Annotated in this window: 41 protein-coding genes, 1 tRNA gene and 1 pseudogene; 17 read left to right on the forward strand and 26 right to left on the reverse strand. The window is 45.8% G+C overall.

The window, feature by feature from the left end; all coding sequences use genetic code 11:
* Both B5F34_RS13875 and B5F34_RS13880 read right to left on the reverse strand, forming a co-directional pair.
* Positions 1–611: BT1926 family outer membrane beta-barrel protein (locus B5F34_RS13875; RefSeq protein WP_087340215.1), on the reverse strand; the 611-nt coding region annotated here is incomplete at its 3' end.
* A gap of 30 nt (positions 612–641) precedes the next feature.
* Entirely contained in the window at positions 642–2,609 is a 1,968-nt protein-coding gene (locus B5F34_RS13880) for a hypothetical protein (protein WP_087340218.1), read from the reverse strand.
* A gap of 676 nt (positions 2,610–3,285) precedes the next feature.
* On the opposite strand from B5F34_RS13880, the gene B5F34_RS13885 reads away from it, so the two are divergent.
* The 4 genes from B5F34_RS13885 to B5F34_RS13900 all read left to right on the forward strand — a co-directional run bounded on the left by B5F34_RS13885 (position 3,286) and on the right by B5F34_RS13900 (position 7,312).
* Positions 3,286–5,064: an aminopeptidase P family protein gene (locus tag B5F34_RS13885; RefSeq protein WP_087340220.1), complete on the forward strand. Its 1,779-nt coding sequence runs from the start codon at positions 3,286–3,288 to the stop codon at positions 5,062–5,064.
* Positions 5,065–5,115: 51 nt separating this feature from the next.
* Entirely contained in the window at positions 5,116–5,628 is a 513-nt protein-coding gene (locus tag B5F34_RS13890) for a gamma carbonic anhydrase family protein (RefSeq protein WP_087340222.1), read from the forward strand.
* 68 nt (positions 5,629–5,696) lie between these two features.
* Positions 5,697–6,500, forward strand: a complete 804-nt coding sequence (locus tag B5F34_RS13895; protein WP_087340224.1) for a glycosyltransferase — start codon at positions 5,697–5,699, stop codon at positions 6,498–6,500.
* A 14-nt stretch (positions 6,501–6,514) separates the two neighbouring features.
* Positions 6,515–7,312, forward strand: coding sequence for a glycosyltransferase (locus tag B5F34_RS13900; RefSeq protein ID WP_087340226.1), 798 nt, complete (start codon positions 6,515–6,517; stop codon positions 7,310–7,312).
* A gap of 2 nt (positions 7,313–7,314) precedes the next feature.
* On the opposite strand, the gene B5F34_RS13905 is transcribed toward B5F34_RS13900, so the two are convergent.
* The 6 genes from B5F34_RS13905 to gltX all read right to left on the reverse strand — a co-directional run bounded on the left by B5F34_RS13905 (position 7,315) and on the right by gltX (position 13,544).
* Positions 7,315–8,103, reverse strand: coding sequence for a DUF5672 family protein (locus tag B5F34_RS13905; protein ID WP_087340228.1), 789 nt, complete (start codon positions 8,101–8,103; stop codon positions 7,315–7,317).
* A gap of 7 nt (positions 8,104–8,110) precedes the next feature.
* On the reverse strand, positions 8,111–9,085 hold the full coding sequence (locus B5F34_RS13910; RefSeq protein ID WP_087340230.1) for a hypothetical protein: 975 nt from the start codon (positions 9,083–9,085) through the stop codon (positions 8,111–8,113).
* A 126-nt stretch (positions 9,086–9,211) separates the two neighbouring features.
* Positions 9,212–10,084: a glycosyltransferase family 92 protein gene (locus tag B5F34_RS13915; protein ID WP_087340231.1), complete on the reverse strand. Its 873-nt coding sequence runs from the start codon at positions 10,082–10,084 to the stop codon at positions 9,212–9,214.
* Between the two features lie 40 nt (positions 10,085–10,124).
* Positions 10,125–11,117 (reverse strand): Stealth CR1 domain-containing protein, encoded by a 993-nt coding sequence (locus B5F34_RS13920; RefSeq protein WP_087340233.1) that lies wholly within the window; start codon positions 11,115–11,117, stop codon positions 10,125–10,127.
* A gap of 28 nt (positions 11,118–11,145) precedes the next feature.
* Positions 11,146–12,024 carry a lysophospholipid acyltransferase family protein gene (locus B5F34_RS13925; RefSeq protein WP_087340236.1) on the reverse strand — a complete coding sequence of 293 codons (879 nt, stop codon included), beginning with the start codon at positions 12,022–12,024 and terminating at the stop codon, positions 11,146–11,148.
* Positions 12,021–13,544: a glutamate--tRNA ligase gene (gene gltX / locus B5F34_RS13930; RefSeq protein WP_087340238.1), complete on the reverse strand. Its 1,524-nt coding sequence runs from the start codon at positions 13,542–13,544 to the stop codon at positions 12,021–12,023. The genes B5F34_RS13925 and gltX overlap by 4 nt, the downstream gene beginning before the upstream one ends.
* Before the next feature lie 108 nt (positions 13,545–13,652).
* Between gltX and B5F34_RS13935 the strand changes: the two genes are divergently transcribed.
* Positions 13,653–15,713: an HDIG domain-containing metalloprotein gene (locus tag B5F34_RS13935; RefSeq protein WP_239448979.1), complete on the forward strand. Its 2,061-nt coding sequence runs from the start codon at positions 13,653–13,655 to the stop codon at positions 15,711–15,713.
* A gap of 31 nt (positions 15,714–15,744) precedes the next feature.
* Entirely contained in the window at positions 15,745–16,509 is a 765-nt protein-coding gene (locus B5F34_RS13940) for a hypothetical protein (protein WP_087340242.1), read from the forward strand.
* Positions 16,510–16,683: 174 nt separating this feature from the next.
* Here the strand turns inward: B5F34_RS13940 and B5F34_RS13945 are convergent, their stop codons facing one another.
* From B5F34_RS13945 to B5F34_RS13960, 3 genes are all read right to left on the reverse strand, one after another.
* Complete coding sequence (locus B5F34_RS13945; protein ID WP_087340244.1) at positions 16,684–17,193, reverse strand: low molecular weight protein-tyrosine-phosphatase; 510 nt, start codon at positions 17,191–17,193, stop codon at positions 16,684–16,686.
* Positions 17,194–17,385: 192 nt separating this feature from the next.
* The gene (locus tag B5F34_RS13950) at positions 17,386–19,053 is read right to left on the reverse strand and encodes a hypothetical protein (RefSeq protein WP_087340246.1); all 1,668 of its coding nucleotides are present in this window, start codon (positions 19,051–19,053) and stop codon (positions 17,386–17,388) included.
* 359 nt (positions 19,054–19,412) lie between these two features.
* Positions 19,413–19,676, reverse strand: coding sequence for a hypothetical protein (locus tag B5F34_RS13960; RefSeq protein ID WP_087340251.1), 264 nt, complete (start codon positions 19,674–19,676; stop codon positions 19,413–19,415).
* A 127-nt stretch (positions 19,677–19,803) separates the two neighbouring features.
* On the opposite strand from B5F34_RS13960, the gene B5F34_RS13965 reads away from it, so the two are divergent.
* The 7 genes from B5F34_RS13965 to B5F34_RS13995 all read left to right on the forward strand — a co-directional run bounded on the left by B5F34_RS13965 (position 19,804) and on the right by B5F34_RS13995 (position 26,398).
* Complete coding sequence (locus tag B5F34_RS13965) at positions 19,804–20,133, forward strand: SH3 beta-barrel fold-containing protein (protein WP_239448980.1); 330 nt, start codon at positions 19,804–19,806, stop codon at positions 20,131–20,133.
* Between the two features lie 172 nt (positions 20,134–20,305).
* A complete protein-coding gene (locus tag B5F34_RS13970) occupies positions 20,306–20,623 on the forward strand; it encodes a hypothetical protein (RefSeq protein WP_087340253.1) in 318 nt (105 codons plus the stop codon).
* Positions 20,624–20,733: 110 nt separating this feature from the next.
* Entirely contained in the window at positions 20,734–21,324 is a 591-nt protein-coding gene (locus B5F34_RS13975) for a tyrosine-type recombinase/integrase (protein ID WP_087340255.1), read from the forward strand.
* Between the two features lie 387 nt (positions 21,325–21,711).
* A complete protein-coding gene (locus B5F34_RS13980) occupies positions 21,712–22,932 on the forward strand; it encodes a hypothetical protein (RefSeq protein WP_140393013.1) in 1,221 nt (406 codons plus the stop codon).
* Between the two features lie 34 nt (positions 22,933–22,966).
* Complete coding sequence (locus tag B5F34_RS13985; protein WP_087340258.1) at positions 22,967–23,758, forward strand: zinc ribbon domain-containing protein; 792 nt, start codon at positions 22,967–22,969, stop codon at positions 23,756–23,758.
* A 12-nt stretch (positions 23,759–23,770) separates the two neighbouring features.
* Positions 23,771–25,741, forward strand: coding sequence for a WG repeat-containing protein (locus B5F34_RS13990; RefSeq protein ID WP_087340260.1), 1,971 nt, complete (start codon positions 23,771–23,773; stop codon positions 25,739–25,741).
* Positions 25,742–25,882: 141 nt separating this feature from the next.
* The gene (locus B5F34_RS13995; RefSeq protein WP_087340262.1) at positions 25,883–26,398 is read left to right on the forward strand and encodes a hypothetical protein; all 516 of its coding nucleotides are present in this window, start codon (positions 25,883–25,885) and stop codon (positions 26,396–26,398) included.
* A gap of 205 nt (positions 26,399–26,603) precedes the next feature.
* Here the strand turns inward: B5F34_RS13995 and B5F34_RS14000 are convergent, their stop codons facing one another.
* The 3 genes from B5F34_RS14000 to B5F34_RS14010 form a co-directional block, all read right to left on the reverse strand.
* On the reverse strand, positions 26,604–28,181 hold the full coding sequence (locus B5F34_RS14000) for a site-specific integrase (RefSeq protein WP_087340264.1): 1,578 nt from the start codon (positions 28,179–28,181) through the stop codon (positions 26,604–26,606).
* 281 nt (positions 28,182–28,462) lie between these two features.
* The gene (priA, locus tag B5F34_RS14005) at positions 28,463–30,928 is read right to left on the reverse strand and encodes a primosomal protein N' (RefSeq protein WP_087340266.1); all 2,466 of its coding nucleotides are present in this window, start codon (positions 30,926–30,928) and stop codon (positions 28,463–28,465) included.
* 145 nt (positions 30,929–31,073) lie between these two features.
* Positions 31,074–31,625 (reverse strand): porin family protein, encoded by a 552-nt coding sequence (locus tag B5F34_RS14010; RefSeq protein WP_087340296.1) that lies wholly within the window; start codon positions 31,623–31,625, stop codon positions 31,074–31,076.
* Positions 31,626–31,826: 201 nt separating this feature from the next.
* On the opposite strand from B5F34_RS14010, the gene B5F34_RS14015 reads away from it, so the two are divergent.
* A tRNA-Ser gene (locus B5F34_RS14015) sits at positions 31,827–31,913 on the forward strand.
* A 227-nt stretch (positions 31,914–32,140) separates the two neighbouring features.
* Here the strand turns inward: B5F34_RS14015 and B5F34_RS14020 are convergent.
* Positions 32,141–33,748 carry a DUF4595 domain-containing protein gene (locus tag B5F34_RS14020; protein ID WP_087340267.1) on the reverse strand — a complete coding sequence of 536 codons (1,608 nt, stop codon included), beginning with the start codon at positions 33,746–33,748 and terminating at the stop codon, positions 32,141–32,143.
* Between the two features lie 628 nt (positions 33,749–34,376).
* Between B5F34_RS14020 and B5F34_RS14025 the strand changes: the two genes are divergently transcribed.
* Positions 34,377–36,821, forward strand: coding sequence for a helicase-related protein (locus tag B5F34_RS14025; RefSeq protein WP_087340269.1), 2,445 nt, complete (start codon positions 34,377–34,379; stop codon positions 36,819–36,821).
* 50 nt (positions 36,822–36,871) lie between these two features.
* Here B5F34_RS14025 and B5F34_RS14030 read toward each other — a convergent pair whose 3' ends face one another.
* From B5F34_RS14030 to B5F34_RS14040, 3 genes are all read right to left on the reverse strand, one after another.
* Positions 36,872–37,366 (reverse strand): GNAT family N-acetyltransferase, encoded by a 495-nt coding sequence (locus B5F34_RS14030; protein ID WP_087340272.1) that lies wholly within the window; start codon positions 37,364–37,366, stop codon positions 36,872–36,874.
* A gap of 321 nt (positions 37,367–37,687) precedes the next feature.
* Positions 37,688–38,134, reverse strand: coding sequence for a hypothetical protein (locus B5F34_RS14035; RefSeq protein WP_087340274.1), 447 nt, complete (start codon positions 38,132–38,134; stop codon positions 37,688–37,690).
* The gene (locus tag B5F34_RS14040) at positions 38,131–38,781 is read right to left on the reverse strand and encodes a serine protease (protein WP_239448982.1); all 651 of its coding nucleotides are present in this window, start codon (positions 38,779–38,781) and stop codon (positions 38,131–38,133) included. The genes B5F34_RS14035 and B5F34_RS14040 overlap by 4 nt, the downstream gene beginning before the upstream one ends.
* A gap of 94 nt (positions 38,782–38,875) precedes the next feature.
* Between B5F34_RS14040 and B5F34_RS14045 the strand changes: the two genes are divergently transcribed.
* Positions 38,876–39,220, forward strand: a complete 345-nt coding sequence (locus B5F34_RS14045; protein WP_087340276.1) for a hypothetical protein — start codon at positions 38,876–38,878, stop codon at positions 39,218–39,220.
* Here B5F34_RS14045 and B5F34_RS14050 read toward each other — a convergent pair.
* From B5F34_RS14050 to B5F34_RS14080, 7 genes and pseudogenes are all read right to left on the reverse strand, one after another.
* Positions 39,217–40,098: a site-specific DNA-methyltransferase gene (locus B5F34_RS14050; protein WP_087340278.1), complete on the reverse strand. Its 882-nt coding sequence runs from the start codon at positions 40,096–40,098 to the stop codon at positions 39,217–39,219. The two genes, B5F34_RS14045 and B5F34_RS14050, sit on opposite strands and share 4 nt — an antisense overlap.
* Complete coding sequence (locus tag B5F34_RS14055; RefSeq protein WP_087340300.1) at positions 40,099–40,956, reverse strand: type II restriction endonuclease; 858 nt, start codon at positions 40,954–40,956, stop codon at positions 40,099–40,101.
* A 1-nt stretch (position 40,957) separates the two neighbouring features.
* The gene (locus B5F34_RS14060; protein ID WP_087340280.1) at positions 40,958–41,869 is read right to left on the reverse strand and encodes a DNA adenine methylase; all 912 of its coding nucleotides are present in this window, start codon (positions 41,867–41,869) and stop codon (positions 40,958–40,960) included.
* A 123-nt stretch (positions 41,870–41,992) separates the two neighbouring features.
* Positions 41,993–42,151, reverse strand: a pseudogene (locus B5F34_RS17970) (recombinase); the annotation flags it as partial.
* 408 nt (positions 42,152–42,559) lie between these two features.
* Positions 42,560–42,781 carry a DUF2795 domain-containing protein gene (locus tag B5F34_RS14070; RefSeq protein ID WP_022385660.1) on the reverse strand — a complete coding sequence of 74 codons (222 nt, stop codon included), beginning with the start codon at positions 42,779–42,781 and terminating at the stop codon, positions 42,560–42,562.
* Between the two features lie 78 nt (positions 42,782–42,859).
* Complete coding sequence (locus tag B5F34_RS14075; protein WP_087340284.1) at positions 42,860–43,426, reverse strand: cob(I)yrinic acid a,c-diamide adenosyltransferase; 567 nt, start codon at positions 43,424–43,426, stop codon at positions 42,860–42,862.
* A 12-nt stretch (positions 43,427–43,438) separates the two neighbouring features.
* Positions 43,439–44,071 carry a hypothetical protein gene (locus B5F34_RS14080; RefSeq protein WP_087340286.1) on the reverse strand — a complete coding sequence of 211 codons (633 nt, stop codon included), beginning with the start codon at positions 44,069–44,071 and terminating at the stop codon, positions 43,439–43,441.
* A 151-nt stretch (positions 44,072–44,222) separates the two neighbouring features.
* Between B5F34_RS14080 and B5F34_RS14085 the strand changes: the two genes are divergently transcribed.
* On the forward strand, positions 44,223–46,085 hold the full coding sequence (locus tag B5F34_RS14085) for an SLC13 family permease (RefSeq protein ID WP_087340289.1): 1,863 nt from the start codon (positions 44,223–44,225) through the stop codon (positions 46,083–46,085).
* Positions 46,086–47,268: 1,183 nt separating this feature from the next.
* Here the strand turns inward: B5F34_RS14085 and B5F34_RS14095 are convergent.
* The coding region (locus B5F34_RS14095) for a BT1926 family outer membrane beta-barrel protein (RefSeq protein ID WP_343224320.1) at positions 47,269–47,406 on the reverse strand (138 nt) is incomplete at its 5' end.

Genomic DNA, 47,406 nt, shown 5'->3' on the forward strand with positions numbered 1-47,406 from the left:
TCGGCACCGATGAAGAATGATTCGGTGAAGAAATAGTCCACACCGGCGGTGATGGCACCGCGGATGTTGAAGGCTTCGCCTACCGATTCGCCCATGTAGGTCTCGTCGTCCGTCATGCTCCGCTCACGACCGTAAGCGTAGCCAACGCGAAGCCCCACGTAAGGCAAAAGGCCGTCTACCTTTGTGCGGAAGTAGCGGTCCACACCGGTGTACACTTGGAACTGTATCACCGAGCGGTCCGATACCGCACCATAGTTGGGGATGGAACCGTCACCCGGCTCATACGTGTCGTCTATGGTTCCGGGAATGGGACCGTAGCCGGGAGCCTTGGTGATGTTCATGCCGCCTCCCAAATTCAGTTTCCACAAGTCGCGGAAGAACCAGCCACCTTCTATGCCGACGGTCAGTGCCTTGTCGTTCCAGTTGGTGGAGGCTGCCTGCAGGTTGTAATTCGTTTTATTACCTGCGGCCGCGTTCTGCATCACACTTGAATTGTAACCAAGCGTAAGCGCTACGGTGAAATCACCTTGCTGGGGATTCTTCTCCTGCGCGCTTACCGCCAGGCTCATCATGGGCATAACGGCATACAGTAAAAGTTTTCCTATTCTCATTTTACTTGATTTTTAGCCGTTAATGTAAAGTTATGCAGCGGGTTGATCTTCTGCGGGAGTGTCAGCGCTATCATCTTGAGCATTGATAGCAGCTTCCAAGTCTGCCTTGAAGAGTGCTACAATTTGCTCCTTATAAGAAATCTGCTCTTCCAAATATTCAACGTAATCTGTTTGCTGTTCAATCAGCTTTTCGCGGTTGGCTTTGCTATCTGTTACGACTCCATTACCATCCAAATCGAAGTTTTCATAAGCCAAGCGATCAAGCTGGAATTGCAGTTCGGCAATTTCTTTTTCAACTTTAGCGATTTCTTCTTCAGCATCATAAGCGCCATTAATCATGATTGAGAGTACCTGATATTCGGCATTAACTTCCCACCACGCATAATATGCTTCATTGTAAGCAACTTCGGCAGCTATATAAGCCGTAATAGCTGTATTACTCTTGACTGCCTCAACAGCTTTCGCATATTCTTCAGATTCAATAGCAGTCAAAGCCTCATTCCAAAGTTTAGCGTTAGTATCAAAGTTGATAATCTGCTCTTCCAGCTTTGCAATTTCATCCAAAAGAGTGGCGACACTAATGGCATCCTCTTCAGCAGTAGCTTGCAAAGTAGGCAATTCTTTTTCCAGTTCTTCGAAATCATCTATTGCTTGCTCATTATCGATTTTCAGTTTTTCCAAATCTTTCTGAGCTTTCTCTACATTAGCTTGTGCTAAATTTGCGTCAGCCTTTGCAACCTCCAGATTTAATTCTGCTTGTGCTATTTCTACGGGTGTAGCAGTATCAGGCAGTTTTTTTAAAGCTTCCTCAGCAGCACCCACTGCAGCATCTTTCTCTTTCTTGGTTGCTTTTGCATCTTCGAGTGCTTTTTCAGCGTTTGCTATAGCTTGTTTTGCACCGGCTACAGTTTCTTCCAATTCAGCATATTCTTTAGCAGAATCTTCATATTTTTTCTTCGATTCAGCAGCCTTCTCTTCTGCTTCAGCCAATTCTTTATATTTGCCAGTTGCTACTTCCTGTCCAGACGCTTTATGGCCCAATTCATCTTCAAGATTCTCCTTATTTGAATAATATTGGTTCATAATTGTCTTGTTTGCTTCTGAAACATAGTATCGTATAACGCTATAGGCGTCAGAACTTGGAGATATTTCCTCGCTTAACACTACATCCTCAGATGAAATAGGAGTAATCTCCTTATCTTCATAGGAGGCTACATTGTTAATAATAACTTTCCCATTCTCTGTAGCTTTTTCAATAAAACTTCTGATTGCTTTAACAGCAGCAGGCGAATTTTCGTTTGCATATTCGTAGTTAAATGCATCTACAACTTCTACTGCAGCAACTAAAGCAGCTTGTACTTCCGCATTCTTCTGAATAATGTTTGATTCCGCATTTGTATATTCTTGATCCAACTGCGCACGCTGTGCTTCTAATTCACTCTTATCAGCACCACTATAGTTCTCCCAAGCTTCTTTTTCAGCCGTTTTCAGAGCAATATCATTTTTTAATTCAATTGTTCTTGCATCAATATGTGCTTGGAGATTTCCCATACCTGCTTCTAATTGAGCCAGATATAAAGTAGCCTCGGACTTGGTGAATTTCAACTCTTGCAGATCCTTCGCGGCGGTTGAATAAGTGTCATAGGCATCCTTAACACGCTGACTTGCTTCTCTCAACAATTGTTGCTCATATTGTTGAGCTTGCATTTGGGCTTTCTTTACAGCAGCCTCTGTTTCAGCTTGGATTTGTTTTAAAGTCTCTACAAATTTTTGGCGTGCTTCTTCTGTCATTTCATTCAGATAAGCAGCCTTAGCGTCAGCAATAGCCTTTTCTGCTTCAGCTAAGATCTTAGCAGCCTCTCCCTCTGCTCTTGCTTGCTCAGCCAAAGCCGTCAACTGGTCCGCCTTCGCATTGCGAATGTTGGTCACAGATGCAGACTCATTGTCGTCCACGCAAGCGCCCAAGGACAATGCGCCCAAGAGCACTCCTACCATCATTAATTTTTTTTCATACCTACTTAAAATTAATATTAGTAATTAAACATTAAGGTCAAAAGAAGAAAGCCACTCTCTCCGTTCTCTCCGTTAGGCTTTGTAAAGGAAAAGCATGTATTTCCCCTTTTGCACTTGCAAAGATAACTCATAAATAAGAAGTCACAAGCAAATAAACGTTAAAGTTACTCTACTTTAACATTAAATTTAATTTTAATGAACGAAATTTTTGCTATATATATACGCGAGAAGCCCGATGAATGCGGACTTTGAGGCACATTCGGCAATGCTTACAAAATGGGGTGGAAAGAGGCAGTAAAAAACGGGAAAATTATCCGACAATAGGACATAAGCCAACCGACATGGACAGGAAGACCGGATTTATCCCGGATTGGGATGCGCACTGCCCCAACCGGCCCTCGGAATCACCGTCGAAGGGAATCCGCACACAACACGCATGCCATCAGCAGGTTACTCGCAAGGTATCAGCAGCATGCTGCCAAGGTATCGGAAACGTGCTGCCAAGGTATAAGCAACAGGCTGCTTATAAATGAGGGACTCCACCCATATATAAATAGGTGGACGGTGATAAAAAGCAGAAAGAAATTGCCGCAATATTTTCATAGACCGCCAAAAACGCTTACCTTTGGATGTTTTTGAATAAGAACAAACTAAAAAGGATATGAACTCAGTAATCAGACAACGTATAGAGAAACTGCGCGAAATGATGCGCCAAAATGAATTTGAGGCTTTTATACTCACCGACTGCGACCCACACATCAGCGAATATGTGGCACCGCGCTGGAAGGCACGGACCTACTTCTCTGGCTTCGACGGCTCGGCAGGCACCTTGGTGATAACCCCTGAAGAGGCCGGTCTGTGGACAGACTCACGTTACTTCCTGCAGGCCGCCAAACAGCTGGAGGGTACCGGCATCACTCTCTACAAAGAAGGACTGCCCGACACGATAAGCCTCATCGACTTCCTGGCTACCCGCGTACAACCCGGATGCATCGGTTCCGATCCCAGTATGTTGCCTACCCGATTCTTCGAGGAACATGCCGAATGGCTGCAAGCACACGAACGCTTTCTGGATTACTGCAACGACCCTTTTCGCGACATCTGGACCGACAGGCCGGAACGCCCCATGAACAAAGCCTATATATATAAGGTGGAATATGCCGGACAAAGCTGCGCGGAAAAACTGGAGCTCTTACGCCAATGCTTGGAAGAGCAACAGAAAGATGCCTTGCTGCTCGCCGCCCTCGACGAGATTGCCTGGACACTCAACATCCGCGGCAACGACATCCCGTGCAATCCGGTGGTCATCTCCTACCTGATGGTCACCCGGCAGCATGCCACGTTGTTTATCGACCCGGAAAAGACAGACCGGGAATTGCTGGACTATCTGGCCGGCAATGGCGTAGAGACCCGTCCTTACGAAGACTTCTTCGACCATCTGCAAGCCACGCACTATGGCACCATCCTGACCGACTTTGGCAAAACCAACGAAAAGGCCCATTGGATGGCCTCCCAACATAACTCTGTCTGCGACTTCCCCTCGCCTGTGGCCTTGTTGAAAGCCAAACGCAACGAAGTGGAGACCGCAGGACTGCACCGGGCCATGCAGCGCGACGGCGTGGCGCTGGTGAAATTCTTGAAATGGTTGGAAGAAGCCGTGCCGCAGGGCGGACAGACGGAAATCAGTGTGACGCAGAAGTTGCACGACTTCCGTGCCGCACAGCCGCTCTACATGGGCGAGAGCTTCGACACCATAGCGGGCTACGGCCCACACGCTGCCATCGTACACTACGAGGCTACGCCTGAGACTGACATCCCGCTGAAACCGGAGGGCTTCTTGCTGCTCGACTCGGGCGCACAGTACTTAGACGGCACTACCGACATCACCCGTACCATCGCCCTCGGCCCGCTGACCGAAGAGGAGAAGACGGACTACACGCTCATCCTGAAAGGTCATATTGCACTGGCGCAGGCTGTATTTCCTGCCGGCACACGCGGCGCGCAATTAGACGTATTGGCACGCATGCCCATCTGGCAACACCGCATGAACTTCCTGCACGGTACAGGGCACGGCGTAGGACATTTCCTCAACGTGCACGAAGGACCGCAGAGCATCCGCATGAACGAAAACCCGGTAAGCCTGCAGGCAGGAATGCTCACTTCCAACGAGCCGGGAGTCTACAAGGAAGGCAGCCACGGCATCCGCACGGAAAACCTGATGCTCACGGTCCCCGCAGGCGAAGGCATGTTCGGCTCCTACCTCCGCTTCGAGACAGTGACGCTCTGCCCCATCGACACCACTCCCCTGCTCCGTCACCTGCTCACCGACGAAGAGGCAGGCTGGCTGAACGAATACCACCGCACGGTGTACAACAAGCTGGCTCCGGCTCTCGACGAGGAAGAACAGACGTGGCTGGCAGAGAAGTGCAAGGCAGTCTGAACCGTTATACCGAACAAAGACGTCCATTTATCCTAAACAACCATTCAAATTATGGCACTGATAAAAAGCGTAAGGGGCTTTACGCCCGAAATAGGAAAGAACTGTTTCCTGGCAGACAACGCCACCCTTATCGGCGATGTGAAGCTGGGCGATGACTGCAGTGTGTGGTTCAATACCGTGCTGCGCGGCGACGTGAACTCCATCCGGATAGGCAACGGAGTGAACATACAGGACGGAAGTGTGCTGCATACGCTTTACGAGAAATCGACCATCGAAATCGGCGACCATGTGTCTGTGGGACACAACGTGACCATCCACGGAGCCACCATCAAAGATTATGCCTTGATAGGCATGGGAGCCGTGATACTGGACCATGCCGTAGTGGGCGAAGGCTCCATCGTGGCAGCCGGGGCACTGGTGTTAAGCCACACGGTCATCGAGCCGGGCAGTATCTGGGCCGGCGTACCTGCCAAATTCGTAAAGAAAGTGGACCCGGAACAGGCCAGGGAACTGAACCGGAAAATCGCACACAACTATTTGATGTATGCGGAATGGTACAAATAACGGTCTCTTGCAGAAACAGACAGAACCTTTGCCGACTACTCCGGCAACAAACTATTTAGTCCAAAGTTATGAATTCCAACCAAGCTAAAGAACAAGTCGTCGTATCCATGACTTCATTTCCGGCTGCCATACCCTACGCCGCCCCTGCCGTACAGTCCATACTGAACGGCTCTGTCCTTCCCGACAAGGTAGTGCTCTACCTCACCTTCGCACAATTCGGCGAAAAAGGACTTCCTCAGGAGCTACTGAAACTGGCAGAGAGCAACCCGGTCTTCGAGATACGGAATTATGACAGGGACATCCGCTCGTACCGGAAACTGATTCCGGCACTGAAAGACTTTCCCGACGCTGTCATAGTGACGGTAGACGATGACGTGGCTTACCACAGGCACATGCTGCGCAACCTGCTGCGCCTGCACAGCCAGATACCTGGCGCCGTACTGGCACACCGCGCCAAACTCATGAAGCCCGGCAAGCCCTATCGGAAATGGAGTAAATACAGATGGTATGACTTCTTACTAAAGAAAAAACACGTCGACTTCAGGAACATACAGACCGGCGTGGGCGGAGTGCTGTACCCGCCCCACTCGCTGAAACCGGAAATGCTCGATGAAAAACTGTTCACGCAAATCGCCCCGACAACGGACGACATCTGGTTCTGGGCGGCAGCAGTGGCCAACGGTACCCCGATAGTACCTGTGCCTTTCGGCTACAACAAACCCAAGGGATTGGGGAAACCGCGGGAATTATCGCTGAAAACCACCAACTTCAAGTCGGGCATCGACAAGAATGCCGCCGCCTTGCAGGCCATCATCGGGAGGTATCCCGCCATCGGCGAACGGATAGGCTATAGCAAGGAGATACACCCATAAATTCCGAGAAGAAAATGAACGGCAAAGAAAGAATCATCGTATCACTCACCTCGTTTCCAGCAGCCATACCCTATGCCGTGCAGGCCATACGCTCCATCCTGAAAGGCTCGTTGCTGCCCGACAAAATCGTGCTGTATCTGGACACGCAGAAGTTTCCGGACGGTGTACTTCCGCAGGAGCTTGAGGCACTCCGGGCAGAAAGTCCCCTCTTCGAAGTGAGGTTCGACCCGGCCGAGATACGCTCGTACAAGAAACTGATTCCGGCACTGAGGGATTTTCCGGATGATACCATCGTAACCATCGACGATGACATCCATTACCCGCCCAACCTCTTGCGCGACCTGGCAGACCTGCACAAGCGGATTCCCGATGCCATTGTAGCCCACCGGGTAAGGAAGGTACGACTGGACGCTCCCTACAAGAAATGGAGAAAATATAAGTGGTACGACTTTGTCTTCCGAAGATACCATTTCAGCCATTTAGCCATGCAGACCGGAGTAGGCGGGGTTTTGTATCCTCCCCACACGCTGGACGAAAAGATGCTCGATCCTGCGCTCTTCATGGTCATGGCACCTACCAACGACGACATCTGGTTCTGGGCGGCGGCGGTATCGAAAGGCACATTTGTCGTTCCTCTCCCCAACGGACAGCGTACAGCCAAGGGCATCGGAAAGCCCCACAAGTATTCACTCATGTCCGTCAACCTCCAACCGGGCGACGACCGCAACAGGAAGGCTCTGGATAAGATTCTGCAACACTTCCCGGACATCAGGCGGGCACTGGAGACACCTGCACACCACAACAGGAAGTGACTTCACTGCTCCAGCCCGGACTTATGCCCCAGAATGATGGGGAACCAGAATTTTCTCATCTTCTCCTTGTACCAGGCATGACAGCCAAAAGGCAGACGAAAGCGGTTTTCCCAGTAACAAAGCCGGGGATATTTGTCGAAGCTGAAGCGCAGCGCACGCCGGTAGTCTGGATAGGAGAAATTCATCCCGTGCCTGTTTACCTCAAGCGCGAAAAACAGGTCTTCGTTGGAATAGTGGCTATGCCGGGACAAATGCGCACGGATGACTTCCTCCAGTTGTTCGGTGGCACGCAGGTGACTCGACACCCTGCGCAGGGAAAAGCCTCCGTTTCCCACCTTGAAGTCTTTCTCGGTGCGCCAACGGCTGTGGAATCGCTTGCGCCACTGTTTCAGAAGCGGCAACCGGAAAAGCAACGGCACAGGCCACGGCGCACCGATGTAGTCATATCCCCCGCTGCACCAGTCTGCCAACTCATCACGAAATACATAGGCATCCAGCTGGCAAATCAGCAGATAGTCTGTATCTGAGAATCTGCGGTAGAAATCGGCCGACATCATCAGCCGGTTGTATCCGGCAATGTCGCGGAAGAAAGCATCGTCAAAAACTTCTTCCCCACAACCGGGGAATTCCTGCAGCAGGCTACTGATATCCAGACCGGCAGGATGGATGAAAACAAAAGGATACGCCCCCAACACACGCCGGTTCTGCTCCAACGAGATTCTTTCGTACGGGTCCAGCCGGTCGCGGTAGACGGGAACAATCACCTTCACAAGCGTATGAGACGTATTCATAGTGGAATCAGATTATAATGTGCTTGAATGGAATGTCGTGCAACTTTGCCGCATAAAGCGGAAATTCGCTGGGATACATATACGAAGTTCCTATCCGGTAGATTTGCCGTGCCCCGCTGAGCATATAGAAGTCGAGGAAAGATTTCAGATAGATTTCGTAGGCATTCTCCACAACAGCATTCTTGTCGCCATCTATATGGACGATAGTCCCCGGAATGATATGCACGCCCTCTATCTGCGACACCCTTTTCAGGAATGTCACACTGTCCGACGTAACCAGCAGCGGTCGGTTGCCATGCTCTGACTTCAAACTCCGAATGGCGTCAAGGCATTTGCAGATAAGCTCTTCTGCCTCCCCCTGATCGGTGATGGATTTGTAATGATATTCCCGGAAATCTCCGAGCAAGTTCTGGAAACGGAACACCGCAGCATCATAGTCGGTTCCCATATTCCTTTTCGCAGCCTCAATCCGTCCGCGCAAGACAGTCCCCGGCTTGAACAGCTCGCCAAACAGTTCTCCCCAGCCATAACCGCCGGAGTTCACACCGGCCGCGGCCCAAGCCTCGTTAATATGCGCCAGACAGTCGCGGTTGCTATAGTAGTGTACCTGTCGTCTCGCTTTCAGTTTCAAAAGCCTCGTGGCCAGATGTTCCCCCCGCATGTAGAGGATTCTGCTATAGAGCGGATTGTCGGTATATTCACCCGGCTTCAGCGTCCAGTCATAAATGGCAGGCTCCAGGTAATCTTCCAAGCGAAAGGGATACGTGTATCTTATCCGGAAAGGGATACCGTGGTATTTACAATAAGCGTATAAAGAGATGATGCCCTTAAACCGGTCGCACATTCCCCCATGAAAGGCCTCACCATCGACCATGGCAACAAAGACCTGCTTCCCGGGCTCAGGCTTCCCCAGTTCTTTTGATTTCAAAGCAATCCTGATGGAAAGAATCAGTTCCTTTACCCGATGTCTCCACTCTAACATTTTATATTTTCTTCCGTAATAGGTAGCCATAGTTTGAATTAAGTTAAGCAGATGAGAACACTTCACTGTTATCCGAAGCAACCGGCCTCGTTCATACAGGTGCCGGGGTCCAGGCGGGAAAGGCTGCTAATCTTCGATGTCGTTCAGGTCATACTGGTCAAAGTAACTGAAGTCGCGCAGCGTATTGATACGCGCCCGTCCCCTCGCCCGTTTACCCAGGAACTCTTCGTAAGACTTCACCGCATAATGATTAATCCGGATGACGTCTTGTTGCGGTTTGCGGTCGCCGAATCCCTTCTTCAACGGCACGCCGTGCGAATCGGCCGCTTTTCCAGAGAGCCGTGCCGCCTCGTGACATCCCACCATGGTGCAGACACGCCGCGGGTCGGCAATGCTCTTGACATGCGTATTCAGCCTGTGTTCCGGCAGAGAGTGACGGTGGAATCGTTCCATCACACCTCCCGGTTCGCGGGTCTTGGCTCCGCTGCTTCCATAGACGAGCCAGTTGACTTCCACCACCGAAAACTTCTCCATGCGGCGCAGGAATTCGGGGATGTTACGGTCTTTTACCGGCACGATGAACTCGTCCAGGTCAATGACAGCCAGCCAGCGCGTTTCTAACCGGTGCCGCTCAAAGCAGTCGTCATACGCGGCAAGCTGCCTTTTCCTGCCCGGCCAGTAACAATATTCCACCAGTCCCGACTCGATGTAGGGCGCAAGCACCTCACGTGTACAGTCTGTGCTTTCATTATCGTAGATGTAGAATTTCTCCACTCCTTGCCTGCGGTGCCACTCTATCCATTCCTTGAAATACGGGCCCTCGTTTTTGGCGATGGCGCAAACAGCCAGGTAATACTTCGGTGGAGTATGGTCGCGTTTCAGCCTGCGCTTCAGTTTCCAGGCCTTGAATACGCCGTAGCGCAGAAGTCCACGCCACCTGTTCCGCGTCATCTTATGCGGAATCACTCCTGCAATAATTTCGGCAAGGACCTTATTCATAATCCAATCGTTTGTTATAGTTAATGATTTGCACGCAACTTCACACTTCAAACTCCGACTTTTCAGGCAGGATGTGTTCAAAAGCATTCCTGATGTTTTCCATCACCTGCTCATAATGACGGATGTGTACATTGTCATTCAGGCAAACCAATGAATAAGACTGTTCGTAGATTGCCCTGACTGCCTGTTTGGGGCGTATCATGAGCGGGAACATTTTAGTATCACTGTAGGTATTGTAAGGCTCGAAATTGCCCCGGCAGATTTGCCAGGTGCGGAACAACTCCGGCGTATAGTCGGTCAGAGCCCGGAATCTGTTGGCTGAAGTCTCGGTCAGTTCCTTTCCGGCAACAGCCCATACCTCTTCGAAGGTCGTTTTCAGGAAAGGCTGCGCGTTGTGGGGCGTGCGAAGCGTTATGAACTTACCGTAGGGCTTCAGGAGATAATTCCACCGTGCCCTGGAGCCATAGCTTTTATCAAACCATTTATCGTGAAAACGGGCCATGACCTCTTTCTTGTCGAAATGACGGTTGATGATTTTCAGGTTGTTCTTGATTCGTCTGTACCATTGCGACCACGACGGGTTGTAGAGGAAAGTGGCAATGTCGCAAGGCAGCCCGTTTTTGAAGAAGCGCTCCGTTCCGATGGCATTTATGATATAGAAGTCATCATTGAAGTAGACAAAATGTTCTGCCAAGTCCGGAATCTTATGCAGATAACGTTCTATCACCACCGAATTGAACGTGGGCAGGAACTGTTCCGGGATATAATCTTTATGATTCACCACATGAATCTTCGGATTGTCCGCATCAAGCCATTGCGGAATTTGGCTGCTGGTTACAAAATGAATCTTACGCACCCAAGGGGCAAACTTCCCGACACCACGGAACCAGTATTTCAGAAAGCCGTAATCGCGGAAGCGGGCTTCGGAAACTCCGTTCTTCGTATTCTCCCTGTTGCCGGAATATTTGGCGAACTCAGCCTGCCACTTCGGGTCGTCCATATCCACCCATGTGATTACAAAATCTATATCCATATCTTCTAACGTTATGCTTTTGACTCAATCAGGAATCCAACTTCTGAGCGTGTTTAAAACGCTTATGCGTCCACAAGTATAACTCCGGTTCACGCAGAATGGTTTGTTCCAGATGCTGAAAATAAAGAGCCGTCAACTCAAAATCGGGCAGTGTCCGGGGTTTTTCGTGCAGGCGGACAAACTCGGCTTCATAATACCCCCTGCCGGTCCTTCTGACGTCCAGATACCAGGCTTCGAATCCATAATGCTTCGTTATCTTCTCCGTTCCTGTCAATACGGGCGTCTTGTGGTTCAGAAAAGGCAGGAAGTAACGCGACTCCTGCTTCCGGGGCGACTGATCGGCAATAAACCCGACCACGCACAGCCGACGGGCATTTGCCAACCCAGTGATATAACGCGCCGTTTTGTGCATATCCACACTGACTGCTCCCATGCGGCCGCGAATGTGCAGCATCAGCCGTTCCATGCTCTTGTTCCGCAACTTGTGGTAGATTTGGGCGCCCGCAATGTTTTTCTCCAGCCACAGAGGCATGGAAGAGACCCATTCCCAATTACCGTAATGACCCAGGTAAACTGAAACGGATTTTCCCTGCCTCAGCAATGCATTCACCTGCTCTACATTCGTGAACTTCATCCGACGCCTGATTTCTTCCGGCGAAATGGAAGCCAGCTTGCAGCTTTCCAGTATCATATCCATGAAGAAACGATAGAATTTCTTCTCTATCTGTTTGATTTCCGGCAAGCCTTTCTCAGGGAAAGACTCGACCAGGTTGCGGCGTACAATCTTCCGACGATAGCCTACTACATAATACAGCAGATAGTACAAGCCATCCGACAGAAAATAGAGCACACGATAAGGTATGTATGACAACAGCTTCAGGAGAAAAAGGAGCAAACGGTATATCATAATGTCCGGATTGCTTTTTCAATGCGTTTCAGCGTCTCTTCCTTGCCCAGCAGCTCGGTGATGTCAAACATGTGGGGACCTTTGCACTCACCTACCACGGCCAGACGGAAAGCATTCATCACATTGCCCATGTGATAGCCCTTCTCGGTAATCCAGCCTATGACAATATCTTCAGAAGGCTTGGAAGAGAAGTCGCCGATACCGCGCAGCACCTCCATCAGCTCGCCCATGATACGGGGCGTATCGGTGCTCCAGCGTTTCTTCACATCCTTCTCGGCATAAGTGTCGGGAGCAATGAAGAAGAAACGGGCCTGGTCCCAGATTTCTTTCACGAAGTTGACGCGACCCTTCACCAGCGAAACTACGCGGGTGAGGTATTCGTCGGTATAGCCGGCAGGATTCACCACATGAGCCTCCAACACCGGTTTGAAGAGCATGGCCACTTCGGCATCGGGCTTACGGAGAATATATTCGTGGTTGAACCAGATGCCTTTCTTATAGTCGAACTTGGCACCGGCCTTGCTGCAATGGCTCAGACTGAAGAGGCTGACAAGCTCATCCATTGACATCAGTTCCTGGTCGTTGCCCGGATTCCAACCCAGCAAGGCGAGGAAGTTGATAACAGCCTCGGGCAAATAACCAGCCTCACGATAGCCCGAAGAGACTTCGCCCGTCTTGGGGTCGTGCCACTCCAAGGGGAAGACGGGGAAACCGAGACGGTCGCCATCGCGTTTGCTCAGCTTGCCGTTGCCTTCGGGTTTCAACAGCAGAGGCAGGTGGGCAAAAGCAGGCATCGTGTCTTCCCATCCGAAAGCACGGTAAAGCAACACGTGCAAGGGAGCAGAAGGCAGCCACTCTTCACCGCGGATGACGTGGGAAATCTCCATCAGGTGGTCGTCGACAATGTTGGCTAAATGATAGGTGGGCAATTCGTCGGCCGACTTGTAGAGGACTTTATCATCCAATATCGAGGAATTGATGACCACATCTCCACGGATAAGGTCGTTTACGTGTACATCCTCATTCGGCTCTATTCTGAAACGCACCACATACTGGGTACCGGCGGCAATCAGCGCGTCCACCTCTTCTTTGGGAAGCGTCAGCGAATTACGCATCTGCAGGCGTGTGGAAGCATCGTACTGAAAGTTAGGCACCTCCTTCCGCTTGGCATCCAGTTCCTCCGGAGTATCGAAAGCGATGTAGGCTTTACCGGCATCGAGCAACACTTTCACATATTTCTTATAGATGTCACGGCGCTCGGACTGACGGTAAGGACCATAGTTGCCGCCGAAGCTGACCCCTTCGTCGAACCGGATGCCCAGCCATTTGAATGATTCAAGGATGTATTCCTCAGCGCCGGGCACAAAACGGTTGCTGTCCGTGTCTTCGATGCGGAACACCAAATCGCCTCCATGCTGACGCGCAAAGAGATAATTATACAACGCAGTACGCACACCGCCAATGTGGAGGGCACCCGTAGGACTGGGTGCAAAACGTACTCTGACTCTTCTTTCTGCCATAGTTATCTGTGTTTATTTCTAACTTTATACATATTTACACGGCAAAATTAAGCCTTTTTTTTCACACTAATGTTTTTTTTCGTACTTTTCGGCAAAAATTCGACGGATATGACTCAGTTCAAAATTAACAAAGACCTGTTATCGAGAAATTTGCTATACAAAGTTCTCATTTTCATCGCAACGGTAGCTGTTATCGTCTACTTTATGCCCCGCGACGGCAAGTTCAACTATCAGTTTGATACCGGCAAGCCGTGGAAGTACGGACAACTGATTGCAACCTTCGATTTTCCCATCTACAAAGACGCGGAAGTTGTGCAGCACGAACAAGACAGCATGTTGCGCCAATTCCAACCTTTCTTCAACATCGACCGCAAAGCCGAGGCCGACGCACTGGGACGCCTGCAGGCCGATTACCAAAAGACGCTGAAGGAAGTACTGCCGGCACGCTACTTCCACTACGTGCAGAAGATGCTCGAAGAAATCTATGCAGCCGGCATCTTACCCACCGAAGCATTAGACTCTCTGCAACAAGACAGTACCGCCGCCGTGATGGTGGTAGACCACAAGCTCGCCTCCCAACGGGAGACTACCGAACTATATTCGGTGAAGACGGCTTACCAACACATCCTGAAGGCGGATACCCTGCACTATCGGCCTGAAGTGCTGAGGGCATGCCCGCTAAACGATTACCTCACTCCCAACCTGCAATACGACAAGGCACGGAGCGACGCCGCACGGCAGGAGTTGCTGGACAATTACTCCTGGGCCAACGGCATCGTGCTGACCGGACAGAAAATCGTGGACCGGGGCGAAATAATCAGCCCCAAAACCTACAACATCTTGGAGAGCCTGCGCAAGGAATCGATCAAACGCAACGAATCGACGGGACAAAAACGCCTGATGCTGGTGGGACAGATTCTTTACGTGTGCATCTTCATGCTGTGCTTCATGCTCTACTTAGACCTGTTCCGCAAGGAATACTACGACCACAAAGGAGGCATGTCGCTGTTGTTTGCCGGCATTACGCTCTATTGTGCGGTGACGGGCCTGATGATGTCGCAGAATTTCCTGAATGTCTACATGTTGCCCTACGCCATGCTGCCCATCATCATACGCGTGTTCCTCGACTCGCGCACGGCCTTCCTCACACTGGTCATCACGGTGCTTATCTGCTCCGTCAGCCTGCGCTATCCACATGAGTTCATCTTGCTGCAATGCGCCGCAGGACTGACCGCTATCTTCAGCCTGAGGGAACTGTCGCAACGCTCGCAGCTCTTCCAGACGGCGGGTGTGGTAACGCTGACCTATGCAGCCACCTTCTTCGCTTTCGAACTGATAACGGAAAACGACCTCTCGAAACTGAACGGCTCGATGTACATCTACTTCGTCATCAACGGCATCCTGCTGCTCTTCACCTATCCGCTGCTGTTCTTGGTGGAAAAGACGTTCGGTTTTACCTCCAACGTGACATTAGTAGAACTGAGCAACATCAATACCCCCCTGCTGCGCCGCATGTCAGAGACGGTACCGGGCACCTTCCAGCACTCCATGCAGGTGGCCAACCTGGCAGCAGCAGCGGCCAACGCTATCGGAGCCAACTCGCAACTGGTACGTACCGGAGCCTTGTATCACGACATCGGGAAAATGGAGCATCCGGTATTCTTCACCGAAAACCAGTCGGGAGGAGTCAACCCGCATAAGTCGCTTTCCTACGAACAAAGCGCACAAGTGGTCATCAGCCATGTAACGGACGGCATCAAACTGGCAGACAAATACAACCTGCCCAAGGTCATCAAAGAATTCATCACCACGCACCACGGAAAGGGCGTGACGAAATACTTCTACATCTCGTGGAAAAACGAACACCCCGGAGAAGAAACCGACCCCGCTGTGTTCACCTACCCGGGGCCGAACCCCTTCACCAAAGAACAAGCCATACTGATGATGGCCGACGCAGTGGAAGCCGCCTCACGCAGCCTGCCGGAATACACGGAAGAAAGCATCGGCAAATTGGTGGAGAAAATCATCGACGGACAACTGGCCGACGGATTCTTCAAAAACTGTCCTATCACGTTCAAGGATATTGCCGTAGCCAAGAATGTATTCAAGGAAAAGCTGATAATCATGCACCACACGCGCATCAGCTATCCGGAACTGAAAAAGCAGTAATCTCTTAATCCCCGCAAAACACTACCATATCATGAATCCCAGACACCAACGACAAGCCACACGCCTGCTTCGGCATATCGGCGTCCCGCTGCAAGACATCCGCAGCTTCAGTTTTATGAAGCGTTACACCCCTGTGCCCGACCGCCACAGCCAACAAAACAAATTCGGACCGGGACTGCTCACCCTGCACCTGAAGGATGGAACCGACCGCGTGCAGACGCTCCACACCAGGCACCATCCCAGCGCCACCATACGCTACCTGCTGGAACAGAATATTCCTCTGGACAACCTGCACCTGCCGCAACCTTCAGGACGCACGGAAGAAGAAACCACCTACCGCCGCCCTTCGCTTTACCTGTTCTGGCACGCCATACTCTGCCTGTTGGCTTTCTGCCTCGGATTCTGGCAGGCGGGCATACGCGGGGGCACGGGAGGACTCATCGTCTCATTGCCCCTCTTCGCCCTCGCTGTCTACTGGATGTACGTGCTGCTGACCCGCTTCTGCTACCTGACACTCGACGGCGAAACGATGCAGGTACATAGCATGGGACGCACCGTAACGCTGCCCTATGCAGAGATGCTGAAGGTAAACTTCGACTTCGCCCGCGAGCAGCAGTTCACACATGTCATGGAGGTACTGGGACGGGATTACCGCTATCGGCTATTCTACATCGGTCGGGTGCCACGCAGCCAGCTGCGCGAAGTGTGCCAGCGCCTGCAACGGTCCGGCATCGATGCCACATGCAGCCTCAACACCGACAAACGTCACTACGATGACGTATATCACGTGCAGTAACAGACAGGAGGCAGCCGGTTTTCTGCCTGTGATATACTCGTTTCCCTTCTGGTGCAGGGCTACTTATCTCCAAGCGCGTAGCACCCCACTTCCACGCGCTTGGAGGCAGGCTCCTTAGGGCTTGGAAGTAACGTCCCCAGCTACTTCCCTGAAAGGACACGCCCCATACCGCGTTCATGCACCCTGCCCGTTCAGCCGTGCCAGCAGACCGGCACAAGCATCCTCCAGCAGGTCGAGCACGTACTCAAATCCTTCGCTACCACCGTAATACGGGTCTGGTACATGGTCGGCATACGGGTGAGAGGTGCAGAAATCGGTCATTCGTCTCAACTTGTTCCACTCTACCGGCGAGGGAGCCCGCTCACGCAGGTCGTCCATATTGCGTGCGTCCATACCGATGATAAGGTCGAAGTGGAAGAAATCATCTGTTGTCACCGGACGCGAACGGTGCGTCAACTCATAGCCGCGCCGCACAGCGTGGGCACGCATCCGGGCATCGGGCAACTCACCGCGATGGTAGGACAGAATGCCAGCCGAATCTATCTCAAACTCTCCCGCCAGTCCGGCTTCTTCCACCAGACGGCGCATCACTCCCTCGGCAGCCGATGAACGGCAGATATTGCCGAGGCAGACAAAAAGTATTTTGTATTTCTTATTATAATTCAATGAGTTATATTCTTTCATACATGTTCAGTTTACATTGTGGTTTACAATATATTATTGCTATAAACAACATTGTTCCATTAGCTCATTGCAAAAGTAATAAATAAAAATCGTAATAAGGTAGGTATCCTCGCTTTCAGTATAGAATGTTTGGTATTGAACTATTATGAAGCATTCGTTACTTGTACGTTTCACAAAAATTATATGGAAATTTTATATATGTAACGGATGAAGCATAAGTTGTCCATCCTTATCTATATAAAAATCATAATCCCCGTTTCCTATATTTTTGAGCAAAGAAATTGCATCCTCATCGCCTTCTTGGGCTAATCCTTTAAGTTGCAGCACATAATCGGTAATGAGGCCTTTGAGCAACCTGTTTTGTTCCATGAGTTTTTCCATACATTCTTTGCCATAGTAGTCAACCGATATGTCGGGGTGCAATCCATATTTCCGATACACGGCTGTCATTACCTGTTTAACGACTTCTTCCGTACACTTTTCATTCTGTTTCACATCCAACACAACAATGGCATCATGAATCGAAATAACCTTGAATTTCTTGGCATACAACTCGACTAAGATTTTACCGAATAATTCACTCTCTATCTTCATCATATCATTTGCGAGCTTTGTACGGTTTTCCCTCTTGGAATCAAGCACAACTTTATAGACATTAGGAAAATCCTTTGCAAACATCTTGGCGTATTCCTTGCCTCTTGCTGTCAGTTTCTTGCTATAAAAGACCTCTCTAAACATCAAGACCTTAATATCAGAGCGAAGCAAATTTTTCTCGTTTACCATTTCATCTGGTATGGCAACATTCCAAAATAGACCCATTGAAGTCAAGTACATATAGTATAACACATCTATTGGGATGGATTTTATATTTTCTTTCTCTACATTGTTTGTTATCAATGTTTTGCGTAGTAATCGCCTAACATTATGAGATTCTACATTGGACGTATATATTTGCTCGTATATTGGGTAAATCCTATCCATCAAAGAAGTGGAAATATCATAGTATGACATTAGGATAGAGTTAAATAATAAAGGATGAGAGTTATGTATGTCTAACGAACATCTAATATTAAGGAAAGGTTTAAGCAATCTTGGCGTAGATGTAGCTATGGAGTAAATTCTCTTGTTATCATCTATGGAAGTAATGTGAAAATCACCATCCAAATATCTATCTATCACCCTAACATAGTATTCGTTGGATTTATCTGTTGGAAATATGTGTGAAGTGACAAATGAAACAGCTTCATCTACATATTGAAGTTTAAGATATTTGAGGCTGTCATTATAGCGAGAATATAAGTAATCATTTTCAAGCCTTTGTTTGTTGTCTTGTTCTTCTTTGGTTTGATATGGCAATAGGCATTTGTTAAGTTTGTCATCATAGTCTGATAGATATGAAGAAGGACGCAAGGTATATGTAAATCTTACGTTTGGTGAGAAATAATATCCGTATGTCTTTTCAGCCAATGAGTAATAGCCATCAGAATACAATATACCCATCTTAAAGAGATTATCTAACATCTTCCTATAATCCTTGCCAAAGACATTTTGAAGTACAGAAGAATGAAGATAGGCTATACCGTTATCATTATTAAGAGTACGTTTAATAATTGTATGTATAAAAAACTCATATTTCTTTGCCAATAAGTTTTCACGCTTTACAACGGTTTTCTTTTCCGCTTTAGGCTCATCACAATCAGCCATTGAAGCATTAGGCAACTGTATCTTGGGCATAATGGTAGGAGCGGATTTAGAATATAATCCGTATGTGTTTTCTGCCTTTACATAATGGCTTACTATTTCACCAATGGAATAATCTTTAAAAACCCATATTTTCTTTGTGTAGAGAGATTTTTTCATTCGAGCGTGATATTTATTATTAAATAGGTGATAGTTCAATAAAGTTCAAATAGAAATGGCCAAGAGACATAGTAGAAAAGTGTCTGATGCGACAAAATTCAAAATGAGCATCGCGAAACAAGGAAGAAAGAATCCTATGTTTGGCAAGCAACATAAGAAAGAAACTAAGGAAAAGATTAGCAAGGCGTTAACCGAGTATTGGCGCACTTTACCCCTTAATTTATAATTTAAGGCATAAGTGCCTATATTTCCAACTTCAACGCAAGTAAATTTCATATAATCAATTAGTTATGCGAGTAATACACGAATTATAGATTCTCTAAAACAAACACATATTACCGTTGCTCGTTTATCTGTTATCATCTTTTTTTCGGTTTAGTTATTATATAGCCTTGCCTTATAACACATTTATCCGTTGTTATAGTACCCATCTTAGATAGATTATTCTTTGTCTTATAATATGAAATGCCTAATTCATCTTCCGTAAAGTCATCAAACAGCCGTGAAATACTGCCGTAATACAAGTGCTTGTCTCCTATTTGGAGATGCACTACTTTTCGCTCTTGTTTCTTCTTTCCTTCCATAGTTTCAATGATATTGAGAACAAAGATAATCTTTTTCATTCATATATTGCATATATGCCTATACTTTAGTTTTCTTTAGCTGTAGATATTTGGCTATTATTTAATATATGCCTATATTTGCAGTGGGTAAAGGAAATAAATCATTCACAATTAAACAAATAAAGTTATGATACAAGCAATCGTAGTTAAAGGCACAACAGCAGTAAGGGCAACAGTAATCGCCAACCGCACAAAGTCGGATGAGTTGGGTATAATAAAAGCGATGATGATTGAAACGCTTAAAACAAAGCTCCAAAATGGTATCGCACATTTCACGTTTATAAAGAAGAACGGAGAACTAAGGGAATGTTGGGGAACAACCCAATCCAACCTTGCAAAGGCCAAGACAAACGGCAACGGTGAAAGTCGTGAGAACTATTGCACAACAGCCTTTTATGACGTAGAAAAAGGAGCTTGGAGAAGTTTTCGGTGGGAATCTTTGGTTGAAGTATTTTAATTCAAGTATTAAGGGTGTCAGCAAATGGCATCCTTTTTTATTTTGTTGGCTGTCAAGCAATAAAACGTTATACTTTAGCATACTTTAGATCGTATAATTTGGCTATTATTTAATATATGCCTATCTTTGTGGTGTAAATAAAAAACGAAAGTAACAATAAAAACTTAAAGATATGGCAACAGTAGAAATCATAAATAAGGCATTAGCAACGATGAACAATCACGATTGGTATTGGATGATGGCTGATTATTCACACCCTGCAATGGATTATGCAAGAGGAAATATGAGGTATTTTGTTGAGCTTGTTGCCTCAATTAAGAATTCTACTATTGAAAATGCCTTGCGTGAACTTTGGATTGCAACTTATGACTACATTCACGCTAATATGTGGAGTAAAGACGAAAAGGCAAGCAAACTTTACGAAACAAAGAAAGCAGAATTGATGGCAATAATCCTGCCATCAGAAAGTGGTCAAATGATGGCTGCATAACAATATTCACTTTCTCCACAATTTTGAATATGCGTTGAAAATAAGCAACTTACACACGACAAAACAATAAAGATATTCAGAAACAGGAAATAATAAGTAAATTTAAATATATGAAACAAGCAATTCTCAAATATCAGACAAGTGATTATTTAGAATGGGACACGGCTATGAGTCTTATCCGTAAACTGTTTAAAGATAGAAATTACCGTATGTCACTCCTTGTTGGTTGTGGGTGTTTCTTTGGGCTGCGTATCAGCGACATTCTAACATTGACTTGGTCTATGTTGCTGAATGATGATAAATTTACTATCAACGAGAAAAAGACAAACAAACGCAGGGTTGTGAAAATCAATGCGGACTTCCAACAGCATATCCGCAAATGCCATGACGCTTTACACATCAAAAATGATAATGAAAAGTGCTTTTTGTCTCAAAAAAAAGTAGTGTATAGCACGCAAAGAATCAATATATTATTTAAGGAAATTAAGAAAAAATACAATCTAAAGATTGAACATTTTTCAACACATTCAATGCGCAAAACATTTGGTAGAAAGGTGTTTGAGTCAGCAGGTGAGAATGCTAACATGGCGTTGATGAGATTATCAGAGTTATTCAATCATAGTAATGTGTCTGTTACTAAAATATATTTGGGCATAAGAGAAAAAGAATTGTTAGAAACGTATGATTTGCTTGATTTTTAGGCGTTAGCACATTTATTTTGAAGATTTGAGCGTTCTTCTCTGAAAATTAGCTATCTTTGTGACGTACTTAGCGCAAAGCGAGTACAGACATATTGAAGAAAGCGCATTTTCGCTTTATCTCGTTGATGTGAAACTTGGACACTTTCACAAAGATTGTTAGTCGAGATATTGTGAGAAGGACGCTCTCTTGGGTTGTATTCGTACATCACGAAATACATCCAAGTGGGGCTGTTCATTCTCCTTATTCTACTAACAAGGGAGTCCAAGCCCTCACATCAATGAATGAGGCAGAGTGACGGCCTCGCTTTTCTTCTTATGCCTCAAAGTCTAAATAATAAAAGAATTCGCATCGCAGGGCCATAGATGCAACTAAATTATTATTGCATTATGGCTGAAAGAATATGTGATGCCAAATACACTTTCTTTGGCGAATTATGTAAGAAAAGTTTAAGGTTGTTAGCCTTAGTATTTTTGTCATTAACAGCAATGATGACATTTGCTCAACAAAGCAACTACTTAAATCGTACAAACCCGAAAGGTGAGAAATTTACTGAGGCTCAAATTAAATCACTGAGGGAACGGTTAAAACAAGCAGGATGCAGATTTGGATCATATAATGGGCATAACTATTGGTGGACTCAAATTAAGTGGAAAGAAACGGCAAGCGCTGTTTCTGAAAGGACAAAGATACCAGTAGATACATTGTATATATTAGCGGAAATTGGCGCAAGAGACCAACTCATATCTCAGTATAAGGAGGATGCATATAAACACATTGAAACTTACGATAAAATACTCAATGATTTTTTCATTCACCCCAATGACATAACAGGTGCTTCTAATTATATACTTGCATTTCCCAATGAGCCGAATATTATTGTACCTATATTAAAGACAAAGGAAGAACAAATTTTTGACAATCTTGTATTTTCGGATAATTTAAAGACTTATACAGGTGAATTTGAGATGACGGGGTTCGCCTTTGGCCCAGCTAATATAGTATCGTTAGTGGGTACAGCTAATTACCAATATAAGGATGCTCCAGATGGCAGTAGAATATTCGAGGGTAAATTCTCGTTTGATCAAGGTGATACTGGCCGTAAGGCAAAAGCAGCAGGATTTTTTATAAATGATAAACAAGTGGGAAAATGGACATGGGATTATCCTATACGAAATGACGCTTATGATAGAGACATTGATTTTCATTGTGAAATAATTTTCAACGAGAACGGAATTCCTGATGGCGATTTTGATATTTACATAGGGAAAGTATCTAAAACAAACGGAGCATATAAACGTAGTTATTATAGTGGAACATTTAAAAATGGGAAATTAGTCTCAGTCAGATTTAAAGACCGCAATTTAATTTGGTGTCAGGGGCAATATGGTCTAAATGGGAAACCTCAAGGGACTTGGCGTATGGGAGAAGAAGGTAGTCATAATATTACAATAACATACGATGATTACGGGAATGTTAAAAAATCAGGTTATAGAGATGATAGTACAGGTGATTGGATTGTAGCAACATCTGATTATCCAAATAAACTTTATTCACAGGTTGTTGAGATGATAAGATGGGGATATTGTTTTCGGTCAACTTCTTTCTAGTTAGTATATACTCAATAGTTAATGATTGAATAATATGGCACTAATTAAATGCAGTGAATGTGGACATGAAATTTCGGATAAGGCTACATCATGCCCTAATTGTGGATGTCCAATAGACAAAAAAGTTGCATGCAAAGAATGTGGTTATGAGATGTCTGCAACAGATACAGTGTGTCCTAATTGTGGATATCCAAATGAAAATGAGGTTCATAAACTTAAACAGCAAGAAAATCCATTATCTCAAAAACGGAATGGCATAAATAAGAACTATTTAACTGTCATTACAATACTAATCATTATAGGATTGGTCGTATACATCTTTATTGCTAATAATCAGTTTCCAACAGAGACAAAGAAAGGAGATGTTCAAGACTCTGTTGAAAATGCAGAAGAGTATGATAAAGATAAAATATTAAAAAAAGTTATTGGAACTTATACCTTTGATTATGCCCAAAGTGGAAGGTTTCATTGTGCGCCCATTGTAGTACTGCCTGATGGAAGATGTGTTATTCTCTATCAAACATTGGGAGGCGATATCACCTCTAAATTAATAGGTACAGTTTTTATCTTATCAGATAACGTATTTACATTATCGAATGGAGAATCATTTGTGTCTGATCTCAAAACGTATGTTTATAGAAATGGCGTTGAAGATTGTACGGGAAGTACTTATCAATGGAAATGGAATTATTATGATAATTTAGTTTTTGATTTGAATGAAATGAGACTTTACCATAGTCTTAAGGAATATAAAAACAGAGATGTTTCAGAAGCAGAATTTGCGAAAATAACCAATCATACTTCTTCAACGAGTCTTAACCAATAAATAAATCATATTATGGCACTGATAAAATGTAAAAGTTGTGGGCAAATGGTATCGGATAGAGCCGAGAAATGCCCTAAATGTGGTTATCCTGTACGTTTGTCGATGGAGCAACAAGAAGAAACGGAGAAAAAAGAAACTATCAAAAATGTTCAGCCTCGACAGAAGAACAGTAAAAAAGGCATTCTAATAGCGGCTGTAGTTGTTGTGGTTATCGGTTGTGGTATATTTGCTATTCTCAACGGCCAACAGCAAGACAAACGTTCAGAAATTACAGAGCAATTTGCAAATAATGTCCAGAAATATGAAAAACTAAACAACTTTCATGAAGGACTTGCTGCTGTTCAACATAATGGTTTATGGGGGTATATAGATAAAGAAGGCAATGAAGTAATACCTTGCCAATATGAAAGTGCGGAAGATTTTAACAATTCACGTGCTATTGTTTCAAAAGGCGGGCTGTATGGTTGCATTGACACTAAAGGAAATGAAGTCGTACCTTTTGAATACGGATGGATTCATCATTATACAGATTATTTCACTGTTAATAAGGACTATAAGAACATACATGGTTGTGGCTACCTCGATAATGAGGGAAAAGAAATTGCTCCTTGCATATATTCGGCAATTTCTTCCTTTTCTGATGGTTTGTCACGAGTGAGAAAAGATGACTTATATGGCTTTATTGATAAACAAGGAAAAGAAGTTATCCCTTGCAAATATGAATATGCAGAGGTGTTTTCAGATGGATTAGCCTTAATTGAAAGAGAGGGATTATATGGCTTTATTGATAAGCAAGGTAATGAAGTGATTCCTTGCAAATTTACATACGCTCATTCTTTCTCTGAAGGTTTGGCTGCTGTTCAAATAGCCGATGCTGATGGCATATCAAAGGTTGGGTACATTGATTCTAAAGGTAATGAAACGATTCATTGTATCTATAACGTGGCAGACGGTATGCATCCTTTTAGTAAAGGAATTGCCGTTGTAATGGATGAACAAGGTTTCTTGGGAGGCGTTGATGCTAGGGGCAAGGAGATATTACCATTTGTTTATGGTGATATACAAGTGTTTGATAATGTAATAGTCACACGGGAAGCAACTTCTCAATCATATAGGCTGCTTGATAAAACAGGAAATGAAATCTCGACTTCCGTGTATGATGCCATTTATCCATCAGATAGCGGGTTGATAATTGTTGTTAAAGACGGGAAATCAGGTTTTATAAATCAAGAGGGAAAAGAGGTCATTCCACTTACGTTTGATGCTTATTTTGATGAATATTCAGATGCAGGTTGGGTAGCAGGATGTAACCCTTTTGTAGAAGGAGTTTCTATTGTTAGATTGAATGGCAAATATGGAGCAATAGACGAACAGGGAAATGAGATTGTCCCGTACATTTATGATGAAATTTGGGACTTTTCAGAAGGATTCGCCGTTGCTAAAATTGGTGATAAGTGGGGATATATTGATACAAAAGGAAATGGTACTTTCTCGCAAGTTGAAATTACAGCAGCTAAACAAAATGCAGTAACAGCCAATGTAGAAACAAAGAACATAAATTCTCAGGAAGAAGAAACTGAAGAAGTGTCAGAACAGCCCAAAGAAATAATTATTACTATGAATGCCCATAGTGATGCTTCTGGTGCAATGTCTAATTTGAGTGGAAGTTATGGCGTATATCAACGGCAATATAATATTCTGAGGACGAACCCTATAAGTGTGCCTGAAGGAAAGGTGTGGATATTTAAGCAATTTGTCAATAACAGCACAGTCCGTATTTTCAAGTCAAAATCATTTATAACTGCTTTAGATGATGGATATATTCCTGAGATATCAGAAAGGCATTTATTGGATAATATGAATGAATCTTTTACATTCATTGGAGGTGCATCAATTCAAGGATATATTGAAATTAGTCCATACCCCAATGGTGGTGATATTGCAGTAGAATTCCATTTCATAGAAAGAAATATAGGAGAATAAATTGTATAGTAATGTAAATATATAGAGAAGGTTGGTCAATCACGACAAATCTTTCCTTTTCGCTATATTACAAAAGTGAACTATATTCACTTTCATAACATCAACAAAGGCATTTAAAAACAATAAAAAAAATAACTGATTATGAAAAAGTATCTTTTTCAATTCGTGGTGACTTTATTTGCCATTACGTCTTTCACTCTCGTTGCTTGCAGTGACGATGATGATGACCCAACAAACAACAATGGTAGAAATAGCATTGAGATTAACGGTGTGAGCTACAATCTATCCGCTTTCAGCTTTATGGGTGATTGGAATGAAACGCTAAGGAAAGGCGATTTCACTGTTGCTGTTGACAATGAGAGCAACGGAGTTATAAATGTGGATTATTACACATTTTCCTACCACAATGCAACGTGTCCTCAAGTTGGCGATGATTTCGCCGAAATGGATTTAGCCCTTACCCCTTTAATTGAAGAGGAAGAAGGCTCAATCATAGATCTAGAGGATTCTTTTAAGTATGTGTCAGGAACAGCAGTAGTAACTAACACAAATCCAAGTGAGAGCGAGATTACTGTCAATTTTGACAATCTAAGCATGAGCAATGGTAACAGTTCCTACACATTCAAGGGAACTGCAACATTGATGTTCGAGTATTAAGCACGGAAAAATATCATTCATAAGCATCAACAGTCTTACGATTGTTGGTGCTTTTTATTTAATGTTATATTCAAAAACAATCAGAAGTGAATATTTGAATTTTGCGTAAGTTGTTGATATATTGTATTATACGTAACATTTTCGGATATTAAGCCTCTACAAACATTCATTTTCCTTTATAAGATAAGGATTTTGAATGTTTTTATCAATGCTCATCCATAAATCGCCACCAATTCTCAAGCATCTTCAATGTATCAAATTCTCCTTTTTCTTCCAATTCCTTTCTTGTTTTGTTCCTTTGTGCTTGCTTTTGCTTCTCTGTAATCCTTAAAAAATCCTCTTGGCCTGTTATTAGTGCTTTCTCGTTAGCCTTGTAAATGTTCTCTATGTCAAACTCTTTCAGATAGGTTTCTATTTCAGCAGGATTGCGCCCCATATTTTGTGCAATTAAACCCATTGGCACATTTGCATGATAAAGAGCCGAAGCGTAACTATGTCTTGCAGAATAAAAAGTTATTCCCTCTGCAAATCCTAAGCGTTTGGCAATGCGTTTTAGATTGACGTTTACCAAATAATTCATATAGGTCATACGACCAAATTTCTTTTCTTCCGTATCATCGTCTTTATCGAAAATCGGAAACAAATAATCTTCTAATTCGTCCTCATCCAAATCATCGCCATCATCAATATAACTTCCAAACGGATTTAAGTACGGTATAAGATAACGAGCATCTACAATAACTCTTGTTGGATGTGTCGTTTTATGCCTCGTTATATTTATTTCATAGCATAACAATTTTCTTAAATGAGACATGGCATAATCGTAGTCATGTTCTGCCGAATCTTTCACAAACTTATCTCTGTCTGTTACTTGAATTAAATGTATATCTTTCTTTTTCAAATTGGCAAGATCAATAAGTGCCATTCCTTGAAAATGATAACTGCAAAGGAATAAAGCGAGAGAAAATTGTTCGGCATTGATAGGGGTTAATTTATTTGTCCCTCTTAATTTAAACTTTTGATTAACCCAATATTGCTTTTCTTCAAGCTCGCCGTACACATCATTATTTTCTATCCCCAATTTACCGTATCTTTCAAGATAGTACACCATCAAAGAAGTTATCTCCTGCAATGTCAACGCTCGTTTCCTTGTTTGACAATTCAGCTTCTTACTAAACTGAAAAGTCGTAAACGGAGTTTCTTTAATATACTCCTTAGTTATGGCATAGTTGAAGATAGCTTGGAAACAATCATAGAACTTTCGGATGGAATTATCAGCATAGTGGCAACGCAGATATTCTTCAAACGACCGAAGCCAATTTGTTGTCACCTCAAACAACTCTAAATCCTTGCCGTTGGTGTATTTCTTTATTCTGTTAAGTAAAGTCAGATATCCTGTGGCTGTATTATATTTGCCTTTTTCTACTTTGAAAAACTCAATTCGTTCTTCAAACAAAGAAAATAAAGTTAGCCTTGTAGGTGCTGTTTTCTGTAAATCTGAAACTATCGTTGAGGCAGAGTAATCCGCTTTGCCTTCCAAAGACAAAACATAGTTCTGTGCGTCGGCCAATTCTTTGGTGATAATAGTATTAAGGCTGTTTGCACGTTTGCCTTTTACACGCTGTTTGTCATCGCTCCACTCTTGAGGCTTGCAAGATATGCCCATACTTTTATACTTGCGTTTGCCATTGTAGCATACGCGCAGCATAATAGGATGCTCACCATTGGCAAGCGTCTTGGAAGTATAAAGTATCGCTGAAATCGTGGGCAGATTACGTTTCATATCCTTGTATTTTAGTTTACCTTGTGGTTTACATTTTATAGCGTAAAACCCGCATTTGGTTTACATTGCAAAGATATAAAATAAATCTGAACTTCCTTTATTTCAGCGATATATAAATTATTTATATTTTTCTATTTATTCCCCAGGCAGACAAAAAGTATTCTCTTCATAACAGTAAACTATTAATAATGAAAGGCAAATGATTACCGGTAGCCACCACATCACACGTCACACAGCCGTGCCACACGCAGTCTATTGCCAGAAATCATTAACCACTGTAATCACATCGGGTCTACATCGTAATACACCATTGCTCCCTTGAAACGCGGGTCTTCCTGCACGGCCTTCTGTACATCAATCAGCAGACTGCGCACGCGAGCCACAGGCGCACTATTCTCCACCTTCAACACAATTTTGCGGATGAAGAGCGTCTGTATGCGCGCCACAGGCGGTTTGTCCGGTCCCAGCACCCGTTGTCTGAAAAGGGCACGCAGACGGGCGGCCATGTCCTGCGCCATCTGTTCGAGCACGTCTTCGCGCCGATGCTTCAGGTAGACATAAATAAGACGGTAATAAGGCGGATAGTGAAAAGCCTGCCGCTCTGTCAACTGCCCTTCGGCCATGCCTTCGTAGTCGTTCTGGATGACCTGCGCAATGATGGGATGCCCTACGCTCTTGGTCTGCAAGATGACACGCCCGCGGGTCTCCCGTCTGCCAGCACGTCCCGCCACCTGTGCCATCAGCTGAAAAGCCCGCTCGTAGGCCCGGAAGTCGGGATAATTGAGCAGCGTATCGGCATTGAGTATGCCTACTACGCTCACCCGGTCGAAATCCAGTCCCTTCGATACCATCTGCGTTCCGATAAGGATGTCGGTACGCCCCTGCTGGAAGTCATCGATGATACGTTCATAGGCTGTACGTGTACGTGTAGTGTCCAGATCCATGCGAGCCACACGGGCTTCGGGAAAGACGGCTCGGATGTCGTCTTCAATCTTCTCCGTACCGAACCCATGCGGGCGCAAGTCTACTCCTTCGCAAGCAGGACATCGGCGCGGCACCGGCTCGGTATATCCACAGTAATGGCACGTCAGCAGGTTCAATCCCTTATGATAGGTCAGACTGACGTCACAGTTCTTACACTTGGGCACCCAGCCGCAGGTATGGCACTCCACCAGAGGAGCAAAGCCACGTCGGTTCTGGAAGAGTATGACCTGTTCTTTCTTCTGCAATGCCTCACGGACATATTGCAACAGCAAGGGCGAGAAATGTCCATTCATCCGTTTCTTGTGCATCAATTCCCTAATATCCACGGGAATTATCTCAGGCAGGCAGACGGCACGGTGACGCTCCATCAGATCCACCCGCCCGTATTTACCGGTCTGCGCATTGTGCCAGCTCTCCAGACTGGGCGTAGCCGTCCCCAACAGTGTCCTGGCTCCGTAGAGGGAAGCCAAAACGATGGCAGCATTGCGCGCATGGTAGCGCGGGGCCGGATCCTGCTGCTTGTAGGTGGTTTCGTGTTCTTCGTCCACAATCACCAGGCCCAACTTCTGAAAGGGCAGGAACACCGAAGAGCGCACACCCAGGATGACACCATAGGGGTTGTCCGACAACTGGCGCTGCCAGATTTCCACCCGCTCTGCATCGGGAAACTTAGAATGATAAATGCCCAGCCGTTCGCCGAACACCCGCTTCAGGCGTTCCGTTATCTGCGTGGTCAAGGCGATTTCGGGCAAGAGATAGAGCACTTGTTCGCCCCGCTCCAGAGCATCTTTAATCAGATGAATATAAATCTCAGTCTTCCCGCTGGAGGTCACGCCATAAAGCAAACACACCTTCTTGCTGCTGAAAGAAGTGCGGATGGCCTCATAAGCTTGCTGCTGGGGGGTAGACAACGCATGGGGAAGCTCCAGTCCACCTGTCGGCAAGTGTCTGTCCAGCCTGCCCACTTCAGCCTGATAAACCTGAAAGATCCCCCGCTCCACCAGTCCGTTAAAGACGCCTGCCGTAGCCCCCGTGCGCTGCAACAGGTCGCGCTTAGCCACCGGACGTTCGTTGCCGCCCAGATGTCCAGACTGTTCCAAGTATTTCATCAGCAAGTCCAATTGTTTGGGTGCCCGCCGCTGTAACTCATCAAAGAAGATATGCAGCCGGTGTTCGTTGCAAGCATCAGGTGTCAGGCGCACCCGTGTCTCCGTCTTCGGTTTATAGGTGCGCTTCAGTTCTTCTTTCACAAAAATGGCTTCCCGGTCCAGCAGAGTATTGATGACCGGCAAAATGTTCTTCACCCCGCTCTCCTTCTCCAACTGCGTGACAGACTTCCCTTCTTCGGCCGACAGCAAGTCTAAGATACGTGTTTCCCGGTCGGACAATCGTTCTTCTGCTTCAAAATCAGGATTCAGCACTACTATGGTTTCGCTTTCCAACTTTAGTCCGGATGGAAGAGCCGCCTTGTAAACATCCCCCTGTGTGCAGAGATAATAATCGGCCAGCCATTCCCAGAACTTGAACTGTACGGGCAGCAGAATGGGGTGAATGTCCAAGACCGTCAGCACGTCCTTTACCTCGTATGCCGTCGGTTTAAGATAATGCACATTGCACACGATGCCCGTATAGAACTTTTTCCGTCCAAAAGGCACCACTACCCGACACCCCTGCTGCACCTCGCTCTCCAGAGACGGGGGCAAGGCGTAAGTAAAACAAGCCGCCAAGGGCAAAGGGAGTATAACATCTACAAACTTTTCCATGAAGGCACAAAGTTATAAATCCTACAGCAAATACCGCACATCAGACACGCAAAAAAACAAAGCAGACGCACCGACTGCCTACTCCAAAGAGTCGGGCAGCCGCCACGCCTGCACAAGTTTAATTACAAGTAGAAGTTATGTTTGTTTAGAAAAGATATGCCAGTGAAATCTGCCAGGTCTTGTCCTTACCCTTCAGGTCACCCCATTCAAAGTGGTCACCGATGGGAATATTGTAGTTCACGCCAATCTGCAGATGCTGTATCAATTTCACACCGGCACCCACATTGACACCGACCTGCGCCTTTTTCCTGTCAAATTCACCTTCGTCCTTGAAATCAAAGTAGAAATCGGGACCTGCGGCAATGAAGATGCCCAGCGTACTTCCCAGTCCGATGGTATATTTCAGGTTGACCGGTATGTCCAGCCCCATCTGTTTGGTAGCGTCATTGTCAGCCTTGACTCCCTTCTGCGAGAACAGCAGCGAAGCATCTACCCCCAGCCCTACGATAGGAATGGTTACTTCAGCCATCGGTCCGATAAAGAAGCCGGCCATTTTGTCTTTGTAGTTATCAAAGTCAATCTTAGTCATGTTCACACCGCCCTTGATACCCCACTTGATGAACTGTGCGCGGGCAGTTGTCGTAGCCATACACATGCAGCATACAGCTATCACCAGGATGCTAAAAATCTTCTTCATAATCATTCAATTTATAATTCGGGACAAATATAGACATTTTCTTTCAAAGTAAAACAAACTCCGTGCCCATTTGTTCAACAAGGTATCCGCATGTTATCTATTTCTCCTCTTTCCGCTCTTTTTTACTACCCCAAAAGAAAAAAATCACGAAAAGGCATACAACTTATCACAAAACGAATTACCTTTGCAACGCAAAAATCAGGAGAGATGCCGGAGTGGTCGATCGGGCCGCACTCGAAATGCGGTGAACGGGCAACTGTTCCCAGGGTTCGAATCCCTGTCTCTCCGCAAAAAAATTGTTTTTTAAGATTTGCAAATGAGCACCCGATTTCACATTCAAAATGTAAAGTCGGGTGTTTTGGCATTATCATTGACACTACCGGTTTCTGGCCAAATCCGTAACTAACCCCCACGGCAACATAGAGGTTCGACAAAACAATAGCGACTGCAACTAATAAATGCATAGTGACAGTCGCTATTATAGAAAAGAAAGGTTTAACACCTGTAGTTCTTACTTATTCCGCAAATGAGAAAAGTATTTCTTCCGTCCAATCGCTCTCACCATCATCTTTGGATAAGACCTTATCCGCTTCCCATTTATATTCTTCATACGGATGGTCATATCCATCAGAATGTATATATGACGATGCCACTAAATGTTTTGGAGATACACCGAGCAACCCTGCCCAATAGAGATATTTCAACTCTTCTAAGTCCATATCATAAATGTCATAGAAGAACATCAGGTTATTATCATTGGACATTTCTGAATAAGTAAAATTAGTAGTATGATTACGGTTCAGCCTGTCTACACAAACTAAATCCCCGTCAGTCCAAGTAAGCGAGTATTCTCTTTCTTCCCGACCTTCGTTCATATAGACAAGATGCCCTTCCTCATCATACTCACAAGTGGATTGGAAATCAAAACCACCATAATCATCATAATGTTTTGAATCAATACGTTCGGCAAATCCTAATTCGTTCAACCAAACATCATAGACATAGGACACACTTCCATCAGCGTATCTTACATCAGGGTCTGAAGCCGATTTATTCGGATTAAGATAATTATATTCGAACGTTATTCTATATTCGTCACTGCCACCGGATAGCACTTGAGTAAGGAAGCCATTCTCATAAATAAACTTGTCCAATCCGTGGTCATCCACTTCATCTACCAACTTCCCCGTAAAGACTCTTTCAACCGGAGTCTTGTCTGTGGGAACAGTTATATCTCCCTCTTCCCCATTGCTTTCTGACGGATTCTTCTCGACTAATTCCACTGTAGATTCATACCATTCATCTGTTTCATAATCCCTATAATACTCATAAATGGTAAGTTTGTTGTCAGACGAAAAATTTACAGTAAAATTGCCTTCTTCATCATCATTGTTCCATACGTTATCCCATGAATAGCGAATCTGGTGTTCGCCTTGGTTTTCCCATTTCCAAAAATGAGCTTCTATTTCATTGTCGTTATAGAAACTGAGGAATGTGCCTGACTTGGAGAACATAACCTCCGATATTACACCGTCGTAATCATTAGGAGTATAAGTGTCATCATATTCTCCATCGTATGAATCATACCCTTTCTCATGTATTTTCAGGACCTTCCATGTACGGCACAAAGCATTGGTCAATTCATCATCTCCCATTGTTTCAGCCTTCTTTACGGTGAGGTTCATTTCGTTTCCACTATCAGGCTTAATTGTGATGTCTGTAATTCCCTGACCACCGTCTGATTTCAGTTGTATGACACCGAATCCCTCTAAATTGAAAGACTCATTGTCGATTGGAGTATAAGTGCCATAGACTACATTGCCATACGTCACGGCTCTGCTTGCCGGGGATTTTCGGAAAAAAAGATTTTCTTTTTTCAATGAAGAAGCAGTATTACTGCTACTACGTTTGATGACGATATAGTCACCGCTTGCCCCCAGTTCAACACTTACATACGGAGAAGAACTGTCGGTGATTTCATATTTTCCACTGACTGATTCGTATTGGGGAGGATTCATATTGACAACAACATCTTCACTGTCGTCACTACAAGAAAAGAAACACGGAACTACCAACACGGTTAATAGTACCAAGAACGAAATTTTACAATACTTTTTCCACATAATTATTACTGTTTTAATTAATATTGAATTTGATTGTCTATAATCAAAATTCTGCAGATGGGATACAGTAATAATTATGTTTTAAGGGAAAGAGCCGTCCCATTACTTTCAATACATCGGATAAACTCTTTATCCCGTATCGAATTGCCAAGGTAATGTAATTCCCTTACCGGATGTCCGATTTTGCGGCGCAAAATTAATACCAATAACTTAATATAAGTCCGGTCATCCGTTAAATTATTCAAATCGCCATCATATTCCCTTATACACTGTATGGCACAATTCATCCTGCTTCTCTTTGTCATACGCTTCTCCCCGTCGTCAGAAAAGTTATGGTGAAGGATGCTGTCTTCACGCACCTTTTACGAACCCCTTTCGGCCTTTTGTGGAAAGGTATAACAAGTCGGCTCCTTATATAGACCGTGCCGCTCTTCAATACCTCGGCACTACGGACCGCTTTACGCGCAGTTGAAGCACGAGACAGCCGTCTGAAATGCGCAGTAGTTAGCGGATTGCAAAAAAGACAGCGTTTTCTGTCACGTATCTCAGTTTTTTCCCCTACTTTTACACCCGATTCCGGCGACAACCCAAGAAACAGCCGGAGCTCATTAAAACCCGATTAAGACAAATGACAACTACAGACTACGCAACAACACGTCCTCTGCCTCAGCTTAAGCCACGACGCTTGCCGGAGGCTTGCCGCGACTCGGTAAAGACGCTGATGAAAGAAGTGTATGGATACGATGAATTCCGCCACATAGAAATCTACGATGATTTGTTTCGCGGGAAAAACAAAATATGCATCTCGCAGGGGCAGCTGATAGAACATGTGCTGCGCGAAGCAGAAAAAGCCTGCGACGGTGACGCAGATGTGGACAATATTCTGATGACGGCTCCTACCGGCTCGGGCAAGTCGCTGCTGTTCCAGTTGCCGGCCATTTGGTTAGGACGGGAATACGGGCACCTCACGCTGGTGGTATCGCCGCTGAAAGCGCTCATCGTCGACCAGGTGGAGAGTTTGTTGGAAACGGGATACACACGTGTGGGGTATGCTTCGTCCGACCTCTCGCCCGAACAAAAGGCAGAGGTCTACCGGAAGGTGCGCGAAGGAGAAATCGACCTGTTCTACCTCTCGCCCGAACTGCTGCTGTCGTATGACATCCGGCACTTCACAGGCGACCGCCACATCGGAATGGTGGTAGTGGACGAAGCGCATACGGTGACAACCTGGGGCAAGGAGTTTCGTGTGGACTATTGGTTTCTGGGCCGTTACCTGCAAGGATTGAAAGATACATTAGGCTACGCCTTCCCGCTCTTTGCACTTACCGCCACGGCAGTCTGGAACCCGCAGGGCGACAACGACATGGTGTTCGAAACCATACGCTCGCTGCAAATGGAACCGTGCGTGCTTTATGTGGGCACGGTAAAACGGCGCAATATAGGCTTCGACATCAGGCAGATGGCTATCGAAGAAGGCGAGACCTACGACAAGGCCAAACAACAGGTGATTTCTGCCCGCATCGAGGACTACCTCGACGGACACAAGACGCTGCTCTACTATCCCTTTGCCGGAGGCATCGACATGCGCATCAAGTCGTGGGTCCGCGCGCAAAACTGGCACCTGGTGGCGTCGTACTACGGCAAGAAGGACCGTGAGGAGAAGGCACAGATTGTGCAGGACTTCAAGAGCGGCGAAAAGAGTCTTATCGTGGCCACCAAGGCATTCGGCATGGGAGTCGACATCAGCGACATCGACCGCGTGTATCACGTGGCTCCGTCGAGTACTTTTGTGGACTACATCCAGGAAATAGGACGCGCGGCGCGTGATGCCGATGTGCAAGGAGTGGCGGCTACCGACTTCCACGAGCGCGACTTTTACTACATGAAACGCCTGCATCAGCTGGGCAACATCGCGCAAGACCAACTGGCGCTTATCCTGAAGAAGCTCGTGGAGGTGTACCGCATGAAAGGGAGCAAACAGGAGATGCTCGTGTCGCTCTCGGATTTTGAGTTCATAGTGAAACTGCCGCGCACCAAAAACAAGTTAGAATATGAATCGGAACTGGGACAGTTCACCAAGACCGCCCTACTGTGGCTGGAAGACGACATTGCCCGGCGCTACGGCAGGCACCTGCTGGAGGTAAACCCGCGCAACCTGCTGACCGAAGGATATATACAAGACAAGACCGGACCCGACTTTGCCCGCCAGTATGCCCAATGGCTCACCCCGGTAGAAGGTACGGAAGGTGTCTATAAGGCCCGCCTGGAGAAACTGTGGGAAGAAGGATTCCCCGAACTGGGTTACAAGGAATTCAAGCAGAAGCTGAACAACGGCACCCTGCGCGAAGGGTCGCGTGCCGTATCGGTGGGCAAGCACGAGGTACTGCTCAAGGAAGATGCCGCTGACATACGCCGGAAACTCGATGCCCTCTTCAAGAGTCTGACCAACCTGATGAAGCTTGCCCTTGCCAAGAGCAAAGGCAAATTTGGAGAGGAAGCCCTGCGCGACATCTTTGCCGAACATCAGATGGACGTGCGCTCGGCCAAGCGGTTCATCGGCTCGCTACTGGAGAGCCGCACGGAAGAGGGGCGCAGCGTGAGCTACATCACCAGCGCGAAGAAGAAGGAGAGCAACGAACTGCTATTCACCGTCACGCGTGGCTTCGACCTGCTGCTCGGCCGCTACCAAAAGCTGTGCGCCCAGCGCATCGCGGGCAACCGGGGCGACAGGCTCACCTTCTACTGCACACCTTTCTCCGACCTCAACACGCTGCTCAACTTGCTGTCTATGCTGGGTTGCCTGTCGTTCAGTGTCGAAGGTGGGGGAATGCCTTGCGTGCTTATCCGCTTCAACGATCCGGACACATTGCAGGAACTGGCAGCTACGGACGACTACCGCAACCGCATCCTCGATACCAACGAACAGATTTTCCAGGAGCAGATAGAACTGTTCACGCTGTTCTTCGGCACGGACCGTTTGGACGATGCACAGCGTTGGGATTTTGTGGAGGATTATTTCACGGGCATGAGCGTGGAGAAACTGAAAGAAAAGTACGGCACGGCAGAGGAATAAACCAGACCGTTCGCAGAATCTGTTCATTTCTGCCGCCAGCGTCTCCAAAGTCACACCTTCTGGTAAGCCAACCGTTCGTCACCGTTGAGTAAATAGATGATGCCGCAATAGCGAAATCCGTGTTTGAGAAGGATATGCTGCATAATGCTATTGTCGCGGTGTGTGTCGGCCCGCAGGTTAGGTATTTGGGCATAACACCAGTCCAGGCAGGCAGCAGCCACCCCCGATGCGTCTTCGCGCCCTGCCAGGCGGTGAATGGTGGCGTAGGGATGTGTGTTGTCCAGCCACTCGCCCTCGTAGATGCGGGCATACGTAGGATCGTCTCCGGGGATGAAAGCAAAGGTGCCCACCGATCTTCCCGTTTCGTCCAGGCAAAGGTAGCTGTGGCCCCGGTGTATATCGCCAGCCACCACATTCTCAGACGGATAACTGCCCGTCCACTGTCGCAGGTTGCCGCTGCGGCGCATGATGCGTTTCCCGCTCTCGAAGAGCTGCATCAGCACGGGCAGGTCGGCCAGCGTGGATTGTCGTATCTGAATCGTCATTCTGTTTTCTTTAAATCAATGTGCAAAATTAAGTGGTACTAACTCTGTGTCTTCGTGAACATGAATTAACATCAAAACAAAAAGTGGGGATTTTTGTTTTCCTCACTTTGGTTGATTTTCCAGTTTGTTGTTCAATATGCTACGCCGATTTTCGACGTAATACTCGTCCTCGTTGAAGAAATTTATCCGTATTGATTATATATTAAATCGCAATCAGTGAAATTTGCGTAAACAAACCGCACCGTCTGAGACGGGCTGAGGCGATGGACAAACATATTGGACAAAAAAATTACTTTCAGAAAGACATCCGTCGTATCCTTTTCATTCCTTGATAAAATGTTTAGTAAAGCAATATGCTTTAATTCCCATTTTTGACATCGTGTGCAATATCAAAATAATAGCAGGAATCAAAATTGCAGATGACATTCCTATAATTGGGCATAACCAATTAGCCAAAGCGGTAACACTACTTAATCCGATAGTTTTTCCAGCAGCCAAAATTTTTTCTTGCTCTTTCTTATAATCAGGATGACCACAAATAAGTTTGTCAATTTCTGTCCTTAATCTATTCCAATAACTATGAGTATCTTCTGCTTTGGTTTGAGTTCCGCCAAAAGTTGCAGTTTGCATAGGTCCTCTTGCTGTCAACCATTCCTCGGCAGCTTTTTCCTCTCCGTATTTAGCTACCAGCTGCTCAATAGCGTTTTTTTGATATGGTTTGAGACAAGTATACCATTCATCCAAGGACAAATTATCTATTTCTATCATAACATTTCTTTTATATGATTAGCCGAGATACAATATGATGTTTGGTTCAATTCGTGAGGATTAATCCCTGCTATAATAACTCCCGACTCAGGAGAATAAGCCCCAATTAACAAACCAACGATAAAGCCTGTTTTAAGATCAAACACCAATGAACCAGATTGCCCTGGTCTGGTTTGTATGTTAATAGTTGCATACTTTGACTTTATTCCAGAAGTCTCTAAAAGCATTTTCGCTCCAATTCCTGTCTCTTGATATGTTAAAACACGTCTTCCCATAACACAATGCGGAAAGCCAAATATACCAATCCTTTCACCGACTAAGACAGAGTCTAATGAGTCCAATTTAGGGAGTTGGCCATTAAATCTCAAATCAGTTTTTAATATGCATAGATCGGTAATTGGATTTATATCCTCAACAATTGCAGGAACCAAACGACAGGAAGTATCTGAAAGATCTTGGTACGCATTAATATTGGGGATATGTGGCATCAGTACACATAAACCTTCAGTTTCATTTCCAACCACATGTCTCGCCGTTACTACTTTACCATAATTAGATATAAGGAATCCCGATCCTAGCATTTGAATAAAACCAGAAACTTTATCACGCTTCCCTATAACAAGAGTAATTTGTGTAAAATCGAACATGACTTTTAAGTTTAGTATTACTAATCAACAAATTGTATTCCTCTTTTAGATAGCTGACAAACTGTCATAAACTCAAATCATTCATTGGAATTATTTGCTCATAAAAGTACAAAGATATCCCAATGAGATAAAAGAACTACTTGATTATTTTATTACATTTTATGATAACTGTAAACCTTTTACCTCTGTTGCCGACAGGGCATCATATACGCCAAAATCTATAAAAGTAATAGGAGGTAAATATTCTCATGTTCAAGTTCCTGGCACATTCTCAATGGATGGTATAGCTATAATTCTTGAATTATTCTGTATTTGCGAAAAACAAACAATTGGGGCACATCAGTTTAAACTACAATTACAAATGACACGTGATTACATGAATGGCAAAATTAATTACAGGAATTTACTTAATCTTGCCATTAAGCATCGTGAGTATTAAAAAGGCAATTCCTGCCCATAGTCTACAGAAGGTTCATTGATTACTTGAATTTCTTTGTCCTCAAATAATTGTGCTTGCTTTTGAAGCTTCTCCAAATACAAAGTACGTTTTGATGTATCATTAATTTCCTCACGACGTGCTTTGCTCAGTTTCAGGAATTCGGCATTTTGATCTATACCTAGAAAGCGACGACCTAAGAGATTTGCAGCGATACCTGTTGTACTACTGCCTGTAAATGGGTCTAAAATCCATGCACCAGGAAGAGTTGAAGCCTGAATAATTCGCGACAGAACGCACAATGGTTTTTGAGTAGGATGTTTACCACAAGATTTTTCCCATCGTGCAATTGCAGGTAACCGCCATACATCACGCATTTGAGTGCCGCCATTGATCTTTTTCATGAGCTCATAGTTAAAAAAATGGGGAACTTTGGACTCTTTACGAGCCCAAAGAATATATTCCGCAGAATAAGTAAAATATTTACATGAGAGATTAGGCGGTGGATTTGTTTTCTCCCAAGTAATGCAATTCAGAATCTTGAATCCCAATTCTGTCAAGCACCGGGCTACGGAAAAAATATTATGATATGTTCCACTTATCCAAATTGTGCCATTACTCTTCAGTTTATTCCGACAGGCTTCAATCCAAGATCTATCAAACAGATAATCTTCTTCATAGCCTTTTGTTCTGTCCCAATCACCTTTATTTACAGATACCATTTTGCCACTCTGGACGCTTATTCCTCCGTTGGATAGATGATATGGAGGATCTGCGAAAATCATATCAAACTTAAAATCAAAAGAATTCAACAGTTCAATACAATCTCCTTTCAAAAGAGTAAAATCCTTGTTATCTGATTTATAGTAGGCTGTTGGCATTTAAATAAGTGCTTTTGAAATTATTCCATTTTCAAGATCCGCAATATTGTACAGATGTTCCAGAACATCAAAAGTTTCTTTCAGATTATTCTTTGCAGTGTGCCAGCCACAACCATCTGTAAACCAAACAAACTTAAAATATTCCAGGTCTTTTGTTTCCAATGTGATGGTTTTATAACTACGAGCTGTTTCATTCAGTTTGGAACCACTACTTGTATAAAAGTTGGTTTCTATTCCATAGATAGTGTTCTCTCCTTTTACAACAAAGTCAAACCTCTTTTCAGCTCCCCCATTGTTAGAAATAGACGATAAGTCTATACCCCATTTGACCTCTATTTCATGGATATACATTTCCTTGAAATAATCAACGCCTTTCACGAGTCCTGCTTTACAAAGAAAACTCTCCACAAGATTCTCCATCAGATGCCCGCCACGATTCTTGCGTCCGTTGGAGTCAAGTCCCGTTTCTATACCGGTCACGTAATCCACAAGATTATTGACAATATGATTCTCCATCAAATCAAAAAGACCAGTCTTTCGCATGAATTTGACATAATCTTCATTCGTGCAATTTGGTTTGTCAAAATGAAAATCAATCTGTCCCTCTTCATCCATAACCATAATATCAAGCTCACGCTTGGCTAAAAGAATAGGAATACATCTTAGAGTTTCTGGATATTGTACCAAAATTTTTCTAAATTCATCCTCTATGTTCTTGGATCCAATAAGCGAATTCAAGATATTGAGTGGAATTTTAATAGCTTCCACATTATTGAAAACCTTATCGAAATCAACGTAATATTTGTAATCGGCAATAGAAGGTCTAAAACCAGCTAGCCAAGTATCAAAGTCTCTCATATCAGTAAGCATTGACAACATTGGAAATCATTATTTCGGAAATTGCTCCGCGTCCATTTCCTTTTGAATTGATCATCCTTGCAGCAGAAACTCGTTTAATGGAAAATCTATTGTAAAGATGATCAAAGAAATTATCTCCATGATCTACATTTTGGGGGTCTGAATTACTTGCCACAAATAAAGATTTGCGTGTTGCTATCCACTCGCAAAAATCACGCAAGCGTGTCTGTTCAGCGTCATCAAAACCATCTTTTGCATAAGAAGTAAACGCAGAAGTCTCTGTTAAAGGGCGATATGGTGGGTCAAAATAATACAAGACATTATCATCTGCATATTTACCCGTTTGTGCAAAATCACCACAAAGAATTTCAACTCGTTGTAGAATAGCAGAATCCGCTCTCAATGTCTCTGCATCGCAAATTTTGGGATTCGTATATCTCCCATGTGGGACATTAAACTTTCCTTTAGAATTTACACGATACAACCCATTAAAGCAAGTCCGATTTAGGAAAATAAATAATGCAGCTGTTTCAATATCTGAATTATTTCTTTCGTTAAAATGCTCTCGCTGCAATAAATAGTAATTCTTCCTGGCAACTTCATCAAGTGCAAGATACTCAGATTGAATCTGAGTCAGTTCAGCAATTAACTTTTCAACATCTGATTTTATTACACGATATGTGCAGATTAACTCTGAATTTATATCATTGATTATAGCTCTTGTTATATTAGGGTACTCTTGCAAAATCCAAAACAGCACTGCACCCCCTCCTACAAATGGCTCAACATAAGTTACTGCCTCCCTATGTGATAAATCACAAGGCAGAGTTTTTTTTATATCATCAAGGAGTTGAGTCTTTCCTCCAACCCACTTGACAAATGGTTTTGCCGGGTATGTATCTAATCTCTTCATATAAGTCCAACATTATTATAACAGTGATATTCTCTGTATTATTACGCAAAAATAACGATAACCGTCTATTCTCCCAATAAAATGAAGCAATAAACTTCATCTTCTATAACCTTTCTTTTCATGCTATCGTTTCACTATCCCAATAGCAAACATCAAGCACCTCTTCCGATGCTCATCATCCTCCTCATCCGGCCTGCGGCTATCCCAACGAAGGTCGGTTCCGGAATTACCACCACCGCCTCCGAAAGAAACTGGTATCGGTTGCCCATTGATGAGCGCATCCTTTTTTACCGACAGACAGTTACAGAACTTTGTGGCTCTGTGTCTCTGTGTTTGATATAAACTAATTCTGATTGATTACTTATTCGGCAATGAGTTTCTGCATACCTACTTTCTGAACCTCATATTTGTCAAGAGTTATCTTGCCAGACGCGAGAGATTCATCGATTTCTCCATTGTTCGGTTTCCGGATATCGCTGGAGATGGCTGTTGTCCACCTCCTTGTCCTGATTGACGGTCTGGCTCCCAAATACCATTTCGAGGGTGCGGTCGTGTTGCCGCCGAGAATGAATATATGTGTGTTTCAGACAAACAAACCACACCATCAAGCACCATAAAACACCAACGCGACAAACAAATTTTAGTTGTCTGTCGCGCTGATATTTAACCATTTAGACTATCTGAAGGCTATCAATACTCGTCTTCGTTGAAGAAGAAATCCTCCTTGCTGGGATAGTCGGGCCAAATATCTTCGATGCTTTCATATATCTCGCCCTCGTCTTCCATCTCCTGAAGGTTCTCAATCACTTCGAGCGGAGCGCCTGAACGCATGGCATAATCAATCAGTTCGTCCTTGGTTGCCGGCCAGGGAGCATCTTCCAATTTGGAAGCCAATTCCAATGTCCAATACATAGTTGCTAAGTATTAAAGTGGTACTTACTTATATTCTTCCCTAATTTTTCGGCAAATGTATAACAATTTATTTCATGTTCAACCTTTCTGCCAAATAATTTCACCTTTTTTCTCGTCTTGGTTCAATTTGCGGGAAAGAACAAACAGATAGTCCGATAAACGGTTCACGTAAGCAGTCAGTTCCGGCGGCACAGCAACCTCCTGCGCCAGGGCCAGGATACGCCGTTCCGCACGCCGGCAGACAGTGCGGCAGACATGGCACTGGGCCGCACCACGCCCTCCGCCGGGCAACACGAAGGCACGCAACGGAGGCAGCAGACTGTCTACGCGGTCTATCTCCTGCTCCAGGGCTTCCACCTGTGTCTGTGAGACGGCAGGCTGCTGACCGGAAACGGGTTGCGAAGTGCCGGTAGCCAGTTGGGCACCTACGGCAAAGAGCGTGTGCTGCACGCGCAAGATGCAGTTGCGGTCGTACTCATCAGTCAGGTACGTGGCCAGCAGGCCGAGGTGGGCGTTGAGCTCGTCCACCGTGCCGTATGCTTCCAGCCGGATGTGCGTCTTTGGCACACGGGTGCCTCCCACCAGCGAGGTAATTCCGGCGTCGCCGGTACGGGTATAAACCAGGCTTTTCTTGGGTGTTGTCATAAATGGCAGGTTTTAAAAGTTAACAATATAATGTTGCTTAGGTTTCGACATATCGAAGAAAAGGATGCCGAGGTCGTAGAGGTCGAAGGTAACCCCTACCCGTCCGTCCTTGCACAAACGCTTCCACAAGGCCGACATGGCGGGCGTATAGCGGATGCCCCCCACCACAAACACTGAATGGGAGGTAGCCCGAGGCGCACAGACACGAAACACCTCTTCCACCAGCTCCGGATGTCGGAAGTCGTGCACGTAAAGGAAGTCTATCGGGACACCCGCTTCCAGAAACAGGTCCGACAGCCCGGACGCACCGGTATAGACAGCTCCCCCGCACGCCGCCTTCAGGTAGAGCGATGAAGCAGCAGGCACACCCACGTCGATAATGGTGGCAGGATGTGCATAGTTGGCCACGCGGAACAGCAGCCTCCGCACGCGCAAACCTTCCGCAAGCACCCCCCGCCCTTCGCGGCGGGCCATCTCTTTCTCCTGTTCACGCAACGGGGCATACCCGTAGTAGGCCGTCTGTTCAAACACCACCCCCTTGATGAAGCTGAAGGCAAAAGGCGAATGTACTCCGTAACCGCGCCGATGGCGGAAACGGCAGAGCCAGATAAACGGGCGCTTGAGGGACAAAAGGAAACGGTTCATATAGACAACGGCACTTGCTATGGGGTTTGTGCCGGCAAAAATACACGGATTCCGACGAACTGCCAAAAACAGGAAAGATTATTTTGCATTTCCGTTTCTGCCAGAATCTTCGTACCTTTGCCCGCACACCCTATAAAAGAGCTTTACACCCATGCTGATAACCCTTCTTATCCTGGCGGTATCTGCCGCTTTCTTTATGTCGGGCAAGGTGCGTTCGGACCTTGTCGCCTTGTGTGCGCTTGTCGCCTTGCTTGTATTCCAGATTCTGACGCCCGAAGAGGCCCTGGCAGGCTTCTCCAACCCGGTAGTGGTGATGATGGTAGGGCTGTTCGTGGTGGGAGGTGCCATCTTCCAGACGGGACTGGCCAAGATGATCAGTTCGCAGCTGCTGCGCTTAGCCGGACGGAGCGAACTGCGGCTGTTCCTGCTGGTCATGGTGGCCACATCGGCCATCGGTGCCTTCGTGAGCAACACGGGCACGGTGGCACTGATGCTTCCCATCGTGGTAAGTCTGGCCCACAACGCCGGTGCCAACCCGCGGCGGCTGCTCATGCCACTGGCTTTTGCCGGCAGTATGGGCGGCATGATGACGCTGATAGGTACGCCGCCCAACTTAATCATACAGGATGTACTGACCCATGCGGGCCACGAACCGCTGTCGTTCTTCTCGTTCCTGCCGGTAGGTATCTTGTGTGTGGCCACGGGCACAGTTGTTCTGTTGCCGCTTACCAAATGGTTCCTCTCCCGGAAACAGAAGGAAAGCGACACGTCCTCCACGGGCAAGTCGCTGGGAGAACTGGTGCAGGAATATGGCTTGTCGCACAACCTCTTCCGGCTACAGGCTGGAACAGGCACCGCCATAGACGGACAGACCATTGCCGGGCTGGACGTGAGACGGCGCTATGGACTGAACATCCTGGAGGTGAGACGGGGCGAAGTGGCGCAGCACCGCTTCCTGAAGACGGTGACGCAACGGCTGGCATCGGCCGATACGGTGGTGAAAACGGGGGATGTGCTCTACGTGCAGGGCGAGGCCGGGGACGTGGACCGCTTCGTGAGCGACTACCGCCTTACTCTGATGGACGGCCACACCACTGAAGAAGCCGCCGGGGGCAGTCACTCGCTGGACTTCTATGACATTGGCATTGCCGAAATCGTGCTGATGCCTTCGTCGGACCTCATTAACCGGAGGGTAAAGGAGGCTGGGTTCCGCGACAAGTTCAATGTCAACGTTTTGGGAATACGTCGGAAAAAGGAATATCTGCTGCAGGACCTGGGACGGGAACGGATGCACAGCGGCGACGTGCTGCTGGTGCAGGGCACATGGCAGGACATCGCACGGTTGAGCCGTGAAGACGGAAACTGGGTGGTGTTGGGACAACCGCTGAAGGAAGCCGCCAAGGTGACGCTGGACTACAAGGCACCCGTGGCCGCCCTCATCATGCTGCTCATGGTGGGCATGATGGTGTTCGACTTCATACCCGTGGCACCCGTCACAGCCGTCATCATCGCCGCGTTGCTCATGGTGCTGACCGGCTGCTTCCGCAACGTGGAGGCGGCTTACAAAACCATCAACTGGGAGACTATCATGCTCTTTGCCGGCATGTTGCCCATGTCGACCGCACTGGAAAAGACCGGTGCCTCGCAATACATCTCCGACACGTTGGTCAGCGGATTGGGGACCTACGGGCCGCTGGTGCTGATGGCAGGCATCTACTTCACCACATCGCTCATCACCATGTTCATCAGCAACACGGTGACGGCTGTACTCATGGCACCCATCGCCTTGCACAGTGCACTGCAGATCGGGGTCAGCCCTGTGCCTTTCCTCTTCGCTGTGACCGTGGCGGCAAGCATGTGCTTCGCATCGCCTTTCTCCACACCGCCCAACGCACTGGTGATGCCGGCGGGACAGTACACGTTCATGGACTATATCAAAGTAGGGTTGCCGTTGCAGATTATCATGGGCATCGTGATGGTATTTGCACTGCCGCTGCTGTTTCCGTTCCGCTAAAGGCAGAAACCAGGCACGCTGTTTGGATAAGTAACCAATCAGATTTATACGCTGCGCGGGGTAGAATTGTGCACATCGCCACACTTTTGGTTGTGCTGACAAGAGGGTGTGTCAAAATTCAAAATCACTATCATTAGCTTCGCCCAAAACCTCTTTTGACTATTTCATGAAGGTATAGTCTGTCATGTTGAGCGGAGCAAAGCGAAGTCGAAACATCTCACATTACGTATAGTGAGACCCCTCGACTAAGCTCGGGGTGACAGAATGATAGGTAATATATATTTTGACACACCCTCATGCCAGTGCATGCAGGGCAGGCAATGTGGAAATACACAATTCTAACCCGCCCAAAGTATAAGTTACATCAAACACGAAATGACGCTCTACTCAACGTAACCCTTCACTTTAGCGGCGTAAACCTTCATTTTAGCGACGTAACCCTTCATTTTAGCGACGTAAAGTGCCACTTGGTGAAGGCAATCTGCAAAACTAAGAAGACGACTGCCCATTACAGAGGAAACCACTTGGAATATCCTTCACGCCTTCACCGCAACCCAACCTATTGATTTCAGGAAAGTTATGGTGAAAGATACAACCTTCACACAGCTTTCACACACCATTTAATCCCCCCCTTAAGCCATATTGTCGTAGGGCCATGCTGCCAAGGTATGTGAAACTTGCTCCTAAGCTGTAAGCACTGTACTTTTCAAGTATATGTACCCCGTTGCTAAGGCAGGAGGAAACGATGTGTAAAAAAGTCTGTTTTCCCCGCCTTCGGTGAAGGGTGAAAGATCCGTGAAGGCATTATGTTTCACAGCATCTCGTTTATATACAACAGAATAGCATACGGTGAAAGCGTGAAGGACATGGCTACTCATGCGGTATCAATCGAACGCAGAGACACAAAGTTCTGTAACTGTCTGTCGGAAAAAATGACGGGAGAGCACAGAGTCAGCAGCTTCGCCGCATACGAGAGAAGGGAAATTAACTCTGTGAGCTATGGGCAAGAAAACAAAAACTCTGTGTCTCCGTGACTCTGTGTTTAGTATCACTTAATTTTGCACATTCACTTAGTAAAAAAAGAGAGCGCATCACGTGATGGATGCGCCCTCCCAAGCTTACCGTCGGCCGGCGGAGAGAAACGGCCGGAGCGGATTGTTACCTTTAGTCAGAGCCCCCGGGGTCAGAATTTGAAACCGACTTTCAAGGTCGGTGCAGCGAAGATGCCGAAGTTGTGGCTGTTGGCATCCAGGTTGCTCAGACCTTCCTGAGGCTTGATAAGCGTACGGTTGTAGGTGTAAGCGAAAGGATCAATCTCGGC

Origin of the sequence: Mediterranea sp. An20 (assembly GCF_002160055.1) — a bacterium.
GTDB lineage: Bacteria > Bacteroidota > Bacteroidia > Bacteroidales > Bacteroidaceae > Bacteroides > Bacteroides avicola.

Bases quoted from the DNA above. Each gene is read 5' to 3' on its own strand.
- B5F34_RS13975 (WP_087340255.1), top strand. From the start codon at position 20,734: ATGAAACAAGCAATTCTCAAATATCAGACAAGTGATTATTTAGAATGG.
- B5F34_RS13895 (WP_087340224.1), top strand. From the start codon at position 5,697: ATGAATTCCAACCAAGCTAAAGAACAAGTCGTCGTATCCATGACTTCA.
- B5F34_RS14080 (WP_087340286.1), bottom strand. From the start codon at position 44,071: ATGAACCGTTTCCTTTTGTCCCTCAAGCGCCCGTTTATCTGGCTCTGC.
- B5F34_RS13915 (WP_087340231.1), bottom strand. From the start codon at position 10,084: ATGAATAAGGTCCTTGCCGAAATTATTGCAGGAGTGATTCCGCATAAG.
- B5F34_RS13885 (WP_087340220.1), top strand. From the start codon at position 3,286: ATGAACTCAGTAATCAGACAACGTATAGAGAAACTGCGCGAAATGATG.
- B5F34_RS14030 (WP_087340272.1), bottom strand. From the start codon at position 37,366: ATGACGATTCAGATACGACAATCCACGCTGGCCGACCTGCCCGTGCTG.
- B5F34_RS13990 (WP_087340260.1), top strand. From the start codon at position 23,771: ATGGCACTGATAAAATGTAAAAGTTGTGGGCAAATGGTATCGGATAGA.
- B5F34_RS14060 (WP_087340280.1), bottom strand. From the start codon at position 41,869: ATGAAGAGATTAGATACATACCCGGCAAAACCATTTGTCAAGTGGGTT.
- B5F34_RS14010 (WP_087340296.1), bottom strand. From the start codon at position 31,625: ATGAAGAAGATTTTTAGCATCCTGGTGATAGCTGTATGCTGCATGTGT.
- B5F34_RS14000 (WP_087340264.1), bottom strand. From the start codon at position 28,181: ATGAAACGTAATCTGCCCACGATTTCAGCGATACTTTATACTTCCAAG.
- B5F34_RS13880 (WP_087340218.1), bottom strand. From the start codon at position 2,609: ATGATGGTAGGAGTGCTCTTGGGCGCATTGTCCTTGGGCGCTTGCGTG.
- B5F34_RS14075 (WP_087340284.1), bottom strand. From the start codon at position 43,426: ATGACAACACCCAAGAAAAGCCTGGTTTATACCCGTACCGGCGACGCC.
- B5F34_RS13965 (WP_239448980.1), top strand. From the start codon at position 19,804: ATGATACAAGCAATCGTAGTTAAAGGCACAACAGCAGTAAGGGCAACA.
- B5F34_RS13900 (WP_087340226.1), top strand. From the start codon at position 6,515: ATGAACGGCAAAGAAAGAATCATCGTATCACTCACCTCGTTTCCAGCA.
- B5F34_RS13905 (WP_087340228.1), bottom strand. From the start codon at position 8,103: ATGAATACGTCTCATACGCTTGTGAAGGTGATTGTTCCCGTCTACCGC.
- B5F34_RS14055 (WP_087340300.1), bottom strand. From the start codon at position 40,956: ATGAGAGACTTTGATACTTGGCTAGCTGGTTTTAGACCTTCTATTGCC.
- B5F34_RS14070 (WP_022385660.1), bottom strand. From the start codon at position 42,781: ATGTATTGGACATTGGAATTGGCTTCCAAATTGGAAGATGCTCCCTGG.
- B5F34_RS13940 (WP_087340242.1), top strand. From the start codon at position 15,745: ATGAATCCCAGACACCAACGACAAGCCACACGCCTGCTTCGGCATATC.
- B5F34_RS13925 (WP_087340236.1), bottom strand. From the start codon at position 12,024: ATGATATACCGTTTGCTCCTTTTTCTCCTGAAGCTGTTGTCATACATA.
- B5F34_RS14035 (WP_087340274.1), bottom strand. From the start codon at position 38,134: ATGATAGAAATAGATAATTTGTCCTTGGATGAATGGTATACTTGTCTC.
- gltX (WP_087340238.1), bottom strand. From the start codon at position 13,544: ATGGCAGAAAGAAGAGTCAGAGTACGTTTTGCACCCAGTCCTACGGGT.
- B5F34_RS13970 (WP_087340253.1), top strand. From the start codon at position 20,306: ATGGCAACAGTAGAAATCATAAATAAGGCATTAGCAACGATGAACAAT.
- B5F34_RS14040 (WP_239448982.1), bottom strand. From the start codon at position 38,781: ATGTTCGATTTTACACAAATTACTCTTGTTATAGGGAAGCGTGATAAA.
- B5F34_RS13985 (WP_087340258.1), top strand. From the start codon at position 22,967: ATGGCACTAATTAAATGCAGTGAATGTGGACATGAAATTTCGGATAAG.
- B5F34_RS13935 (WP_239448979.1), top strand. From the start codon at position 13,653: ATGACTCAGTTCAAAATTAACAAAGACCTGTTATCGAGAAATTTGCTA.
- B5F34_RS14020 (WP_087340267.1), bottom strand. From the start codon at position 33,748: ATGTGGAAAAAGTATTGTAAAATTTCGTTCTTGGTACTATTAACCGTG.
- B5F34_RS14085 (WP_087340289.1), top strand. From the start codon at position 44,223: ATGCTGATAACCCTTCTTATCCTGGCGGTATCTGCCGCTTTCTTTATG.
- B5F34_RS13945 (WP_087340244.1), bottom strand. From the start codon at position 17,193: ATGAAAGAATATAACTCATTGAATTATAATAAGAAATACAAAATACTT.
- priA (WP_087340266.1), bottom strand. From the start codon at position 30,928: ATGGAAAAGTTTGTAGATGTTATACTCCCTTTGCCCTTGGCGGCTTGT.
- B5F34_RS13960 (WP_087340251.1), bottom strand. From the start codon at position 19,676: ATGAAAAAGATTATCTTTGTTCTCAATATCATTGAAACTATGGAAGGA.
- B5F34_RS14050 (WP_087340278.1), bottom strand. From the start codon at position 40,098: ATGCCAACAGCCTACTATAAATCAGATAACAAGGATTTTACTCTTTTG.
- B5F34_RS13910 (WP_087340230.1), bottom strand. From the start codon at position 9,085: ATGTTAGAGTGGAGACATCGGGTAAAGGAACTGATTCTTTCCATCAGG.
- B5F34_RS14025 (WP_087340269.1), top strand. From the start codon at position 34,377: ATGACAACTACAGACTACGCAACAACACGTCCTCTGCCTCAGCTTAAG.
- B5F34_RS13890 (WP_087340222.1), top strand. From the start codon at position 5,116: ATGGCACTGATAAAAAGCGTAAGGGGCTTTACGCCCGAAATAGGAAAG.
- B5F34_RS13950 (WP_087340246.1), bottom strand. From the start codon at position 19,053: ATGAAAAAATCTCTCTACACAAAGAAAATATGGGTTTTTAAAGATTAT.
- B5F34_RS13920 (WP_087340233.1), bottom strand. From the start codon at position 11,117: ATGGATATAGATTTTGTAATCACATGGGTGGATATGGACGACCCGAAG.
- B5F34_RS13980 (WP_140393013.1), top strand. From the start codon at position 21,712: ATGGCTGAAAGAATATGTGATGCCAAATACACTTTCTTTGGCGAATTA.
- B5F34_RS13995 (WP_087340262.1), top strand. From the start codon at position 25,883: ATGAAAAAGTATCTTTTTCAATTCGTGGTGACTTTATTTGCCATTACG.